General features: G+C 71.7%; 52 protein-coding genes and 1 pseudogene. 21 read left to right on the top strand and 32 right to left on the bottom strand.

All coding sequences use genetic code 11. From position 1 onward, the window contains the following. From ACFQ79_RS06780 to dusB, 3 genes are all read right to left on the bottom strand, one after another. On the bottom strand, positions 1-969 hold a 969-nt coding region (locus tag ACFQ79_RS06780), incomplete at its 3' end, for a helix-turn-helix domain-containing protein (protein WP_383579848.1). Positions 970-1547: 578 nt separating this feature from the next. Beyond that, positions 1548-4259 (bottom strand): pyruvate, phosphate dikinase, encoded by a 2712-nt coding sequence (gene ppdK, locus ACFQ79_RS06785; RefSeq protein ID WP_383579849.1) that lies wholly within the window; start codon positions 4257-4259, stop codon positions 1548-1550. Between the two features lie 366 nt (positions 4260-4625). Further along, entirely contained in the window at positions 4626-5762 is a 1137-nt protein-coding gene (gene dusB, locus ACFQ79_RS06790; RefSeq protein ID WP_383579850.1) for a tRNA dihydrouridine synthase DusB, read from the bottom strand. Positions 5763-5814: 52 nt separating this feature from the next. On the opposite strand from dusB, the gene ACFQ79_RS06795 reads away from it, so the two are divergent. Further along, positions 5815-7269: an MFS transporter gene (locus ACFQ79_RS06795; protein ID WP_383579852.1), complete on the top strand. Its 1455-nt coding sequence runs from the start codon at positions 5815-5817 to the stop codon at positions 7267-7269. Between the two features lie 190 nt (positions 7270-7459). On the opposite strand, the pseudogene ACFQ79_RS06800 reads toward ACFQ79_RS06795, so the two are convergent. Continuing rightward, positions 7460-8296: pseudogene (locus tag ACFQ79_RS06800) on the bottom strand (helix-turn-helix domain-containing protein); the annotation flags it as partial. Positions 8297-8406: 110 nt separating this feature from the next. Between ACFQ79_RS06800 and ACFQ79_RS06805 the strand changes: the two are divergent. After that, positions 8407-9876 (top strand): MFS transporter, encoded by a 1470-nt coding sequence (locus ACFQ79_RS06805; protein ID WP_383579854.1) that lies wholly within the window; start codon positions 8407-8409, stop codon positions 9874-9876. 62 nt (positions 9877-9938) lie between these two features. Here ACFQ79_RS06805 and ACFQ79_RS06810 read toward each other — a convergent pair whose 3' ends face one another. After that, the gene (locus ACFQ79_RS06810; protein WP_383579856.1) at positions 9939-10193 is read right to left on the bottom strand and encodes a DUF6243 family protein; all 255 of its coding nucleotides are present in this window, start codon (positions 10191-10193) and stop codon (positions 9939-9941) included. A gap of 239 nt (positions 10194-10432) precedes the next feature. Here ACFQ79_RS06810 and ACFQ79_RS06815 point away from each other — a divergent pair, with 239 nt between their 5' ends. From ACFQ79_RS06815 to ACFQ79_RS06825, 3 genes are all read left to right on the top strand, one after another. Further along, positions 10433-11470 carry an aldo/keto reductase gene (locus ACFQ79_RS06815; RefSeq protein WP_383579858.1) on the top strand — a complete coding sequence of 346 codons (1038 nt, stop codon included), beginning with the start codon at positions 10433-10435 and terminating at the stop codon, positions 11468-11470. Between the two features lie 44 nt (positions 11471-11514). Continuing rightward, on the top strand, positions 11515-12102 hold the full coding sequence (locus tag ACFQ79_RS06820) for a TetR family transcriptional regulator (protein ID WP_383579860.1): 588 nt from the start codon (positions 11515-11517) through the stop codon (positions 12100-12102). 183 nt (positions 12103-12285) lie between these two features. Next, positions 12286-12981, top strand: a complete 696-nt coding sequence (locus ACFQ79_RS06825) for a VC0807 family protein (protein WP_383579862.1) — start codon at positions 12286-12288, stop codon at positions 12979-12981. Between the two features lie 67 nt (positions 12982-13048). On the opposite strand, the gene ACFQ79_RS06830 is transcribed toward ACFQ79_RS06825, so the two are convergent. Further along, a complete protein-coding gene (locus ACFQ79_RS06830; RefSeq protein WP_266965785.1) occupies positions 13049-14431 on the bottom strand; it encodes a glycine--tRNA ligase in 1383 nt (460 codons plus the stop codon). 166 nt (positions 14432-14597) lie between these two features. Here ACFQ79_RS06830 and ACFQ79_RS06835 point away from each other — a divergent pair, with 166 nt between their 5' ends. From ACFQ79_RS06835 to ACFQ79_RS06850, 4 genes are all read left to right on the top strand, one after another. Further along, positions 14598-15605 (top strand): metal ABC transporter solute-binding protein, Zn/Mn family, encoded by a 1008-nt coding sequence (locus ACFQ79_RS06835; RefSeq protein ID WP_383579863.1) that lies wholly within the window; start codon positions 14598-14600, stop codon positions 15603-15605. 26 nt (positions 15606-15631) lie between these two features. Beyond that, positions 15632-16411: a metal ABC transporter ATP-binding protein gene (locus tag ACFQ79_RS06840; RefSeq protein ID WP_319309258.1), complete on the top strand. Its 780-nt coding sequence runs from the start codon at positions 15632-15634 to the stop codon at positions 16409-16411. Between the two features lie 16 nt (positions 16412-16427). Beyond that, complete coding sequence (locus ACFQ79_RS06845; protein ID WP_383579864.1) at positions 16428-17321, top strand: metal ABC transporter permease; 894 nt, start codon at positions 16428-16430, stop codon at positions 17319-17321. A 71-nt stretch (positions 17322-17392) separates the two neighbouring features. Further along, positions 17393-17803: a Fur family transcriptional regulator gene (locus ACFQ79_RS06850; protein ID WP_055603560.1), complete on the top strand. Its 411-nt coding sequence runs from the start codon at positions 17393-17395 to the stop codon at positions 17801-17803. A gap of 85 nt (positions 17804-17888) precedes the next feature. On the opposite strand, the gene ACFQ79_RS06855 is transcribed toward ACFQ79_RS06850, so the two are convergent. The 3 genes from ACFQ79_RS06855 to recO are packed head-to-tail and all read right to left on the bottom strand — an operon-like array spanning position 17889 to position 20034. Then, complete coding sequence (locus ACFQ79_RS06855) at positions 17889-18434, bottom strand: YcxB family protein (protein ID WP_383579865.1); 546 nt, start codon at positions 18432-18434, stop codon at positions 17889-17891. Positions 18435-18442: 8 nt separating this feature from the next. Further along, a complete protein-coding gene (locus ACFQ79_RS06860; RefSeq protein ID WP_383579867.1) occupies positions 18443-19267 on the bottom strand; it encodes an isoprenyl transferase in 825 nt (274 codons plus the stop codon). Positions 19268-19284: 17 nt separating this feature from the next. After that, the gene (gene recO / locus ACFQ79_RS06865) at positions 19285-20034 is read right to left on the bottom strand and encodes a DNA repair protein RecO (protein WP_355960716.1); all 750 of its coding nucleotides are present in this window, start codon (positions 20032-20034) and stop codon (positions 19285-19287) included. Positions 20035-20225: 191 nt separating this feature from the next. Between recO and ACFQ79_RS06870 the strand changes: the two genes are divergently transcribed. After that, entirely contained in the window at positions 20226-21923 is a 1698-nt protein-coding gene (locus ACFQ79_RS06870; RefSeq protein WP_383579869.1) for an alpha/beta fold hydrolase, read from the top strand. 72 nt (positions 21924-21995) lie between these two features. Here ACFQ79_RS06870 and ACFQ79_RS06875 read toward each other — a convergent pair whose 3' ends face one another. Beyond that, positions 21996-22211: a hypothetical protein gene (locus ACFQ79_RS06875; RefSeq protein WP_015033506.1), complete on the bottom strand. Its 216-nt coding sequence runs from the start codon at positions 22209-22211 to the stop codon at positions 21996-21998. Beyond that, positions 22208-22429 (bottom strand): hypothetical protein, encoded by a 222-nt coding sequence (locus ACFQ79_RS06880; protein WP_383579870.1) that lies wholly within the window; start codon positions 22427-22429, stop codon positions 22208-22210. Before ACFQ79_RS06880 ends, ACFQ79_RS06875 begins: the two co-directional genes overlap by 4 nt. A gap of 132 nt (positions 22430-22561) precedes the next feature. Here ACFQ79_RS06880 and ACFQ79_RS06885 point away from each other — a divergent pair, with 132 nt between their 5' ends. The 6 genes from ACFQ79_RS06885 to ACFQ79_RS06910 all read left to right on the top strand — a co-directional run bounded on the left by ACFQ79_RS06885 (position 22562) and on the right by ACFQ79_RS06910 (position 29240). Next, complete coding sequence (locus tag ACFQ79_RS06885) at positions 22562-23395, top strand: Scr1 family TA system antitoxin-like transcriptional regulator (protein WP_383579871.1); 834 nt, start codon at positions 22562-22564, stop codon at positions 23393-23395. After that, entirely contained in the window at positions 23377-23571 is a 195-nt protein-coding gene (locus ACFQ79_RS06890) for a DUF397 domain-containing protein (protein WP_383579872.1), read from the top strand. The genes ACFQ79_RS06885 and ACFQ79_RS06890 overlap by 19 nt, the downstream gene beginning before the upstream one ends. Before the next feature lie 41 nt (positions 23572-23612). Then, on the top strand, positions 23613-24446 hold the full coding sequence (locus tag ACFQ79_RS06895) for a hypothetical protein (protein WP_383579873.1): 834 nt from the start codon (positions 23613-23615) through the stop codon (positions 24444-24446). A 137-nt stretch (positions 24447-24583) separates the two neighbouring features. Further along, positions 24584-25954 (top strand): FAD-dependent oxidoreductase, encoded by a 1371-nt coding sequence (locus ACFQ79_RS06900; RefSeq protein WP_383579874.1) that lies wholly within the window; start codon positions 24584-24586, stop codon positions 25952-25954. Positions 25955-26017: 63 nt separating this feature from the next. Further along, positions 26018-27781, top strand: coding sequence for a LuxR C-terminal-related transcriptional regulator (locus ACFQ79_RS06905; protein WP_383579875.1), 1764 nt, complete (start codon positions 26018-26020; stop codon positions 27779-27781). Positions 27782-27860: 79 nt separating this feature from the next. Then, on the top strand, positions 27861-29240 hold the full coding sequence (locus tag ACFQ79_RS06910) for an FAD-binding oxidoreductase (RefSeq protein ID WP_383579876.1): 1380 nt from the start codon (positions 27861-27863) through the stop codon (positions 29238-29240). A gap of 7 nt (positions 29241-29247) precedes the next feature. Here ACFQ79_RS06910 and ACFQ79_RS06915 read toward each other — a convergent pair whose 3' ends face one another. Both ACFQ79_RS06915 and leuA read right to left on the bottom strand, forming a co-directional pair. Beyond that, positions 29248-29940, bottom strand: coding sequence for a TerB family tellurite resistance protein (locus ACFQ79_RS06915; RefSeq protein WP_383579877.1), 693 nt, complete (start codon positions 29938-29940; stop codon positions 29248-29250). 340 nt (positions 29941-30280) lie between these two features. Next, entirely contained in the window at positions 30281-32044 is a 1764-nt protein-coding gene (gene leuA / locus ACFQ79_RS06920; protein ID WP_383579879.1) for a 2-isopropylmalate synthase, read from the bottom strand. A gap of 294 nt (positions 32045-32338) precedes the next feature. Between leuA and ACFQ79_RS06925 the strand changes: the two genes are divergently transcribed. Together ACFQ79_RS06925 and ACFQ79_RS06930 are read left to right on the top strand one after the other, a co-directional pair. Next, the gene (locus tag ACFQ79_RS06925; RefSeq protein ID WP_383579880.1) at positions 32339-33391 is read left to right on the top strand and encodes a M4 family metallopeptidase; all 1053 of its coding nucleotides are present in this window, start codon (positions 32339-32341) and stop codon (positions 33389-33391) included. Positions 33392-33412: 21 nt separating this feature from the next. Beyond that, the gene (locus ACFQ79_RS06930; protein ID WP_383579881.1) at positions 33413-33676 is read left to right on the top strand and encodes a protealysin inhibitor emfourin; all 264 of its coding nucleotides are present in this window, start codon (positions 33413-33415) and stop codon (positions 33674-33676) included. 98 nt (positions 33677-33774) lie between these two features. Here the strand turns inward: ACFQ79_RS06930 and ACFQ79_RS06935 are convergent, their stop codons facing one another. From ACFQ79_RS06935 to ACFQ79_RS06965, 7 genes are all read right to left on the bottom strand, one after another. Further along, positions 33775-35169: a TerD family protein gene (locus ACFQ79_RS06935; RefSeq protein WP_383579882.1), complete on the bottom strand. Its 1395-nt coding sequence runs from the start codon at positions 35167-35169 to the stop codon at positions 33775-33777. Positions 35170-35208: 39 nt separating this feature from the next. Further along, positions 35209-36159, bottom strand: a complete 951-nt coding sequence (gene era, locus ACFQ79_RS06940) for a GTPase Era (RefSeq protein ID WP_374115426.1) — start codon at positions 36157-36159, stop codon at positions 35209-35211. Between the two features lie 21 nt (positions 36160-36180). After that, positions 36181-37149 carry a WxL protein peptidoglycan domain-containing protein gene (locus ACFQ79_RS06945; protein WP_383579883.1) on the bottom strand — a complete coding sequence of 323 codons (969 nt, stop codon included), beginning with the start codon at positions 37147-37149 and terminating at the stop codon, positions 36181-36183. 62 nt (positions 37150-37211) lie between these two features. Beyond that, on the bottom strand, positions 37212-38543 hold the full coding sequence (locus tag ACFQ79_RS06950; RefSeq protein ID WP_383579884.1) for a beta-xylosidase: 1332 nt from the start codon (positions 38541-38543) through the stop codon (positions 37212-37214). A 216-nt stretch (positions 38544-38759) separates the two neighbouring features. Continuing rightward, positions 38760-39236: a hypothetical protein gene (locus tag ACFQ79_RS06955; protein ID WP_030317461.1), complete on the bottom strand. Its 477-nt coding sequence runs from the start codon at positions 39234-39236 to the stop codon at positions 38760-38762. A 258-nt stretch (positions 39237-39494) separates the two neighbouring features. Then, complete coding sequence (locus ACFQ79_RS06960; protein WP_383579886.1) at positions 39495-39857, bottom strand: cytidine deaminase; 363 nt, start codon at positions 39855-39857, stop codon at positions 39495-39497. Between the two features lie 114 nt (positions 39858-39971). Then, positions 39972-40793: a helix-turn-helix transcriptional regulator gene (locus ACFQ79_RS06965; RefSeq protein WP_383579979.1), complete on the bottom strand. Its 822-nt coding sequence runs from the start codon at positions 40791-40793 to the stop codon at positions 39972-39974. A 157-nt stretch (positions 40794-40950) separates the two neighbouring features. Here ACFQ79_RS06965 and ACFQ79_RS06970 point away from each other — a divergent pair, with 157 nt between their 5' ends. Then, a complete protein-coding gene (locus ACFQ79_RS06970) occupies positions 40951-42366 on the top strand; it encodes an MFS transporter (RefSeq protein ID WP_383579888.1) in 1416 nt (471 codons plus the stop codon). A gap of 18 nt (positions 42367-42384) precedes the next feature. Here the strand turns inward: ACFQ79_RS06970 and ACFQ79_RS06975 are convergent, their stop codons facing one another. The 5 genes from ACFQ79_RS06975 to ACFQ79_RS06995 all read right to left on the bottom strand — a co-directional run bounded on the left by ACFQ79_RS06975 (position 42385) and on the right by ACFQ79_RS06995 (position 46863). Continuing rightward, on the bottom strand, positions 42385-42738 hold the full coding sequence (locus ACFQ79_RS06975) for an MmcQ/YjbR family DNA-binding protein (RefSeq protein ID WP_383579890.1): 354 nt from the start codon (positions 42736-42738) through the stop codon (positions 42385-42387). Beyond that, entirely contained in the window at positions 42735-44030 is a 1296-nt protein-coding gene (locus ACFQ79_RS06980; protein ID WP_383579892.1) for a hemolysin family protein, read from the bottom strand. Before ACFQ79_RS06980 ends, ACFQ79_RS06975 begins: the two co-directional genes overlap by 4 nt. A gap of 5 nt (positions 44031-44035) precedes the next feature. Continuing rightward, positions 44036-44533, bottom strand: a complete 498-nt coding sequence (gene ybeY, locus ACFQ79_RS06985) for an rRNA maturation RNase YbeY (protein WP_030317475.1) — start codon at positions 44531-44533, stop codon at positions 44036-44038. A gap of 29 nt (positions 44534-44562) precedes the next feature. Next, complete coding sequence (locus tag ACFQ79_RS06990; protein ID WP_376314148.1) at positions 44563-45606, bottom strand: PhoH family protein; 1044 nt, start codon at positions 45604-45606, stop codon at positions 44563-44565. A gap of 138 nt (positions 45607-45744) precedes the next feature. Next, entirely contained in the window at positions 45745-46863 is a 1119-nt protein-coding gene (locus tag ACFQ79_RS06995; protein ID WP_383579894.1) for a carbohydrate kinase family protein, read from the bottom strand. Positions 46864-47131: 268 nt separating this feature from the next. Between ACFQ79_RS06995 and ACFQ79_RS07000 the strand changes: the two genes are divergently transcribed. After that, positions 47132-48460, top strand: a complete 1329-nt coding sequence (locus ACFQ79_RS07000) for an MFS transporter (protein ID WP_383579895.1) — start codon at positions 47132-47134, stop codon at positions 48458-48460. A 228-nt stretch (positions 48461-48688) separates the two neighbouring features. On the opposite strand, the gene ACFQ79_RS07005 is transcribed toward ACFQ79_RS07000, so the two are convergent. From ACFQ79_RS07005 to ACFQ79_RS07025, 5 genes are all read right to left on the bottom strand, one after another. Then, complete coding sequence (locus ACFQ79_RS07005; protein ID WP_383579897.1) at positions 48689-49699, bottom strand: adenosine deaminase; 1011 nt, start codon at positions 49697-49699, stop codon at positions 48689-48691. A 10-nt stretch (positions 49700-49709) separates the two neighbouring features. Next, entirely contained in the window at positions 49710-50612 is a 903-nt protein-coding gene (locus ACFQ79_RS07010) for a ribonuclease Z (protein WP_383579898.1), read from the bottom strand. Between the two features lie 13 nt (positions 50613-50625). After that, complete coding sequence (locus ACFQ79_RS07015; protein WP_266965814.1) at positions 50626-50985, bottom strand: histidine triad nucleotide-binding protein; 360 nt, start codon at positions 50983-50985, stop codon at positions 50626-50628. A 75-nt stretch (positions 50986-51060) separates the two neighbouring features. Then, the gene (locus tag ACFQ79_RS07020; RefSeq protein WP_383579900.1) at positions 51061-52155 is read right to left on the bottom strand and encodes a tetratricopeptide repeat protein; all 1095 of its coding nucleotides are present in this window, start codon (positions 52153-52155) and stop codon (positions 51061-51063) included. Continuing rightward, on the bottom strand, positions 52152-53534 hold the full coding sequence (locus tag ACFQ79_RS07025) for an ATP-binding protein (protein WP_383579901.1): 1383 nt from the start codon (positions 53532-53534) through the stop codon (positions 52152-52154). Before ACFQ79_RS07025 ends, ACFQ79_RS07020 begins: the two co-directional genes overlap by 4 nt. A 132-nt stretch (positions 53535-53666) precedes the next feature. On the opposite strand from ACFQ79_RS07025, the gene ACFQ79_RS07030 reads away from it, so the two are divergent. Next, complete coding sequence (locus tag ACFQ79_RS07030; RefSeq protein ID WP_383579903.1) at positions 53667-54026, top strand: hypothetical protein; 360 nt, start codon at positions 53667-53669, stop codon at positions 54024-54026. Here ACFQ79_RS07030 and ACFQ79_RS07035 read toward each other — a convergent pair. Both ACFQ79_RS07035 and ACFQ79_RS07040 read right to left on the bottom strand, forming a co-directional pair. Beyond that, positions 54023-54766, bottom strand: coding sequence for a 16S rRNA (uracil(1498)-N(3))-methyltransferase (locus ACFQ79_RS07035; RefSeq protein WP_383579905.1), 744 nt, complete (start codon positions 54764-54766; stop codon positions 54023-54025). The two genes, ACFQ79_RS07030 and ACFQ79_RS07035, sit on opposite strands and share 4 nt — an antisense overlap. Next, positions 54763-55842 (bottom strand): nitronate monooxygenase, encoded by a 1080-nt coding sequence (locus ACFQ79_RS07040; protein WP_383579907.1) that lies wholly within the window; start codon positions 55840-55842, stop codon positions 54763-54765. Before ACFQ79_RS07040 ends, ACFQ79_RS07035 begins: the two co-directional genes overlap by 4 nt. Positions 55843-56001 lie beyond the last annotated feature (159 nt).

Here is a 56001-nt window from a genome sequence, read left to right on the forward strand (position 1 = left end):
CCCCCCCCCCCGGGGGGCGCCCCCCAACGGCGTCAGGGTGTGCAGGACCGCGTTCCCGTGCCGCAGGGTCGCGATGAGCCCCGCCTCGCGCAGCACGCCCGCGTGCTGGCTCGCCGAGGCCAGCGACACCCCGGCCCGGCGGGCGAGTTCGCTCGTCGTACCGCCGTCGCCTATGGCGTGCAGGACCGCCGAGCGGGTCTGGCCGACCAGCTTGGCGAGCGAGGAGCCGCCCGGCGCGCGCACGGTCGGCGCCTCGCCGTGGGTGACGGGGTAGACGAGGACCGGCGGCAGCGCGGGGTCGCGCAGCACCACGGGGGTCCCGCGGCAGAAGTACGAGGGCTGGAGCAGCAGCCCCCGCCCGTCGAGGTGGACGTCCCGGTCGACCGGGTAGTCGGCCTCCAGGACGGGCGCGCGCCAGCGCAGCATCGGCGGCAGCGAGGCGAGGAGCTCGTCGGCCCCGCCGTCCAGGAGCGCGCGGCCGCGCCGGGCCCGGTCGGCCTCGACGCGGGCCCTGATGTGCGGCCAGTACGGCTCCACGGCGGCCCGGTGGTAGCTCCTCAGCGCCCCCAGGAGCCGGTCGAAGGGCTCCGGGCCGCCGTCGGCGAGGGCACGCAGCGAATGGGGCACGGTCCGCCCGCCGGAGCGGTGCGCGGCGAGCAGCGAGAGTTCGCCGCGCAGCCGCCCGGAGTCGGTCGCGCGGACCGCCTCGAGGCCCTCGTCGAGCCCGTGGACGCCCTCGGCGGGCGTCAGGAAGTCGGGAAAATAGCCGCGGCTGGGAACGAGCGCGGCGAGGAGCCGGGTCTCACCACCGAGCCGCATCCGGGTTTCGGAGCGCCATTCTCCGAAGACGACGGGGCCGCGCCGGTCCCTTAAACGGTGAAAACTGAGAATCGTTTCCCACAGAACATCGGGCCGGGCGGCGGTCCGCACCCCCGCCAGGTCGTTTCCGGTGAAATGAATCCGCAGCATGACGTCCCCACCTGTGCACTCGCAACCACCCCCGACGACGAGTATGCACAGCATCACTGCACGTTACCAGGGTGTTTCAGCCACAGTTGAAAAGCATCGCGGCAATGGGGGCGGAACCGAAAAGCTGTACGGGTCGGGCAGGAAACCTTCAGGACCGAGGTGACGTGGTGAAGACCGTGGGGGGCTTTGCCCGTCCGGCGGCGGTCGGCGAGGTTGCGGCTCACCTGCCCGGCATCGGTAAAGGGCGCGGCCTCCGGGTGGGGATCCGGGGGTCGCGCCCGCCCCATTCTTTGCGGTGGATCCTTTGCGGAGGAACGAGGAAGTTCAATGGCCAATAATTCAATCAGGCGCAATTGAACAACTACTCACATCCGCTCAACAAACAAACGACGGGACGGACACCTCCGCACAAAGGTGTCCGTCCCGTCGCCGTGATTCCGGGGCCGCCGCCCGCCGGTGAGGGTGGTGAGCTGACCGGCGGCGCCCCCGGTCGTACCGGAGTGGTTCGGTGATTTCCGCTGCTGAACGGGGGTTCAGGAGGGCCCGACCGCCGCTCCTGACCCCCCGTTCAGCAGGACTCAGCGGCTGTCGCTGCCCTTCGACTCGGCCGCCGCGCGGCCGGCCTCCAGACGCGCCACCGGGATCCGGAAGGGCGAGCAGGAGACGTAGTCCAGACCGACCTCGTGGAAGAAGTGGACCGACTCCGGGTCGCCGCCGTGCTCGCCGCAGACACCGAGCTTGATGTCGGGGCGGGTGGCGCGGCCTGCCTGGACGGCGCTGCGCACGAGCGCGCCGACACCGTCCTTGTCGATGGTCTCGAAGGGGCTGACGCCGAAGATGCCCTTCTCCAGGTACGCGGTGAAGAACGAGGCCTCCACGTCGTCGCGGGAGAAGCCCCAGACCGTCTGCGTCAGGTCGTTCGTGCCGAAGGAGAAGAACTCCGCGGCCTCGGCGATCTGACCGGCGGTCACGGCGGCGCGCGGCAGCTCGATCATGGTGCCGAGCGCGAGCTTGAGCTCGACGCCGGTGCGGGCCTGGACCTCGGCGATGACCTGCTCGGCCTCCTCGCGGACGATCTCCAGCTCCTGGACGGTGCCGACGAGCGGGATCATGATCTCGACGCGCGGGTCGCCCTTGGCGTCGATGCGCTGGGCCGCGGCCTCGGCGATCGCGCGGACCTGCATGGTGAACAGGCCGGGGATGACCAGGCCGAGACGGACACCGCGCAGACCCAGCATCGGGTTCTGCTCGTGCAGCCGGTGCACGGCCTGGAGCAGGCGCAGGTCGTTCTCGTGCGGCTCCTTGCGGGACTCGGCGAGGGCGACGCGCACCGACAGCTCGGTGATGTCGGGCAGGAACTCGTGCAGCGGCGGGTCGAGCAGCCGGACCGTGACGGGCAGCCCGTCCATGGCCTCGAAGAGCTCGACGAAGTCGGTCTTCTGCAGCGGCAGGAGGGCTTCCAGGGCGTCGTCGCGCTCGGTGTCGGTGTCGGCCAGGATCAGCCGCTCGACGAACTGGCGGCGCTCGCCGAGGAACATGTGCTCGGTGCGGCAGAGGCCGATGCCCTGGGCGCCGAAGCGGCGGGCGCGGTTGGCGTCCTCGGCGTTGTCGGCGTTGGCGCGGACGCGCAGCCGGCGGACGCGGTCGGCGTAGGCCATGATCCGGTGCACGGCGGCGACGAGCTCGTCGGCGTCGTCGGCGCCGGCGTGCATGCGGCCCTCGAAGTACTCGACGACCGGGGACGGTACGACGGGTACCTCACCGAGGTAGACCTTGCCGGTGGAGCCGTCGATGGAGACGACGTCGCCCTCCTCGACGACCTGGCCGTCGGCCGTGGTCATCCGGCGGCGCTTGGTGTCGACCTCGAGCTCCTCGGCGCCGCAGACACAGGTCTTGCCCATGCCGCGGGCGACGACGGCGGCGTGCGAGGTCTTGCCGCCGCGGGAGGTGAGGATGCCCTCGGCGGCGATCATGCCGTCCAGGTCGTCCGGGTTGGTCTCGCGGCGGATCAGGATGACCTTCTCGCCCGAGCGGGACCACTTGACGGCGGTGTACGAGTCGAAGACGGCCTTGCCGACGGCCGCGCCCGGGGAGGCGGCGATGCCGCGCCCGATCTGGTCGACCTTCGCGTCCTCGTCGAACTTGGGGAACATCAGCTGGGCGAGCTGCGCGCCGGTGACGCGCTGGAGCGCCTCGGCCTCGTCGATCAGGCCCTGGTCCACGAGCTGCGTGGCGATGCGGAAGGCGGCACCGGCGGTGCGCTTGCCGACGCGGGTCTGGAGCATCCAGAGCTGGCCGCGCTCGATGGTGAACTCGATGTCGCAGAGATCCTTGTAGTGGGTCTCCAGCGTGTTCATGATGTGCATGAGCTGGTCGTACGACGTCTTGTCGATGGACTCGAGGTCGGCCAGCGGCACGGTGTTGCGGATACCGGCGACGACGTCCTCGCCCTGCGCGTTCTGCAGGTAGTCGCCGTAGACGCCGGCGTGGCCGGAGGCGGGGTCGCGGGTGAAGGCGACACCGGTGCCGGAGTCGGGGCCGAGGTTGCCGAAGACCATCGAGCAGACGTTGACGGCGGTGCCGAGGTCGCCCGGGATGCGCTCCTGGCGGCGGTACAGCTTCGCGCGGTCGGTGTTCCAGGAGTTGAAGACGGCCTCGATGGCGAGGTCCATCTGCTCACGCGGGTCCTGGGGGAAGTCGCGGCCCGTCTCGGTCTTCACGATCTTCTTGAAGTGCTCGACGACCTTCTTCAGGTCGGCGGCGTCGAGGTCGGTGTCGCTGGCGACCTTCTTCGCGGTCTTCGCCTCGTCCAGCGCGTCCTCGAAGAGCTCGCCCTCGACGCCGAGGACGGTCTTGCCGAACATCTGGATGAGCCGGCGGTACGAGTCCCACGCGAAGCGCTCGTTGTCCGCCTGGTCGGCGAGACCGACGACGGACGCGTCGGAGAGGCCGATGTTGAGGACGGTGTCCATCATGCCCGGCATGGAGAACTTCGCCCCGGAGCGCACGGAGACGAGCAGCGGGTCGTCGGCCTGGCCGAGCTTCTTGCCCATCTGCTGCTCGAGGGCGTCGAGGTGGGCGCTCACCTCGTCGCGGAGCTCGACCGGCTCCGAGCCACTCTCGAGGTAGACCTTGCACGCCTCGGTGGTGATCGTGAACCCGGGAGGGACCGGCAGACCGAGGTTGGTCATCTCGGCCAGGTTCGCGCCCTTGCCACCGAGCAGGTCCTTCAGGTCCCTGTTGCCCTCGGTGAAGTCGTACACGAACTTCTGATCATTGTTTTCCGACACGGGTCCCGACTCCTCGATGACTCGGTTGGCTGCCCTGACGGCGAGGAACATACCCAGATCGAAGGCTTCTGGGGAGGTACGCCTAGCGGTCACGTGGCCTTAACCACCCGTCCGCCAGCACTTCGAAAGTAACCGAGAAGTAGCTTCCGCTTTCAGGCCCCGAAGGCGTCATGACCCAAACCAGAGAGAAGCCGCTCAGATGAGCGCCCATCCGAGCACTTGCGTTCAAGTCTTGAACGCAAAAAGGGTGGCACCCCGTGCCACCCTTCAGGCGGTGCAGCCGTTTGTAACCTGCTCATCTGAGCACCACCCCCCTCAAGGGTGGCGAGGATCACTCCCCCGGAAAGGCCGAATCGAGGCCGAATCTCAGCCGCCGGACGTGTCCAGCTCGGCGTCCTCACTCACGCCGGAGCAGTCGTACGGGTCCTTCAACCAGCCGTCCGGCAGGACAACTCGGTTGTTTCCGGACGTACGACCCCGAGGACCGTCGGCACCCACCGGCCACGGCTGATCAAGGTCCAGCTCGCTCAACTGAGCGCTCAGTTCGTCGAGGGACGAGGTGATCGCCAGCTTCTTGCGCATCTCGGAGCCCACCGAGAAGCCCTTCAGGTACCAGGCCACGTGCTTGCGGAAGTCGATGACACCGCGTGCCTCGTCGCCGATCCACTCCCCGAGCAGCCGCGCGTGCCGCACCATCGCGTCCGCGACCACCCGCAGCCCCGGCGCCGCGTAGGCCCCCGTGCCCTCGAAACCCGCCACCAGGTCCGCGAAGAGCCACGGCCGCCCCAGGCAGCCGCGGCCGACGACCACGCCGTCGCAGCCCGTCTCCCGCATCATCCGCAGGGCGTCGTCGGCGGACCAGATGTCGCCGTTGCCGAGGACCGGGATCTCCGGCACGTGCTCCTTGAGGCGCGCGATCGCGTCCCAGTCCGCCGTGCCGCCGTAGTGCTGCGCCGCCGTCCGCCCGTGCAGGGCGATCGCCGTGACGCCCTCCTCCACCGCGATCCGGCCCGCGTCCAGATACGTGATGTGGTCGTCGTCGATGCCCTTGCGCATCTTCATCGTGACCGGCAGGTCGCCCGCGCCGGTCACGGCCTCGTTGAGGATCGCGCGGAGCAGCGGCCGCTTGTAGGGCAGGGCCGAGCCGCCGCCCTTCCGGGTCACCTTGGGGACCGGGCAGCCGAAGTTCAGGTCGATGTGGTCGGCGAGGTCCTCGTCGACGATCATCCGGACGGCCTTTCCGACCGTCACCGGATCCACCCCGTACAGCTGGATCGAGCGCGGCTGCTCGGTCGCGTCGAAGCGGATGAGCTGCATCGTCTTCTCGTTGCGCTCGACCAGGGCGCGTGTCGTGATCATCTCGCTCACGAACAGCCCCTTGCCGCCGCTGAACTCACGGCAGAGGGTGCGGAAGGGGGCGTTGGTGATGCCGGCCATCGGGGCGAGCACCACCGGCGGCTGCACGATGTGCGGCCCGATGGCAAGGGGGGAGAACGCGGTCATTGGCCCATTGTCGCGCACTGCGCCGGTCATTAGTTAGCCGTACTATCCGAACATGCCAGAGCTCACACGCGCGCTCCCCCGGCGCCGACAGCTCGTCGTCCTGGCGATCTGCTGCATGAGCCTGCTGATCGTCAGCCTGGACAACACCGCGCTCAACGTCGCCCTGCCCTCCCTGCGGCACGACCTCGACGCCTCCGTCTCCGGCCTGCAGTGGGTCATCGACGCGTACACCCTGGTCCTGGCCTCGCTGCTGATGCTGGCCGGCTCCACCGCCGACCGGATCGGCCGCCGCAAGGTCTTCGTGACCGGCCTCGTCGTCTTCGCGCTCGGCTCGCTGCTCTGCTCCCTCGCCCCGAACCTGGAGGCGCTGATCGCCTTCCGGGCGGTGCAGGCGGTGGGCGGCTCGATGCTCAACCCGGTCGCCATGTCGATCATCACCAACACGTTCACGGAACCCGCCGCACGCGCGCGTGCCATCGGCGTCTGGGGCGCCGTCGTCGGCATCTCCCTGGCCCTGGGGCCGCTGGTGGGCGGTGTGCTCGTCGAGTCGGTCGGCTGGCGGGCGATCTTCTGGGTCAACCTGCCGGTCGCCCTCGTCGCCCTGCTCCTCACCCTGCGGTACGTCCCCGAGTCCCGCGCGCCCCGGCCCCGGCGCCCGGACCCGGTCGGGCAGCTCCTGGTGGCGACGCTCCTGGGCTCCCTCACGTACGCGATCATCGAGACCGACCCGCTCTTCGCCGGCATCGCGGCCGTGGCGCTCGGCGGGGTCCTCGTCTACGAGCCGAGGCGCCGCGAACCCCTGATCGACCTGCGCTTCTTCCGCAGCGCGCCGTTCAGCGGTGCCACCGTCGTCGCGATCTGCGCCTTCTCGGGCTTCTCCGGCTTCCTGTTCCTCAACACCCTGTACCTCCAGGAGGTGCGCGGACTCTCCCCGCTGGACGCCGGCCTGTACGTACTGCCGATGGCGGGCATGACCTTCGTCTTCGCCCCGCTGTCGGGCCGGCTCACGGGCGCGCGTGGACCCCGTCTCCCGCTGCTGCTCGCGGGCACCGCGATGGCGGCGGGGGCGCTCCTCTTCGCGGCCTTCGAGGCGGAGACCCGTGATCCGCTGCTCTTCACCGGGTACGTGGCCTTCGGCATCGGCTTCGGCCTGGTGAACGCGCCGATCACCAACACGGCCGTCTCGGGGATGCCCCGGGCGCAGGCCGGGGTGGCGGCGGCGGTGGCCTCGACGAGCCGCCAGGTGGGGCAGACGCTCGGGGTGGCGGTCGTCGGGACGGTGCTCGCGACGGGGGTGGGTGCGGGCACGTCCCCGGAGGACTTCGTATCGGCGGCGCGGCCGGGCTACTGGGTGGTGACGGCCTGCGGCCTCGCCGTCCTCGCGGTCGGCGCGCTGACCAGCGGGAGGTGGGCCCGCCGCACGGCGGAGCGGACGGCCGGGTGCCTGGAGACCGACGAAGGGGCGCAGCCGGCGGACGGGACGGACCTGCCGCTCAGACGACGGTGAGGGCCCGGGCCTTCCGGGCGGGCTGTCCTTCACCGGCGGCCTGGGGCTCCCGGGCCTTCCCGGCCGGCTGTCCTTCACCGGCGGCCTGGGCCGCCTGGGCCTTCCCGGCCGGCTGTCCTTCACCGGCGGCCTCGGCCGCCTGGGCCTTCCGGGCCGGCTGAGCCTGCTCGGCCGCCTGCGCCTCCTCGCGTACGACCAGCTCGAGGAGCCGTTCGAGCCGCGCCCGGGACTCCTCGTCGAGGGGTACGTACGTGCCGAGGCGCGGTCCTGCGGCCGGCCCGAGCCAGAGGTTGGTGTGCTCCAGGTGGAGGACGCCGACCTGGGCGTTCCGGATGACCTTGGCGCGGCCGGCGAGGTCGGCGACGTCGCGCCGTTCCCAGAGCTCGCGGAACTCCGGGGAGGCGTCCTGGAGCCGCTGGACCAGCGCCTTCCAGGCGGGTTCGGCCAGGTGCTCGGCCATCGAGGCACGGAGCTTGCCGACCATCGCGCGCAGCACCTCGGGGAGGTCGCCGAAGGCGGCGCGGAAGTCCTCGTCGGTGAAGGCGAGCCAGAGGGTGTTGCGGTCCTCGCGGGGCAGCGCGTCCAGGTCGCGGTAGAGCCGCCCGAAGGTGCGGTTGTAGGCGAGGAAGTCGTACCGGCTGTTCTGCACGCAGGCGGGCACGGGCTCCAGCTGCCGGAGCAGTTCGCGCAGCGCGGGGGTGACGGCCGGGCAGGCCGTCTCGGGGTGCGGGTCGCTCTGGGCGGCGAGGGCGAAGAGGTGGCTGCGCTCGGTCGGGTCGAGCAGCAGGGCCCCGGCGAGGGCGTCCAGGACCTGCGGCGAGACCTGGATGTCGCGGGCCTGCTCCAGCCAGGTGTACCAGGTGACGCCGACGGCGGAGAGGTGGGCGACCTCCTCGCGGCGCAGGCCGGGGGTGCGGCGGCGGCGCCCCCGGGGCAGGCCGACCTGCTCGGGGGTGATGCGCTCCCGCCGGCTGCGCAGGAAGGCGGCGAGCTCGTGTCGCCGCGTACCGGGTTCGGCCGTCGTCATGGTCGTCACGCTCCCAGGGTGCCGGGCCCGTGAGACCCGTGCCAGGTACTCCTTCTACCAGGATAAAGACACTCTGGTACCAGGCTGAGGAGCGGCGGATCGTCGATGCCGTGACTACGACCTCCGCTTCTCCCCGCTCTGCGGCCTCTCCCCCGGACGGCACCCCGCCCGGGGCCGCTCCCGTCGTCCACGGCCGGCCGGCGCTCGGTTCGCTCGGCCTGTTCACCGTCCTGCTCGGCGCCGCCCTGCCGCTGATCGACTTCTTCATCGTCAATGTCGCCCTGCCGTCGATCGACCACGACCTGGCGGCGGGCCCGGCGCTCCTGGAACTGGTCGTCGCCGGGTACGGCCTCTCGTACGCCGTCCTGCTCGTCCTCGGCGGCCGGCTCGGCGACCTCTTCGGGCGCCGCCGGCTCTTCCTGGCGGGCATGGCGGCCTTCGGGGTGACCTCCCTGGCCTGCGGTCTCGCCCCGGACGCCTGGACGCTGGTCGGTGCGCGGGTGACGCAGGGCGCGGCGGCCGCGCTGATGCTGCCGCAGGTCCTCGCGACCATCCACTCCTCGACGGAGGGCGCGCGGCGCGCCAAGGCGCTGAGCCTCTACGGGGCGACCGCGGGGCTCTCCATGGTGGCCGGGCAGATCCTGGGCGGGGTCCTGGTGGCCGCCGACCTCGCGGGCTCGGGCTGGCGTGCGGTGTTCCTGGTGAACGTGCCGGTGGCGGTGGTCGGCCTGGCCCTCGCCTTCCGTACGGTCCCGGAGACCCGCTCGGACCGCCCCGCGCCGGTGGACGTGCCGGGCACGCTGCTGCTCGCCCTCGCGCTGACCACCCTGCTCGCGCCGCTGACGGAGGGCCGGGCGGCGGGCTGGCCGGTGTGGACGTGGGTGTCGCTGGCCGTCTTCCCGTTCGCCGCGGTGGCGTTCTGGCGGGTGGAGCGGCGGATGGACCGCCGGGGCGGCACGCCGCTGGTCCCGCCGAGCCTGCTCGGCCTGGTGTCGCTGCGGCGCGGGCTCGTGCTGCTGCTGCCGCTCTGCATGGGCTTCGGCGGCTTCATGTTCGTGATCGCGGTCGCCCTCCAGCAGGGGCTGGGCCTGGGAGCGATCGCCTCGGGCCTGGCCCTGGTCCCGATGGCGGTGGCCTTCTTCGGGGCCTCGCTCGCGGGGCCCCGGCTGGTACGGCGCTGGGGCACGCGCGTGGTGACGGCCGGCGGCCTGATCCAGGGGCTCGGCATCGGACTGCTCGCGGTGACGGTCTGGCGCGCCTGGCCGGACCTGTCGGTGGGGATCCTGCTCCCGGGCATGGCGATCGCGGGCCTGGGCCAGGGCCTTCAGCTGCCGGTGCTCTTCCGGGTGATCCTCTCGGAGGTTCCCGGGGAACGCGCGGGCGTGGGCAGCGGCGTGATGGTGACGACCCAGCAGTCGGCGCTCGCCCTGGGCGTCGCGACCCTGGGCTCCCTCTACCTGGGCCTCGCGACCTCGGCCCCGGACGCGGGTACGGCCCTGACGACGACGCTGCTGGTCCAACTGGCCATGGTGGCCGTGACGGTGGCGCTGTCCGCGCGTCTGCCGAGGAAGGTGGGCTAGCCGGGACGGCGAAAGGGCCCGGGACGTGGAGACGCCCGGGCCCTTTCGTCATGCGGTGGTGACTACTCCTGGCCGGTGCCGGTGCCGGTGGCGGCCGTCGTGTCGGCCGTGCCGGTGGCGTCCGTCGCGGTCTCGGCGGCGTCGGCGGCGTCGGCTCCCCGGGCGCGCTCGCGCATCTTCTTCAGGAGGTCCTGCTTGCGGTCGTCGGCGGAGCGCTGGGCCGCCGTGCGGCTCTGGCCGTTGCCGTGCTGGTCGGCGCGGGACAGCTTCTTGCGCTGCCCTCCGACGCCGAGGAGGTTGTTGCGGCTCTTCGCCACGGTGTTCTCCCGTCAGTGAGGTGGTCGGTGGTCTGACTCGGGCTGCCGGAGACGGCGCTCACTCGTAGATCTGGAAGAACGAAGACATGCCGGTGACGCTACCCCGGCCCCTGGGCGAGGGCACCCGGTTTTCCCCGCACCACTCGAAGGAATGACAGATATTGAAATCTGTCATCGGTCATGTCATGGTTGTCGTGTCAGACCGATCCCACCGCTCTTCCGAATCCGAGGAGACAGCCATGACCACCACCAGGCGTCCCGTCCCCACCCGTCGGCTCGGCACCACCGGGCCCGAGGTCTCCGCGCTCGGCCTCGGCTGCATGGGCATGTCCGCGCTGTACGGCGAGAGTGACCGCACCGAGTCGATCGCGACGATCCACGCCGCCCTGGACGCGGGGGTGACCCTGCTCGACACGGGCGACTTCTACGGGATGGGGCACAACGAGCTGTTGATCGAAGAGGCGCTGCGCACGGCCCCCGCGGCCGCCCGCGAGCAGGCGCTGACCAGCGTGAAGTTCGGCGCCCTGCGCACGGTCGAGGGCGGCTTCACCGGGTACGACGGGCGGCCGGCCGCCGTGAAGAACTTCGCGGCCTACTCGCTCCAGCGCCTCGGCACCGGCCACATCGACATCTACCGGATCGCCCGCGTCGACCCCGACGTGCCGATCGAGGAGACCGTCGGCGCCATCGCCGAGCTGGTCGAGGCGGGGCACGTCCGCCACATCGGACTCTCCGAGGTCGGCGCGGACACCCTGCGCCGGGCGGCGGCCGTGGCTCCGATCGCGGACCTCCAGATCGAGTACTCGCTGATCTCCCGGTCGATCGAGGAGAAGATCCTGCCGACCGCCCGTGAGCTCGGCATAGGCGTCACGGCGTACGGGGTGCTGTCGCGCGGACTGATCAGCGGCCACTTCACCCGGGACCGGGAGCTCGCGGCGAACGACTTCCGGGGCATGAGCCCCCGCTTCCAGGGCGACAACCTCCGGCGGAACCTCGACCTCGTGGAGCGGCTGCGGGCGCTCGCCGAGGCCAAGGGCGTGACCGTCACGCAGACCGCGATCGCCTGGGTCCTCGCACAGGCCGAGCGGCAGGGCGCGGACATCGTCCCGCTGGTCGGCGCCCGACGCCGGGACCGGCTCACGGAGGCGCTCGGCGCCCTGGACGTCAGCCTGGACGCCGACGACCTGGCGGCGATCGAGGAGGCCGTCCCGGCGGGCGCGGCGGCCGGCGACCGCTACCCGGCGGCACAGATGGCGCACCTGGACAGCGAGCACTGACCGGTGCCCCCGGAGCCCCGACGACTGACGGGTACTGTCATTCCATGGCCGCGACCGAGACCCTGACCGCCGAGCGCATCCTCGAAGCCACCGAGGAGGTGCTGCGCCGCTACGGACCGGCGAAGGCGACCGTCGTGGACGTGGCCCGGGTCCTCGGCGTCAGCCACGGCAGCGTCTACCGCCACTTCCGCACCAAGGCGGCCCTGCGCGAGGCGGTGACCCAGCGGTGGCTCTCGCGCACCGAGACCGCCCTCGCCGAGCTGACGGCGACGCCGGACCTGGCGGCGCCGGCCAAGCTCCACGAGTGGTTCGCCCGGCTCTTCGAGGCCAAGCGGCACAAGGCGGGCGACGACCCCGAGCTGTTCGCCACGTACAGCGTGCTGATCGACGAGAACAGCGGAGTGGTCGACCAGCACATCGACGTCCTGATCGACCAGGTCCGGTCGATCGTCGAAGAGGGGACCCGGGAGGCGGAGTTCACCGCCCCCGACCCCGACTCGACGGCCCGTGCCCTGTTCTACGCCACCGCCCGCTTCCACGACCCGGGCTACGCCCCGGAGTGGCAGCGCCCCACGATCGAGACCGAGTTCGAGTCCGTGGTGGGCCTGCTGCTGCGCGGCCTCCGCACCTGAGCCCTCGCACGGCCGCGACCCGCCCCCGCACGACCCCGACCCGCACCGCCGCCCCGACCCACCACGCGCTGCGCCGCGCCGCCCAGATCATGAAGATCATTTGGCCTGGACTTTCCCGTTCCCTGTCCGGAACGTGGCTAGCGTTCCCCCGCACCACGAACTCGAACGCTTCCAGGGGGAACCATGTCCGCACCAGCTGGGCCGCCGGCCCGTTCCGGGGCCGCTTCGGCGATCGGCTGGGTCCTGACCATCGGGCTCAACGTCGTCGCGCCGATCCTCACGTACAACATCCTGACCGAGGACCACGGTTGGTCGGAGTTCGCCGCCCTGCTGGCCGGCAGCGCCTGGCCGGTCCTGGACAGCGCGATCATGGTCGCCTGGCGCCGCAAGATCGACGAGTTCGCCGTCGTCACCCTGGTGTTCCTGGTGATCACGGCCCTGGTCTCGCTGATCGGCGCGCACACCGCCCGCGCGCTGCTGGTCAAGGACTCAGGGGTGACGGGCCTGTTCGGGCTGCTCTGCCTGGCCACCCTGCTCGCGCCGCGACCGCTGATGTTCTACTTCGGGCGCAAGTTCGCCACCGACGGCACACCGGCGAGCACCGCCTGGTGGAACGGCATGTGGCAGTACGAGGGCTTCCGCTCCACCATGCGCACGATGACGCTGGTCTGGGGCGTGGCGTACGTCGCGGAGGCGCTGCTCCGCATCGCCCTCGCCTACGCCCTGCCGACGAAGACCATGGTCACCCTGAGCCCGATCATGATCTACGGGGTCCTCGGCGTCCTGGGCGTGTGGACGGCCTGGTTCGGCAGGCGCCGCGCCGCCGAGGGAGCGAGACGACAGGCGGAGGCCGGGGCGGCGGCCGCTCAGACGGCCTGACACCGACCAGAGGGAAAGCCCCCGGTTCCGTATCGGAACCGGGGGCTCTGCCGTGTGGAGCGTGAGATCAGCAGCCGAGCAGGCGGCTGCCCAGGTAGCCCTGGATCTGGTCGAGGGAGACGCGCTCCTGCTTCATGGTGTCGCGCTCGCGCACGGTCACCGCGTTGTCCTCGAGGGTGTCGAAGTCGACGGTCACGCAGAACGGGGTACCGATCTCGTCCTGGCGACGGTAGCGGCGGCCGATGGCGCCGGCGTCGTCGAACTCGATGTTCCAGTTCTGGCGCAGGTCCGCCGCCAGGCCCTTGGCCTTCGGGGAGAGCTGCGGGTTGCGGGACAGCGGCAGGACGGCGACCTTGACCGGCGCGAGGCGCGGGTCGAGGCGCATCACGACGCGCTTCTCCATGACGCCCTTGGCGTTGGGGGCCTCGTCCTCGTTGTACGCGTCGAGCAGGAAGGCCAGCATCGCGCGGCCGACACCGGCGGCGGGCTCGATGACGTACGGCGTGTAGCGCTCGCCGGACTCCTGGTCCAGGTACGTGAGGTTGGCACCGGAGGCCTTGGAGTGCGCGTTCAGGTCGTAGTCGGTGCGGTTGGCGACGCCCTCGAGCTCGCCCCACTCGCTGCCGCCGAACGAGAAGCGGTACTCGATGTCGGCGGTGCGCTTGGAGTAGTGGGAGAGCTTCTCCTTCGGGTGCTCGTACCAGCGCATGTTCTCCTCACGGAGACCCAGGCCCGTGTACCAGTTCCAGCGCTGCTCCATCCAGTATTCCTGCCACTGCTCGTCCTCGCCCGGCTTGACGAAGAACTCCATCTCCATCTGCTCGAACTCGCGGGTGCGGAAGATGAAGTTGCCCGGAGTGATCTCGTTCCGGAAGGACTTGCCCATCTGGCCGATGCCGAACGGCGGCTTCTTGCGCGAGGTCTGCAGCACCTGGCCGAAGTTGGTGAAGATGCCCTGCGCGGTCTCGGGACGCAGGTACGCGACGGAGCCGGTGTCCTGGGTCGGGCCGAGGTGCGTGGAGAGCAGGCCGGAGAACTGCTTGGGCTCGGTGAAGGTGCCCTTGTTGCCGCAGTTGGGGCAGTTGAGGTCGGCGAAGCCGTTCTCGGGGAGGCGGCCGTGCTTCTCCTCGTACGCCTCCTCCAGGTGGTCCGCGCGGAAGCGCTTGTGGCAGGAGGTGCACTCGGTCAGCGGGTCGGTGAAGGTGGCGACGTGACCGGAGGCCTCCCAGACCTCGGTGGCCAGGATGACCGACGAGTCGATACCGACGACGTCCTCGCGCGAGGTGACCATGTAACGCCACCACTGACGCTTCAGGTTCTCCTTGAGTTCGACGCCCAGCGGTCCGTAGTCCCAGGCGGCCTTCTGGCCGCCGTAGATCTCACTGCACGGGTAGACGAAGCCACGGCGCTTGCTCAGGCTGACGATGGTGTCGATCTTGTCGGCGGCCACGGTGCTCTCTTCATTACGACGACGAAGTGCGAATGCCTCAGGTTACCGGCGCGCACGCCCCCCGTATCAAATCGGTTCGGTGAGGGGACCGCGCGAGGGGCCGCGTGGGCGGGGCCACACGTACGACAATTGACAATCGTTTCCAGTTTTGTTGAAAATGAGTGTCATGAACGTACGTCGCCGCCTCATATCCAGCACCGCCGCCGCCGCAGCCGTCACGCTCGGCATCGTCACCCTCTCCGCCTGTGGCGGAGGCTCCGACGCGGCCGCCAAGGGCGGCGACGGCAAGCTCGACGTGGTGGCGTCGTTCTACCCGATGCAGTACCTCGCCGAGCAGATAGGCGGCGGCCACGTCGCCGTCAACACGCTCACCAAGCCCGGCGTCGAACCCCACGACCTGGAGCTCAAGCCGAAGCAGATCGGCGAGCTCGGCGAGGCCGACGTCGTCCTCTACCTCAAGGGCATCCAGCCCGCCGTCGACGACGCGATCGCCCAGGCCGGCGTCGAGAACACCGTCGACGCCGCCACCCTCACGAAGCTCGAGGCCCACGGCACCGGAGTCGGCCACGCAGGCCACGACCACGCCGAAGGGGAGCACGCCGAGGGCGAGCACGCGGAGGAGGAGGCCGGTCACGACCACGGCTCCGAGGCCGGCAACGACCCGCACATCTGGCTCGACCCCGTGAAGTACGCCGAGGTCGCCAAGGGTGTCGGCACCGCCCTGGAGAAGGCCGACCCGGCGAACGCCGCCGACTACCGGAAGAACACCGACGCCCTCGTCAAGAAGCTCGGCGACCTGAACACCGACTTCGCGAACGGCCTGAAGAACACCACGACGAAGACCTTCATCACCACCCACTCCGCCTTCGGCTACCTCGCCGAGCGCTACGGCCTGGACCAGGAGGGCATCTCCGGCATCGACCCCGAGTCCGAGCCGAGCCCCGCCCGGATCAAGGAACTCCAGGACGTCGCGAAGAAGGACAAGGTCACCACGGTCTTCTTCGAGACCCTCGCGAGCGACAAGACCGCCAAGACCCTCGCCGGCGACACCGGTCTGAAGACCGACGTGCTCGACCCGCTGGAGGGAATCACGGACACGTCCAAGGGCGATGACTACATCGAGGTCATGCGCTCCAACCTCGCCGCGCTGCAGAAGGCCCTCGGCGCGAAGTGATCACCGCACAGCAGGAGGTACGAGCCATGGCAGCCCCGACACCGGAACGGGAACCCGTCATCTCCGTCCGCGGAGCCACCGCGGCCCTCGGCGCCCGGCCCGTCCTCCGCGGTGTCGACCTCACCGTCCGCCGCGGTGAGGTCGTCGCGCTGCTCGGCGCCAACGGCTCCGGCAAGTCCACCGCGGTCCGCTCCGTCATCGGCCAGGTGCCGCTGACCGGCGGCACGATCGAGCTGTTCGGCACGGACCGGAAGCGGTTCCGCGACTGGGCGCGGGTCGGCTACGTACCGCAGCGGACCACCGCCGCGAGCGGCGTCCCCGCCACGATCCGCGAGGTCGTCGCCTCCGGCCGGCTCTCCCGCCGCAGGTTCGGCTGGCTGACCAAGGCCGACAAGGCCGCCGTCGAGCGGGCCATCGACCTCGTCGGGCTCGCCGACCGTGCCAAGGACTCCGTCTCCGCGCTCTCCGGCGGCCAGCACCAGCGGGTGCTGATCGCCCGCGCGCTCGCCTCCGAGCCCGAACTCCTGATCATGGACGAGCCGATGGCGGGCGTCGACCTCGCGAGCCAGGAGATCCTCGCCTCGACCCTGCGCGAGCAGGTCGCCGGCGGCACCTCCGTCCTCCTCGTCCTGCACGAGCTGGGCCCCCTGGAGCCGCTGATCGACCGCGCGGTCGTGCTCCGCGACGGCTGTGTCGTCCACGACGGCCCACCGCCGGAGGCCCTCGGACAGCACGCGCTGCCGGGCCACGACCACGTCCATCCGCACGCGGCCGGGGAGCCGCTCCGCACGGGTCTGCTGACCTGAGGAAGCTGACCTGATCATGGAAATGCTCGATCTCGCCTTCATGCAGCGCGCGCTCCTCGCGGCCGTGCTCGTCGGCATCACCGCGCCCGCCGTGGGCATCTACCTGGTCCAGCGCCGCCAGGCGCTGATGGGCGACGGCATCGGCCATGTCGCCATGACCGGCGTCGGCCTCGGCTTCCTGCTGAACTCCAGCCCGGTCTGGATGGCGACCCTGGTCGCCGTCGTCGGCTCGGTCGGCATGGAGCTGATCCGGGCGTACGGCAAGACCCGCGGCGACCTCGCCCTCGCGCTGCTCTTCTACGGCGGCATGGCCGGCGGTGTCCTGCTGATCAACCTCTCGCCGACCGGCTCCAACGCCAACCTCAGCTCCTACCTCTTCGGCTCGCTCTCCACGGTCTCCGAGGAGGACATCACCGCGATCGGCATCCTGGCCGCCTTCGTCGTCCTGGTCACGGTCGGTCTGCGCCGGCAGCTCTTCGCGGTCAGCCAGGACGAGGAGTTCGCCCGGGTCACCGGCCTCCCGGTGCGCGCCCTGAACCTGCTGATCGCGGTCACGGCCGCGGTGACCGTCACGGTCGCCATGCGGGTCGTCGGCCTGCTGCTGGTCAGCGCGCTCATGGTGGTGCCGGTCGCGGCGGCCCAGCAGCTGTCGAAGTCCTTCCGCGCGACCTTCGTCCTCGCGGTGGTGACGGGCATCACGGTCACCCTCGCGGGCACGGTCACCTCGTACTACCAGGACGTGCCGCCCGGCGCGACGATCGTCCTGTACGCGATCGGCGTCTTCGTCCTGCTCACCCTGCTCGCCACGCCGCTCGCCAAACGGCGGGCGCGGGCGGCCGAGGTGGGCGCGGAGAGCTGTGACGCGCCGGTTCCGGCGACCCGCCGTCCCTCGGACGACGTGAAGGTCTGATCCGGCCCGGACTCAGGGCCGTGGGGGGCTGGCAGAATGGCGGGGGCAGACAAGCATTCAAGGAGGCCCCCGTGGTGACGGCAGGACCCCCCGTACGAGGCCGCTCGACCAAGCAGCGTGCCGCCGTCTCCGCGGCGCTGAACGAGGTGGACGAGTTCCGCAGCGCCCAGGAGCTGCACGACATGCTCAAGCACCGCGGCGACTCGGTCGGCCTCACCACCGTCTACCGCACGCTCCAGTCCCTGGCGGACGCGGGCGAGGTCGACGCGCTGCGCACGAGCGAGGGCGAGACGGTGTACCGCCGCTGCTCGACCGGCGACCACCATCACCATCTGGTGTGCCGCCTCTGCGGCAAGGCCGTGGAGGTGGAGGGCCCGATGGTGGAGCAGTGGGCCGAGACGATCGCCTCGGAGCACGGCTTCGTGAACGTGGCGCACACCGTGGAGATCTTCGGAACCTGCGCGGACTGCGCCGGGAAGTGACGCACGAGCGGTGACCTGACATACGAGAAGGCCCGTACCTCCGAGGTACGGGCCTTCTCGCGTACGGATCACACCCCGGCGGGTGTCACGTCCGGGCGGAGTTCCGGTCCAGGACCGCCCGCAGCCGGTCGACGCCGGCCGGGTCGGCGAGTCCGCTCTTGGGCAGGTACGCGAAACCGGTGCCGGTCCGCCGGGCGGTGAGCAGCACGAAGAGGCGGGGCGTCTCGACGTACCGGGGCAGCATGGCCCACCGGATCACGACGTCGGTGTCCCGGGTGGTCCACCGCCCGCCGTCCTCGCCGACGACGGCCTTCGCCTCGCCCTGGGACCGGATCATCAGGAAGAGGCTGCGCGCGGTCCCCCAGGGCACCAGCTCCGCCGCGGCCACGGCCACGAGGCCGAGCAGGGTCATCTCGACCGCCGTCCCCGGTTCCGGCTCCCGAGGGACGAGCAGGGCGAGGGCCGCGACGCCGAAGGCGAGCGCGCCGGCGCCGCGGGCCGCCCATCGCAGCGCGGGCCACCAGCGGGTGGCCCGCAGCCGGACCCGTACGGCCTCGCTCACGTCCGCGAACACCGGCGGGTAGACGAGTTCGAGCCCGTCCCGGGTGGTCTGCTCCGTCGCTTCGTCCACCGGCCGGCTCAGCCCTTGTCGAGGACGGCCATGTCGGCCGGGTCGACGCCGCCGAAGCGGCGGTCGCGCTGGGCGTACTCGACGCAGGCCCGCCACAGGTCGCGGCGGTCGAAGTCGGGCCACAGCACGTCCTGGAAGACCATCTCGGCGTACGCGCTCTGCCAGATCAGGTAGTTGGAGGTGCGCTGCTCGCCGCTGGGCCGCAGGAACAGGTCCACGTCCGGCATGTCCGGGTAGTAGAGGTACTTCTGGATGGTCTTCTCGGTGATCTTCGCCGGGTCGAGCCGGCCTGCCTTCACGTCCTCGGCCAGCGCCTGCGCCGCGTCCGTGAGCTCCGCGCGACCGCCGTAGTTCATGCAGAAGTACAGCGTGAGCCTGGTGTTGTCCTTGGTCTGCTCCTGCGCGACCTGGAGCTCCTTGGCGACGGACTTCCACAGCCTGGGCATCCGGCCGACCCAGCGCACACGGACGCCGAGCGAGTCGAGCTGGTCGCGGGACTTGCGGATGAAGTCGCGGTTGAAGTTCATCAGGAAGCGCACCTCCTCGGGGGAGCGCTTCCAGTTCTCGGTGGAGAAGGCGTACAGCGAGATCGACCCCACACCCATCTCGATCGCGCCCTGGAGCACGTCGAGGACCTGCTCGGCACCGACCTTGTGGCCCTCGGTGCGGGGCAGGCCGCGCTCCTTGGCCCAGCGGCCGTTGCCGTCCATGACGATCGCGACGTGCTCCGGGATCAGCTCGGACTGGAGCTTCGGCGGGCGGGCGCCGGACGGATGCGGCTCGGGGGTGCTGTACTCCCGGCGCTGGCGACCGAGCAGTCGTGCGATGGCCATGACGTGGTCTCTCCTACCTAGCTTTTCTCTACGTACCGCAGGGAGCGCAGGCCGCGCTCCAGATGCCAGTGCAGATAGGCGGACACGAGTCCGCTGCCCTCCCTGACGTGACGCGCCTCGCACGCGTCCGCCGTCGCCCAGTCGCCGGTGAGCAGCGCGCTAAGCAGGCCGATGGCCTCCGGAGAGGGTACGACGCTTCCGGGCACCCGGCAGTCGCCGCATATGACACCGCCCGCCGCGACCGAAAAGAACCGGTTGGGCCCGTGAATGCCGCATTTGGCACAGTCCTCGAAGCTCGGCGCGTAGCCGTTCACGGCGAGCGAGCGGAGCAGGAAGGCGTCGAGGATGAGGTGGGGCGCGTGCTCGCCCCGGGAGAGGGTCCGCAGTCCGCCGACGAGCAGCAGGTACTGCTGCACGGCGGGCTCGCCCTCGTGGTCGGTGAACCGCTCCGCCGTCTCCAGCATGGCGGTGCCGGCGGTGTAGCGGGCGTAGTCGGTGACGATGCCGCTGCCGTACGCGGCGATGGTCTCGCTCTGCGTGCAGAGGGGCAGGCCGCGCCCGACCAACTCACTCCCCCGGGCGAAGAACTGCACGTCCACGTGCGAGAACGGTTCGAGCCGGGCGCCGAACTTCGACTTCGTCCGCCGCACCCCGCGCGCCACGGCGCGTACCCGCCCGTGGCCCCGGGTGAGGAGCGTGATGATGCGGTCCGCTTCACCCAGCTTCTGGGTGCGCAGCACGATGCCGTCGTCGCGGAACAGACTCATGGGCCCATTCTCGCGTACGGGCGAATCCCTCCGGACCGGTTAGTGGTAGGGGATGTTCCATAGGTTTGAAACGCCCCTTTCGCTCGAACGAGCGATCGGGAGCCGTTCCCTCCCTCACAACGATCACCGCGCGGAGATCATGGCGCTGTCACTTCGACACCACACCCCTGCCATGGAAGGCGGCGACAGCCATGTCCGTTGAGGACTACGCGGAGAACTCGGACAACCCGTTCGCGCTCAGCGCCGAGGACACAGCCAAGCTGGACGCGATCGAGCAGGCGTTACTCGACCCCTCGCCGCGCCGCATCGGCCGGCTCGACCAGTGGGGCCTGGCCGACACGTACGAGGTGTACGCGGAGATCGCCGCGTTCCGGAACCTCTCGATCGCCATGGCGGACGGGACGATGATCGACGCGTCGCTGAGCGTCCCGCGCAACCTCGCGCCCGGACAGACCTGTCCCGCGATCGTCATGCCCGCCCCGCTGAACGACTTCGGGCACCGCGGCTACCTCGGCATGATCCCGCACTGGGCCCTCGGCGGCTACGCCGTCCTGGCCTACAGCCAGCGGGGCCTGGCCAGGTCCGAGGGCGAGATCCACGTCGCCGGTCCGCAGGACGTGGCCGACGCCGCCGAGATCGTCGACGCCCTGGTCCAGATCGAGGGCGTCGACCCGGAGCGGATCGGGTTCTTCGGCGCCTCTTACGGCGCCGGGACGAGCCTGCTGGCCGCCGCGAACGACCCGCGGATCAAGGCCGTCGTCGGCACCAGCGCCTGGAGCGACCTCTTCGCCTCGCTGTACGAGAACGGCACCCGGCACCTGGCGGCCTTCGAGGCGCTGGTGAAGCTGTTCAAGGAGGACCGCTGCTCGGCGGAGTTCAAGGGAATCATCCAGAAGATCCGCGGCAACGTCATCGACGACGAGGTCAGGAGGTTCGCCGGGGACCGGTCGCCGAAGAACCGCCTCCAGGCCTACAACGACAGCCGGGTCCCGATCCTGATGACCACCGCCTGGCACGAGACGATCTTCTCGGTACCGGCCGTCGTCGACCTGTTCAACGGCCTCACCGGTCCCAAGTCGCTGCTCGTCCAGGTCGGCGACCACGGGAACGGCGAGCTGCCCGGCCTGCTCGGGCTCGTCTCCAAGCCCACCGCGATGGCCTACCGCTGGATGGACCACCACCTCGGCGGCACCGCCGGTGACGGAGCCGTGCCGCAGTTCGGCATCCGATCGGAGTACATGCACAACCTCCTCTCCGACCTCCGGCACCCGGACTGGGAGAGCCACACCCTGCCCAGGAAGCGGTTCCACCTCGCCGACGCGGCCGACGGCGCCGCCGACGGGCAGCTGACCGAGGACGAGCCGCAGTCCGGCTGGACCCGCTCGCTCAAGGCCACGGGCAGGGACACCGAGGCCGTCGTCGCCCCGAAGCTGATCCAGACCGGCCTGGCCGAGCGGGCGGGGCTCCCCCACATCTACAAGACCGCGGACATCGACCGCGGCCTCGCCGCGATCTGGACCACGGCGCCGCTGGAGCAGCCCATGCGCGTCCAGGGCGAGTTCGAGGTGCGGGTGACCGTGACCCCGCGGGCGATGGAGGGCACGATCGTGGCCTACCTGATGGACTGCGACCCGGCGACCGGCAAGGCGGCGATCATCACCCACGCCCCGTACACGGTCACCAACCCGCAGCCCGGCCAGGCCACCACCGTGGCCTTCCCCCTCCAGCCGGCCCACTACGTCCTGCGCAAGGGCCGTCGGCTCCAGCTGATCATCGACACCCACGACCAGTTCTTCGCCGACGCCAACCGGGCGCCGTCCACGGTCGACATCACCTCGCCGCAGGGCAGCGAGTCGTACATCGACCTCCCGCTCGGCACCCTGGAGTAGCCCCCCGCACGACGAACGCCCGGCCGGAGGTCCCCTCCCGGCCGGGCGTTCCGCGTTCCGTGTCGTGCGGAGTCAGGGCACCTCGCCACGGCTCCGCGCGTTCACGTGCGCCGTGGCCGCGCTCAGCCGCTCGGCCGAGGTGGCCTCCCGTACCCCGTCGGGCTCCACGTCCCATTCCCGTCCGCCACCGAGCGGCCGGATCTGGACATAGGGCCCCTCGTGCCCCATGACCCTCCCGACCCGCCCGGTGCGGATCTCGACGACGTACGACCCGATGGGCAGTGTCATGACCGGTTCTCCTCCCCCGGCAGGACGGCGGCGGCGAGGAGCCGTGCCGTTTCCACCGTGCAGCATCCCAATTCGACGAGCGGCCTCGGAGGATCGGCGGCGAGGGTGACGACGTCGAGCCCCAGCGAGGGAAGCCGGATTCCGGCCCTCGCGAGCGCCTCGCGCAATTCCGTCACTGCCTCTTGTGCGACTTCGATGGCCCCCGTGGTCGTCTTCATGATGTCTTCCTTCACCAACGTATGCCTTTCTGAATCCATTTCCTGCTTCGCCTCACCAGGGTGGGGCCGGATCCGTAGAATCGGCAGATGCGCAGGTCGTACAACTGCTGGGTAGGGTTGGGGAGTTAATCCATGGCCAGAGGCAAGCAGCAGGATGTATGGGAGTTCTTCGGCGAGCTGCTGAAGGAGCGCCGGGAGGCGGCGGGCCTTACTCAGGGTGAACTGGGCAGACGCGTGTTCGTATCCGGCGGATACATCGGCCTGTTCGAGCAGGGAATCCGAAAGCCGCAGCTCGATGTGGCGATGCGAATCGACGAGGTCCTACAAACCGGCGGTATTTTCGAACGAACGTGGCGCAAACTCATCAACAAGTCGCCGTACGCATCCTATTTCCAGGCCGCTGCCGACCTGGAGGACATCGCGACGAAGATCTGCGAGTTCGAGGCCGCCGCCGTCCCTGGACTCCTCCAGACACCGGCCTACGCGCGGGCGCTCGTCCGCGCCAGCAACCCGCTCGCCACGGACGAGTACGTGGAGGAGACGGTCAAGGGCCGCATGGACCGATCCGCGATCCTCGGCGGCCGCACAAGACCCGTGTACTGGGTGATCCTCCACGAATCGGCCTTGCGCATCCCGGTGGGAGGACCGGGGCCCATGGCCGCGCAGCTGGACCACCTCGTAACGTGCGCACGCGGGCGCGTGGCGCTCATCCAAGTGCTGCCCTACGCGGCGGGCGCCTACCCGCAGATGGGCAAGCCCCTCAAGCTGATGGAGTTCGAGGACGCGCCGCCAACGGCGTATACAGAGGCCGTGTATTCGGGCAACCTGCTCGACGATCCGGCAGTGGTGAAGCGGGCACAGCACACCTACGATCTGCTCAGGGCCGCCGCGCTGTCGCCGGAGGCGTCCCTGCCCCTGATCGAATCGGCGGCGGAGGATTTCAGACGATGCGCGAGTACGACCTGAGCAACACCCGTTGGCGCAAGAGCTCCTACAGCGACGGCGACGGCGGCAACTGCCTCGAAGTCCTCGACGGTGTCACCGGCGTCGTCCCCGTCCGGGACAGCAAGAACCCCACCGGCCCCGCCCTCCTCCTCCCCACCGCCGCCTGGACCGTGTTCGTCGCCGGCCTCAAGAGCTGAAGGGCTGGTAGGGGCGCCGCACCGCCCCTACGATCACGCCCATGTCGATCAATCCGTCCATACCCGTCGTCCAGGGCAGCCGGAAGACGTCCCTCGAGTTCGAGGGCGACGCGCTGTATCTCCGCCGCCCCCACGAGGACGTACGGATCCCGCTGGCCGCGATCGGGCGGGTGCGCGCCGAGGGGCGGGCCGTCGCCGTCGAGCTGACGGCTCCGGCCGGGGGCGTACCGGTGGTGCACCGGATCGACGGGGCGAGCGAGGCGGGGACGGCGATGTTCGCGGCGGCCGTGAACGCCGCCCTGGAGGGGACGCCCGGCCGGGACACGACGGCCGACGGTTCCGTGCTCGTCGAGGCGCGGACCCGGACCCTCGACCGGCGGGAGCGGAAGGCGCGGCTCGTCAAGTGGTGGTCGGCCGGAGCCACCGCCCTGGTCGTGCTCCTATGCGTGCTCATCGCCGTCGCCGGCGAGCCGGTCGGCATCGTGCTCTTCCTTCCCATGGGCTTCGCCGCGGCGGGTTCCGCCGTCATCGGTGTGGTCGCCCTGTCCAGCTGGTACCGCGAGTGGCGCCTGATGCGGCACGGCATCACGACCTTCGCCGCGGAGGTGCCGGACAGGCCGGGGATGTACCTGTACACGGACCCGGCGGGCCTGATCCGCCAGGTGTCCGCCTGGGCGGGGGGCATGGCCGTCAAGGTCTGCTACGACCCGCGCGACCCGGGGAACGTGGTCCTGCCCAGGGCGGCGCTGCTGCGGCGCGGGGAGCTCGCGCTCGGGCTGTTCTTCGCCGTCGCCGGGCTCGGGGTCTACGCCGGCATGATCGCGATGACGGTCTCGGCCTTCCAGGGCACGCTGGGGCTTTCCGAGCCCGCCTAGTCTTTCTTATGGAACTCATAAGTCCGGCTTATGAGCTCATAGACCGGGGGCGGGTACCACTTCGCTCCGGGGATTATTTAGGGTGACCTAAGTGTCGGCGGCTTCGTCGCCACGTCGCTTGCGAAGGGAACCCAGTCATGCCCCGCCCCCTCCGGGTCGCGATCGTCGGCGCCGGCCCCGCCGGAATCTACGCCGCCGATGCGCTGCTGAAGTCCGAGGCCGCCGCCGAGCCGGGTGTGTCCATCGACCTCTTCGAGCGGATGCCCGCCCCCTTCGGCCTCATCCGCTACGGCGTCGCCCCCGACCACCCGCGCATCAAGGGCATCGTCAACGCCCTCCACCAGGTCCTCGACAAGCCGCAGGTCCGCCTCTTCGGCAACATCGACTACGGCACCGACATCCACCTCGACGACCTGCGCGCCTTCTACGACGCCGTGATCTTCTCGACCGGCGCCATGGCCGACCGCCCGCTGAGCATCCCGGGCGTCGAGCTCGACGGCTCGTACGGCGCCGCCGACTTCGCCTCCTGGTACGACGGCCACCCGGACGTCCCGCGCACCTGGCCGCTCGAAGCGGAGAAGGTCGCCGTCCTCGGCGTCGGCAACGTGGCCCTCGACATCGCGCGCATCCTCGCCAAGACCGGCGACGAGCTGCTGCCGACCGAGATCCCGGCGAACGTCTACGACGGTCTCAAGGCCAACAAGGCCGTCGAGATCCACGTCTTCGGGCGCCGTGGCCCGGCCCAGGCCAAGTTCAGCCCCATGGAGCTGCGCGAGCTGGACCACTCCCCCACCATCGAGGTCATCGTCAACCCCGAGGACATCGACTACGACGACGGCTCGATCGCCGAGCGGCGCAAGAACAAGCAGACCGACATGGTCGCCAAGACCCTGGAGAACTGGGCGATCCGCGATGTCGGCGACCGCCCGCACAAGCTCTTCCTGCACTTCTTCGAGTCGCCCGTCGAGATCCTCGGCGAGGACGGCCAGGTCGTCGGCCTGCGCACCGAGCGCACCGAGCTGGACGGCACGGGCAACGTGAAGGGCACCGGCACGACCACGGACTGGGACGTCCAGGCCGTCTACCGCGCCGTCGGCTACCTCTCCGACGAGCTGCCCAAGCTCCCCTGGGACGCCGTCAGCGGCACCGTCCCGGACGAGGGCGGCCGGGTCATCGAGGAGACCGGCGAGCCCATGGCCTCCACGTACTGCACCGGCTGGATCCGCCGCGGCCCCGTCGGCCTCATCGGCCACACCAAGGGCGACGCCAACGAGACCGTGGCGAACCTCCTGGACGACTTCGCGAACGGCCGGCTGCTCACCCCCGACACCCCGGAGGTGGACGCCGTCGTCTCCTTCCTGGAGGGCAAGGGCCTCACGTACACCACGTGGGAGGGCTGGTACGCCCTGGACGCCGCCGAGAAGGCGCTCGGCGAGCCGCAGGGCCGCGAGCGCATCAAGATCGTCGAGCGCGAGGACATGCTGCGCGCGAGCGGCGCGATCGAGTAGGGCCTCCCAGGCTCTCGCCCCGTCCCCGGCCTACCCTGAAAGGACCGGGAAGGGGCGAGAGCCATGTCCGTACCCACCACGACCGACCCGGTCGGACGCGCCAGGGACGCCGCCGCCCGTGAGTCCTGGGCCGAGGCGTACCAGCTGCTCCACGCCCACGACCGGCACCCCTCGCGCGGTCTGACCGCCGACGACCTCTCCGTGCTCGCCGACGCCGCCTGGTGGTCGGGGCACGTCGACGAGTCCGTGACCGCCCGGCTCCGGGCCCACGCCGCCTATCTCGCGGCCGACGACCACCGGGGCGCCGGGCTCGCCTCCTGGTGGCTGTACTACGAGTACGCCGGTCTCGGGCGGCCCGCGGCGGCCGCGGGCTGGCTCCACCGGGCCCGGCACCACCTGGAGGACCTGCCGGACTGCCCGGAGCAGTGCTTCCTGGAGATGACGGCCGCCGAGGAGGCCTCGGCGCACGGCGACCACGAGACCGCCCTCGCCGCGACCCGCCGCATGACCGCCCTGGCGCTCGCCTGCGGCAGCCCCGACCTCCTCGCCCTCAGCCGCCAGGCCGAGTCCCGCGTGCTCCTCGCGGCCGGCCGCAGGACGGAGGGCCTCGCCCTCCTCGACGACGCGATGTGCGCGGTGTCGGCCGGCGAGCTGAGCGGCATGGTCACGGGCTGGCTGTACTGCCTCGCCCTGACCCAGTGCATGGAGGCCGCCGACTTCGCGCGGGCGGTGGAGTGGACGAACGCGGCGATGGAGTGGTGCGCCCCGCCGTGGACCGGCCGGCCGCCGGACCAGGACGCCTCCGCGGCCACGGACACGCCCCCGGAGGACTCCCCCGCGGGTGCGGGCCCGCTCCCCATGACCGTCCCCTCCGGCGAGAACCCCTTCCGGGGCGTCTGCCGCGCCCACCGGGTCGAGGTCCTCGACCTCCTCGGGGCCTGGGCGCTCGCCGAGGCCGAGGCCCGGCAGGCCTGCCGTGAGGTGCCGGTGGACTGTCTGGAATCGGCCGCCGCCGCGTACTACGCCGCCGGGGACGTCCAGCGGCGCCAGGGCCGCCTGGAAGCGGCCGCCGTCTCGTACGGGCACGCCCACGAGCTGGGCCGGATCCCGCAGCCGGGCCTCGCGCTGCTGCGCCTCGCGCAGGGCAGGGCCGACGCGGCCGTGGCGGGCGTCGACCTGGCCCTCGCCTGCCGGAGCGACCCCGACCACGACGTCCTGGGCCGGGCCCGGCTGCTCGCCGCCCGTACGGAGGTGGCGCTCGCCGTCCGTGACCTCCCCGGGGCGGCGCGGGCCGCGGCGGACCTCGACGGCCTCGCGGGCGCCGCCGACGGAGACGTACCCCTGCTGCGTGCCCTGGCCGACACGGCCCTCGGCTCGGTGGCCCTCGCCGAGAAGCGCCCCGGCGCGCTGCTCCCGCTGCGCCGGGCGCTCGCCGGCTGGCTGGAGCTGCGGGTGCCGTACGAGGCCGCGCAGGTGCGGATGCTGCTCGCGGCCGCCTGCCGGGCCGCGGGCGACGAGGAGGCGGCCCGGCTGGAGCTCGGCACCGCGCGGGCGGTCTTCGAGCGGCTCGGGGCCGTACCGGACGCCCGGCGCGCGGCCGCCCTGCTCAGCGGCGGATCGCGGCGGCGGCTCCCGGGCGGGCTCACCGCACGGGAGGCGGAGGTCCTGCGGCTGGTCGCGTCCGGCGGCACGAACAAGGACATCGCCCGCGCGCTGGTGATCAGCGAGCACACCGTGGCCCGGCACCTGAACAACATCTTCGCCAAGCTGGGCGTCGGCTCCCGCGCCTCCGCCACGGCCTACGCGTACGCGCACGACCTGGTCTGAACGGCCCATACGGACCGGTGGCCGCGCATGGGCGGTTCGGGCGATGCGCGCCGGGAGTCCGCCGGGCTACACCGGAGGCATGAACACCACGACCGACCTCCAGACCACTGCCGACACGCTCCGCGGTGCCGTACGCGGCACCGTCGTGACCCGCGGCGACCCGTCGTACGACGAGGCCCGCCGGGTCTACAACGCCCTGCACGACCGCCGCCCGGCCGTCGTCGTCCACGCCGTGGACGCCGGCGACGTGATCGCGGCGGTGCTCCACGCCCGGGAGCACGGGCTCCCGCTGGCCGTGCGCGGCGGCTCCCACTCGGTCGCCGGCTTCGGCACCGTGGACGACGGCCTCGTCGTCGACCTGTCCCGGATGCGGGGCGTCCGGGTCGACCCGCAGGCCCGTACGGCACGCGCCGAGGGCGGTGCCACCTGGGGCGACTTCAACCACGCCACCCACGCCTTCGGGCTCGCGACCACCGGCGGGGTGGTCTCCTCGACCGGCATCGGCGGTCTCACGCTCGGCGGCGGCATGGGCCACCTGGCCCGCCGCTACGGCCTGAGCTGCGACAACCTGATCGCCGCGGACGTGGTGACCGCCGAGGGCACCCTGGTGTCCTGCGACGCCGAGCGGAACCCGGACCTGTTCTGGGCGCTGCGGGGCGGCGGCGGCAACTTCGGCGTCGCCGTCTCCCTCGCGTACCGGCTGCACCCGGTCGCGGACGTCTTCGGCGGTCTGACCTGCTACCCCCTCGACGGGGACGTGGCACGCGCCTGGCGCGAGCTGATCGCGGACTCGCCGGAGGAGCTGAACTCGATCCTGGTCCTCGCGCTCGGCCCGGAGGAGCCGTTCCTCCCCGAGCGCTGGCACGGCCGCCCGATCTGCGCCGCGTTCACCTGCTTCAGCGGCCCGGAGGCGGAGGACGAGAAGGTCCTCGCCCGTCTGGACGGACTCGGCCCGGTGATCGGCCGGTTCATGGAGCGGATGCCGTACCCGGTGATCAACACCCTCTTCGACGAGCAGCTGCCGGCCGGGCTCCGCCACTACTGGAAGGGCAACTTCAGCCGTGAGCTGTCGGACGGGGCGATCGCGGTCCACACGGAGTACGGCGCGACGATGCCGTCCCTCGAATCGGACACGGCGATCTTCCCGATCGACGGCGCCTGTCACCGGGTGGGCCCGGAGGAGACCGCCTTCGCGTACCGGGACGCCGTCTTCTCGCACTCCTTCGGCGGCACCTGGACCGACCCGGCGGACTCGGACCGCAACATCGCCTGGACCCGCGCCTACGACACGGCCCTGCGCCCGCACACCCAGGAGGGCGGCTACGTCAACTTCATGGACACCGACGACCAGGACCGCGTACGGGTCAACTACCGCCAGAACTACGACCGGCTGAGGACGGTCAAGCGCCGCTACGACCCCGACAACGTGTTCCGGCTGAACCAGAACGTCACGCCCTGAGCGGGTCCTACGAGACCGTCCGGGCCGAGGCGAGGAGTCGTGCGACGTCGTCCGGGGCGAGGGCGAGCGCGTTGCCGACCGTTCCCAGGACCTCCCGCTCGGCCGGGCTGTAGACCCCGTCGGCGAGGGCGATCCCGGCGGCCTGGAGCAGGATGGACTCACGGCCGGAGGGCGCCAGGTGCGGGGTGAGGGGCTCCAGGGCCTCGTGCAGCTCGATCGCGAGGAGCGCGCCCTCGGGGTTCACCTCGGGCATGAAGCGCCCGGTGTCGGCCTCCAGGGCCTCGACGAGGTCGACGAGCTGGACGGCGGTGCACTCGGCGAAGCCGGCGGACCTGACGGCGCTCACGGCCCGGTCGAGGACGGCGCGCGAGTCGGTGCCGCCGGCCGCGAGCACGGCGAGGGCGACGGTGTGCACGGCGTCCCGCAGCATCGCGGAGAAACGGCTGGTCGTCGGGTGGTCGAGCACCTCCGTACCGAAGTGCGTGTGACAGGCCGCGCACTCGACGACGGGTCCCGTACAGCCCCGGGGCAGGACCGGGACCCCCAGGACGGCGAACCTGCGGCGGCCGGTGCGGCGCCGGTAGTTCCGGTCGCCGCCGCACTCCTCGCAGAAGAACTCGCCGTCTCCGACCGTGTTCCAGGAGGTGCGGATTCCGCAGACGCCCACTTTCCCACCACGTGAATTCCGGGCAGACCGCACACGCACCTCCTCAACGGCCCGGCTGCACTGCCGGCGTTGGCGTGATGTTAGCCACATCCTTGATGTGGCGTCAGCACCCCGTCAGGACTTCACCGCGGAGTTGGCCGAGACACGTCACCGCCCGCGGAGGGCGGCGACGGCGCTTTGCGAAGGCCAGAAAGCCTCCGCCGGCCCGGCCGGCCGCCTCCACCGGGCCGATCGCCCCGGATTCGATGGCCGAAGGGGTCGCCGGGAGATCACCCTCCGGGGTGGCACCGGGCCCGGGAAACATCACCCCGACCGGAAACGGGACGGCCCCCGCCCCTCGGAAGGGTGCGGGGGCCGTCTCCTGAGGACCGGGTCAGCGGGCGGAGCGGTTGACCGCCGAGATGACCGCCTTCAGGGAGGCGCGGGTCGTGTTGGCGTCGATGCCGATGCCCCACAGGACCTGACCGTCGATGGCGCACTCGATGTACGAGGCGGCCTGCGCGGAGGCGCCCTCGCTCATGGTGTGCTCCTGGTAGTCCAGCAGGCGGGCGTCCACGCCGATCGCCTGCAGGGCGGCGAAGAAGGCGGAGATCGGGCCGTTGCCGGAGCCGGACAGGACGGTCTCGGCGCCGTCGACGACCGCCTCGACGGTCAGCGTGTCCGTGCCGTCCGTGTCGGAGGTGGTCTGGCCGGAGCGCAGCTGGATGCGCCCCCAGGCGTTGTCCGGGTTGGGCAGGTACTCGTCCTGGAAGACGGACCAGATCGCGGCCGGGGTGACCTCGCCGCCCTCGGTGTCGGTCTTCTGCTGGATGATCTTCGAGAACTCGATCTGCATCCGGCGGGGCAGGTCCAGCTTGTGGTCGTTCTTCAGGACGTACGCGATGCCGCCCTTGCCGGACTGCGAGTTGACCCGGATGACGGCCTCGTAGGAGCGACCGACGTCCTTCGGGTCGATCGGCAGGTACGGCACCGCCCATTCCAGGTCGTCGACGGTCTTGCCCTGGGCGGCCGCGTCGGCCTCCATGGCGTCGAAGCCCTTCTTGATGGCGTCCTGGTGGGAGCCGGAGAAGGCGGTGTAGACCAGGTCGCCCGCGTAGGGGTGGCGCGGGTGGACCTCCATCTGGTTGCAGTACTCGGAGGTGCGGCGGATCTCGTCGATCTGCGAGAAGTCGATCTGCGGGTCGACGCCCTGGCTGAACAGGTTCATGCCCAGGGTCACCAGGTCGACGTTGCCGGTGCGCTCGCCCTGCCCGAACAGGCAGCCCTCGATGCGGTCGGCGCCGGCCATGATCGCCAGCTCGGCGGCCGCCACGGCCGTACCGCGGTCGTTGTGCGGGTGGACCGAGACGCAGATGTGCTCGCGGCGGGTCAGGTTCCGGGACATCCACTCGAAGCGGTCCGCGTGCGTGGACGGCGTCGAACGCTCCACGGTGGCGGGCAGGTTCAGGATGATCTCGCGGCCCGGGCCCGGCTGCCAGACGTCACAGACCGCCTCGCAGACCTCCAGGGCGAAGTCCAGCTCGGTGTCGGTGAAGATCTCGGGGCTGTACTGGTAGCCGAAGACCGTGCGCTCGTCGAGCAGCTTCTCCGCGTACTCCATGACCAGGCGGGTGCCGTCCACGGCGATCTGCTTGATCTGCTCCTTCGAGCCGCGGAAGACGACCCGGCGGAAGGTGGGCGCGGTGGCGTTGTACAGGTGGACGGTGGCGCGCTTCGCGCCGACCAGGGACTCCACCGTCCGCTCGATCAGGTCCTCGCGGGCCTGGGTCAGTACGGAGATGGTGACGTCGTCCGGGATCGCGCCCTCTTCGATGATGGAGCGCACGAACGCGAAGTCGGTCTCGCCTGAGGACGGGAAGCCGACCTCGATCTCCTTGTAGCCCATGCGTACGAGCAGGTCGAACATCTCGCGCTTGCGGGCCGGGGACATCGGGTCGATCAGGGCCTGGTTGCCGTCGCGCAGGTCGGTGGACAGCCAGCGCGGGGCCTTGGTGATCCGCTGCTCGGGCCAGGTGCGGTCGGGGATCCGAACCTGCTCGTACTGGCCGTACTTGTGGATCGGCATCCCGGACGGCTTCTGCAGCTGCGTCGCGTTGGTGATCGGCGTGGGGCGGCTGACGAACGGGGACTGGGTCATGTGCGTTGGGCTCCTCGGGTCCAGCAAGAAGGACGGCCGACTGTCGAACGCAACACCAGGTCCCGCGGGGAGGGGGTCGGCCTACGACTACAGGCCCTCGCCGCGGCAGCTAAGGAGAAGCAGCCCGAAACGCATGATGTGCCGCAGCCTAGCCCAGGGACGTCGGAGACGGACGTCCTGTATCAGTATGCGGGACGGCGCTCGCGTCAAGGCCGAACAGTGACGCATCACTCCATTTCGCCAATCCTGGTCTCAGCCCGTGACAGTGGGCTCACGCAGTGCCACATTGCGAGCATGACTCCCCAGACGCCCGTCTTCTGCTCGATCGTCCCCCCGCACCTCCTGGAGCACCTGGCGCACTCCTCGAACCCCGCCGTCGCCGCGGCCGCGCGCCGCACGCTCATCGCGGACGCCTCGGCCCGTACGTTCCGGATCCTGCCGCTGCCCGGCACCGCGCCCACCCTCGCGCCCGCCGAGGCCGGCAAGCCGCACCGCACGATCTACGACTGCGGGCGCGGCACCGACCTGCCCGGGGCGAAGGTCCGGGGCGAGGGCGACGCGGCGACCGGGGACGCCACCGTCAACCGGGCGTACGCCGGCCTGGGCGCCACCTTCGACCTCTTCCTCAACGCCTTCGGGCACAACTCCATCGACGGCGCCGGGCTGCCGCTGCTCGCCTCCGTCCACTACGACGAGAAGTACGGCAACGCCTTCTGGAACGGCGAGCAGATGGTGTTCGGCGACGGCGACGACGAGATCTTCCTCGACTTCACCCTCCCCGTGGACGTCATCGGCCACGAGCTCGCCCACGGCTTCACCCAGTACTCGGCGAACCTGGAGTACTTCAGCCAGTCCGGCGCCCTCAACGAGTCCGTCTCCGACGTCTTCGGCTCCCTCGTGAAGCAGTACGCGCTCGGCCAGTCCGCCGACACCGCCGACTGGCTCATCGGGGAGGGCCTCTTCCACGCGAACGTGCAGGGGACGGCGCTGCGCTCCATGAAGGCCCCGGGCACCGCGTACGACGACGACGTCCTCGGCAAGGACCCGCAGCCCGGCCACATGGACGACTACGTCCGCACCGGCCGCGACAACGGCGGCGTCCACATCAACTCCGGCATCCCCAACCACGCCTTCTACCTGGCGGCGACCGAGCTGGGCGGCAACTCCTGGGAGCGGGCCGGGCAGATCTGGTACGACGTGATGACCGGCGGGACGCTCACCCCCGAGGCCCGGTTCTCCGAGTTCGCGGCGGCCACGGTGGCGGCGGCGCGGGCGCGGTACGGCGACGGGGAGGAGATCCAGGCCGTCCTGAAGGCCTGGTCCGCGGTGGGCGTACCGACCGACTGATCCGGCTGGTACACAGGTCCCATGCGGATTCGAGTGCGGCGCACGGGCGGTTTCGCGGGCATCGAGCGGTCGGCGGAGGTGGACACCTCCGGCCGGCCGGACGCCGCCGAGTGGCACACCCTGGCGATCACGGTCCTCGCCGACGGCGATGACGAGGGCCAGGGGGTGCCGGACGGGTTCCGGTACGAGATCACCGTCGACGCGCGCACGGTCCGCTGCCGTGACCCGCGCCTGACGGAGGCACAGAGGACCCTCGTGACGAGGGTCCTCAAGGAGGGCGCGTAGCGGGCCCCGGCGGGTGCGGTGCCAGAAGCGCCGGGCCTAGCGGGTGCCGCGCCGCAAGCGCCGGGCCTCAGCGGGTGCCGCGTCGGAAGCACCGGGCCTCAGCGGGTGCGGCGCCAGAAGCGACCGGACCGGTGCCCGTCGTCCCGGGCGGGCCCGACGTCGAGGGTCCAGTCGCCCTCGGCGCTCCGGACCGCCACGAGCAGCGGTCCCTCGGGCAGCGGCCGCGAGGACTTCGGGCGCCTGGCCGCCTCGTTCACCAGCAGGTGATCGCTTCCGTCCGGCTCGTAGCCGCGCGCGTAGAAGTACGCGTGGTTGTCGTGCGGGCGCAGCCGGGCGGCGAGCTCGCCGGCGGACCCCGTGTGGAGCAGGACGTCGGCGCCCCGTCCCGTGGCGCCTTCGCCGAGTGCCCGCACGGCGCTGATGGGCCGGATCACGATCGTCCAGTCGCCGTGGGCGCCGACGCGGAGGCGCAGCGGATTGCGGCCCTCGTGACGCAGCAGCATCCGGCCCTCGTAGTCCTTCAGGGTGGTGTTCGCGAGAAGCTTCTCGCCCTTGCCGGTCTTGCCGAGCGCTTCGACCACGAAGTAGCCCTCGCCCCTCCGGTAGGAGTCGACCAGCAGGAACCCGGCCGGCAGGGGCACGTCGACGGTGATGTCGGTCCTGCCGGTGCCGCTGTGGACGAACTCGGGAAAGTCCTCGCCGAAGAGACCGGCGGGCGACGCCGCCGGGGAGACCGGCGACCACGACGACGGGGGTACGGCCTGGGGCGGGATCGCGGCCGGGGAAGCGGTCTGAGGCGGGATCGCGGCCGGGGAAGCGGTCTGAGGCGGGATCGCGGCCGGGGAAGCCGCCTGGGGCAGGGTCGCGGCCGGGGAAGCCGCCTGGGCCGGGGGACGGACCGGGTCCGTCGTCTTCGTGACGGCGAGCGACTGCGGCTCCACGGGGGCGGGCTCGACCGGGTCCCTGCCCTCGATGCCGAAGTCCTCGGCCAGTCCGACGAGCCCGGAGTCGTACCCCTGGCCCACGGCGCGGAACTTCCACGCGCCGTCGCGCCGGTAGAACTCCCCCAGGACGAACGCCGTCTCGGTGGTCGCGTCGTCGACCTCGTACAGCGCCAGCTGCTCGCCGCTTCCGGCGCTCACCGTCCGCACGTACAGCCCCGGCACCTGCCCGAACATCCCGCCCTCGCTGGAAGCGGTGATCACGACCCGCTGGACGGCCGGCTCGACACGGGCGGTGTCGATCTCCAGCCAGTCGGCGACCTGGTCGTCCTCCAGGCCCACCCGGCCGAGCAGGCGGACCGCCCCGGACGGGTGGGTGAGCTGGTTGTAGAAGACCAGGTCTCCGTCGCCCCTGACCCGGCCGGCGGCGTCGAGCAGCAGCGCCGAGGTGTCGACCTCCGGCACCTCGCCACCGGCCGCCCGCCGGACGACCGCGATCCGCCACACCTGCCCGGGAACCGGCAGGTTTCCCCCCTTGACGATCTTTGTCATCGCGCCATGCTGGCACGCGGCCCGGGGGATGTCGACGGGCTAGAAACCCAGCTTCCGCAGCTGCTTCGGGTCGCGCTGCCAGTCCTTCGCGACCTTGACGTGGAGGTCCAGGAAGACCGGGGTGCCGAGGAGGGCCTCGATGTGCTTCCGGGACTTCATGCCGACCTCCTTGAGGCGGCTGCCCTTCGGGCCGATGATGATGCCCTTCTGGCTGGGGCGCTCGATGTACACGTTGGCGTGGATGTCGAGCAGCGGCCGGTCCGCCGGACGGTTCTCGCGGGGGATCATCTCCTCGACGACGACCGCGATCGAGTGCGGCAGCTCGTCCCGTACGCCTTCGAGCGCGGCCTCGCGGATCAGCTCCGCGACCATGACCTGCTCCGGCTCGTCCGTGAGGTCGCCCTCCGGGTAGAGCGGCGGGGACTCCGGGAGCAGCGGGATCAGCAGGTCGGCGACGAGCTGGACCTGCTTGTTGCCGACGGCCGAGACCGGCACGATCTGCGCCCACTCGAAGCCCAGCTCCTTGCCGAGCTGGTCGACGGCGATCAGCTGCTCGGCGAGGGTCTTGGAGTCGACCAGGTCGGTCTTGGTGATGATCGCGACCTTGGGGGTCTTCTTGATCCCGGCGAGTTCCTTGGCGATGAACTTGTCGCCGGGGCCGAGCTTCTGGTCGGCGGGCAGGCAGAAGCCGATCACGTCGACCTCGGCCCAGGTGGTGCGCACGACGTCGTTGAGCCGCTCGCCGAGGAGGGTGCGCGGCTTGTGGAGGCCGGGGGTGTCCACCAGGATCAGCTGCGCCTCGGGGCGGTGCACGATGCCGCGGACGGTGTGCCGGGTGGTCTGCGGCCGGTTCGAGGTGATGGCCACCTTCTGGCCGACCAGAGCGTTCGTAAGGGTGGACTTGCCCGCGTTGGGGCGGCCGACGAAGCAGGCGAAGCCGGCCCGGTGGACGGCTTCGGTTTCTTGGTTGCGAGCGCTCATGGGGGCCATTGTCCCCGATGAGCGCCCGCCTCACGTACTCACGTGCGCGCTCGGCTCCGCGCGGGCCGCCCTGTGCCGCCGGATCCGCAGGCCGAAGAGGCCCGCGGCGCCCCCGACGAGCAGGGTCGCGGCGGCGAGCCAGGGCAGGGCGAGGAAGGAGACCGTGCCCGTCTCCCTGACGTCCTTCGCGGTGGCGGTGAGGGTGATGTCACCCCAGTCGAGCTGCGGGGAGCCGGTCCACCGCTCGGTGAGCCGGATCTTCTGCCGGGGCAGCAGCTCGGCCGGCACCCTGGCGAGGTCGCGGTCGAGGAGGGTGCGTCCGAAGAGCCCCTCCGCCTTGAGGGCGACCTTGGGGTTGAGGGTGACGTTGCCCCGGTTGTGCAGCGTGTACGAGACGACCGCGCTGCTCGTGCCGGCGCCGGGGACCAGCGGCCGGTCCTGGTCGACGGTGACGTCCTCGACGCCGAGGGCGGGCACGGTCGGCCCGTTGACCCGCAGGTAGAGGCGGGCGGCGACGGCCCGCTGGACGCCGACGGCGACGGCGCCCTTTCCGCCGGGACTGATCCGCTCGTCGAGGGCGACGAGCGCCCCGGGGTGGTCGCCCGGGTCGGCGTCGGCGGGGACGGTCAGCGTGTACCGGACGGTGACGGCGGAGCCCGGCGGGACGGTGATCCGGGTCCGCTCGGGCTTGATCCAGGCACCGGCGCCGGTCTGCCTCTCCCGCTGGGTGCGGACGGCGAAGCCGCCGTCCCGGTCGGTGTTGTAGGCGTCGGCGCCGTAGAGCCGGAAGGTCAGCGGGGCGGTCGTCTTGTTGGCGACGGTGACCCGGTCGGTGAGCGTGGAGCCGGGGTCGGCGCTGAGGAAGAAGTAGGGGCGGCTGCCCAGCTGGGCGGCGGCCGGATAGACGGCCCACTCGCCGTTCTCGGCGGCCCGCGCGTGCGGGGCGGGGCCCAGCAGGAGGAGCAGGACGCTCAGGAGGAGTACGTACAGCGTGCGCACGAGTCGGAAACCCCCGGGGTGCGGAGCGGGCCGGCCGGGTGCGCGCCCGGCCCGCACGGTGGTCAGGACAGGGTGAGCGTCAGCACGCCCGCGTACGAGCCCGGCGCCGTGAAGGCCGGGACGTCGAGGGAGAGCCCCGCGTCGATCGTGAACTCGCCGCCCGTGAGGGCGCCGTTCGGGGTGGAGGCGAGGGTCGCGCCGCCACTGCCGACCGGACCGGACGAGCCGGCCGCGCAGGCGCTGGGGCTGCCGGCCTTGGCGGTGCAGGCCGGGGTCCAGCTGAGGTTGCCGGCGCCGATGGAGCCGCCGGTGCCGGTGAAGTCGGTGACCTTGCCGGTGAGGGACCAGCCGGCGGGGCCGCCGCGGAAGTCCTTCACCGTCACCGTCTTGAGGTCGCCGGTCGCCGCGCCGCCCTGACCGAAGTCGACGGACGACAGCTCGACGGCGTCCCCGGCCTGGGTCATGGACAGCTCACCGGCGGTGACGGCCGCGGTGATGGTCTGGCTGTTCGGCGGCGCCGGTACGACGACCTTGTACGCGGCGGGTCCGGCGCCCTTCTCGGGGTCCCAGGCCGCGCCCTCGTAGGCCACGATCCCGGTGGTCGCCACGTCGTTGACCTTCAGGCGGGCGGCGAAGGAGCCCTCGCTGTCGGTCGTGACGGTCATCTTGTCGGCGGTCTCCGCCGCCCCGGCCCGGCCGACGACGGTGACCTCGGTGAGCGGGGTGAACTTGGAGCCGTTGACGGTCACCCGGACGCCCGGGTCGCCGGACGCGGTGTCGAGGGCCAGCGCGCGGGTGTTGGGGCTGGTCACGGGGCTCGCGACGACCGTCTCGGAGACCGGGGCGGGCGGGGTGAGCACCGTACAGGGGGTGTCCAGCTCCATGAGGTAGCTGGTGTGGATGTTGTAGTCGCCGGGCGAGAGGGTGATCGACCCGGCCTGGGTGACGGTGAAGGTGCCGGTCATCGAGAAGGCCGGGAAGGAGCCCTTGCCCGGGACCGGCGGGTTCTTCTTGGGGCCGTTGACGGTGACCGCACCGCTCTGGGCGCCGCCGAGGACGACCTTGCCGCTGGGCGTCATGATGTCGGCCGGCAGCGCGAGGTCGACCGGGTTGGACGCGGCGGGCTTGGTGATCGTGTACGTCACCGTGACCGTCTCGCCGACCTTGGGGCTGGCCTTGTCGACGGTGATCTCGGCGGTGGTGTTGCCCGTGATGGGCGGGATGCCGGCGATCGGCGGCGGGACGCAGCGGGTCTGGAATTCCACCGGCTGGGAGGTGGTCGTCGCGCCGGCCGGGGCCGCGAGCGCGCCTCCTGCGACCGCGAGGGCGGTGGCGCCGAGAACGGCGGTCCAGCGCCGTCTTCGGGCCGCCGCCCGGGATCGGGTGAGTGCCATGTGTGTGCCCCCTCCTGAGGGATGAGTGGGCGCCATTGACGGCTGCGGGCGGAGAGAAGTCAATGCAAGCGAAAGACATCGACTGATGACCCATCAGATAATGGCAAGATCCTCGAACCGGAGACGTTTCCCCTGGTCAGCCACCCTCTCCGGGATGCCGGAACACGACGGAGACCGGTGCCGCCCAGGGCGACACCGGTCCGGTCGACACGGGGCTCAGCTGAAGACGAACGGGCCCGGCGACTGCGAGGTCAGCGCGTCACAGTTCACCGTGACCCCGAAGATCACCATCTTGAGGGCGACACCCGCGAAGTACGAGTTGAGGCTGTCGCCCGAGGCCACGGTCCCGCTGAGGGGTCCGATGGTCACGGGCCCCACGGGGAGCGCCGGGTTCTTCTTGCCGCTGAAGACCCGCGTACCGCCACCGGCCTTGGCCAGCGTCAGCGTGGCGTTGATCTGGTCGGCACCGACCGGGATCGGGGTCGTCACGGACGAGGTGAGGGTGATGGTGGCGGCGGTGCCGCTCTGCGTCGCGACGAGGGTGGCACTGCCACCGCCCCACGAACCGCAGTCGTACGTCGCCGTGGCCGAGCCCGGCGAGACGGCGGCGGCCGTCGGCGCGAAGGCGAGCGAGGCGGCGGCGAGTCCTCCGGCGACGACCGCGAAGGTCCCTAAGGTGCTTCTGCTTCTCATGGCGAGTTCGAACCCCTTCCGATGGCGAACGCAGGGGTGCGGACACTGCGTGAATGGTGGAGATCTGACGGTCCGTCGGGCGGACCGGTGTTCATTGAGACGCAGACCGCATGGGAAGGCAAGAGAAGATGCGGTGATCCTTCACAAACACACAAACGCGCCGACGCGCAAGGGCCCGGCACGTGTACGCCGGGCCCTCGATGTCCAGTTCTCGCCGCTCGCCCGATCGGCGAGCCCCCCTCAGGGGCGGCCGGCGCTTCAGCCCGCCGTGACCGCCACGCGCAGCCGTCCGTCCGGACCGGCCAGCAGGACCGGGGTGTCCGGGCCGCCGAGGTCCCGTACCGCCGCGCGGTCCTCGTCCGACGCGGACTCGGCGCTCGACACGACGGCCGCCGCCTCCAGGGACTCGGCGCCGCTCGCCACCGCCATCGCGACCGCGGTCCGCAGGGCGCTCAGCTTGAGCGACTCCAGCTCCACGGTCCCCGCCACGTACGTACGGCCGGTCTCGTCCCGCACGGCGGCCCCCTCGGGCACACCGTTGCGGGCGCGGGCGCTGCGCGCCAGCGTGATGATCTTGAGGTCCTCGGCGCCGAGGTCGCCGTGCTCGCTGCTGAGTGTCATGCCCTGAGCATAGGTCCGCTCCGGAACGCGGCCCGCGACGACCCCGCGGCTCCGGGCCGACGACCGAGACTCGCCCGGCGACGCCCCAGGGCTCGGCCCGCGACGACCCGGGATTCAGCCCGCGACCGGGTACATCGCCCCGCGGCGCCCCTCGGGCGACACCAGCCACTCCAGCTTCTCCGCCGTACCGGCCTCCGGCAGCGGCGTGTGGAGCACGATCACCAGGTCCGGGCGGGCCGGGACCCTGAGCTGGGTCGCCTCGACGTACAGCGTGCCGACCAGCGGGTGCTCCAGCTCCTTGCGGTTCTGACCGCCGGGCAGGACGTCCCGCCGCTCCCACAGCTCCGCGAACTCCGGGCTCAGCTCCCTGACCTCCTCGACGACCTGCCGGAACCCCTCGTCCTCGGGGCTCTCCGAGCACGCCGAACGGAACTGGGCGACGACCCGGGGGGCGATCTCCTCCCAGTGGCCCATGCGGGTGCGGTACAGCGGGTCGGTGAAGAAGGTGACCAGGCAGTTCTGGGCGGACTCGGGACCCATCCCGAGCACGATCGCCGCCGCGTCGTTGTAGAGGACGGTGTTCCAGTAGGCGTCCATGATGTGCGCGGGGAACGGCATCCACGCGTCGATGAGCCGCCGCAGCCCGTCGCACATGTCCCGGTCCTCCGGGGCCGTCTCCGGCGCCGGCGGGTTCAGCGCCGCCAGGACGTACAGATGGCGCCGCTCGGCCGGGCTCAGCCGCAGCACCCGCGCCACCGAGTCGAGCACCTGCGGCGAGACCGTGATGTCCCGTCCCTGCTCGAGCCACTGGTACCAGGAGACGCCGACGCCCGCGAGGACCGCGACCTCCTCCCGGCGCAGCCCCGGCGTCCGGCGGCGCGCGCCACCGTCCGGAAGGCCCGCCTCCGCGGGGCTCACCCGGGCCCGACGGCTCATCAGGAACTCGCGCAGCTCGCCGAGTCGGTGCTGCTTCGCGGTGGTGCTCTCGAGAGCGGTGGCCACGTGTGCTTCCTCCCCCTGGATGCCTGGTGGTACGACCAACAGGATAAGTTCCCGCTCCCCAGCGTTGTTCCCGGACGCCGAAGGTGGGGTCATGGCAACCCTGACCTCTCCCCCCGCGGACACCGGCACCGAGGCCGCCCCTCCGGCCGCTCCCCCGGTCCTCACCGGCCGCACCCGGCTCATCCTCTTCGTGCTGTGCGCCGCCCAGTTCATGGTCGCGCTCGACTTCTCCGTGCTCAACGTGGCACTGCCCGTCCTCGGCGCCGACCTCGGCCTCGGCCAGTCCGCCCTCCAGTGGGCGGTCACCGCCTTCGCGCTGCCCTCCGGCGGCTTCCTGCTCCTCTTCGGCCGCGTCGGCGACCTCTACGGACGCAAGAAGCTGTTCCTCGCCGGACTCGCCGTCTTCGGCCTCGCCTCGCTGCTCGCCACCTTCGCCTGGAACCCGGCCGCCTTCCTCACCGCACGCGCCCTCCAGGGCATCGGCGCCGCCGCGATCGTGCCCACCGGCATGTCCCTGCTGACCACGACCTTCCCCGAGGGGCCGCTGCGCGACAAGGCGCTCGGCATCTCCGGCACCCTGCTCTCGCTCGGCTTCACCGTCGGCATGGTCCTCGGCGGCGTCATGACGGACACCCTCGGCTGGCGCTCCACCATGGGCCTGCTCGCCCTCTTCGCCGTGATCGTGCTTCCGCTGGCCCCCGGCCTGCTCCCCGAGTCCCGCACCCCCGAGCGGCCCCGCCTGGACGTGCCCGGCGCGGTGACCGTCACCGGTGGTCTGCTCGCCCTGATCTACGCCCTGTCGACGGCGGCCGAGCGCGGCTTCGGCGGCACGGACGTGCTGGTCGGCCTGGTGGCGGGAGTCGTACTGCTCGCGGTGTTCGTGCGGGTCGAGTCCCGGCACGCGGCCCCGCTGGTGTCGCTGCCGATGCTGCGGCGCCGCACGGTCGCCTTCGGCAACCTGGGCGGTCTGATCACCTTCTCGATGATGTCGACCGTCGTCTTCGTCCTCACCCTGTACCTGCAGGAGACCCTGGACCTGTCGGCCTTCGCGACCGGCCTCGTCTTCGGGGTGCAGGGCGTGATGTCGGTCGTGGCCGGCATGCTCGCGCCGAAGGTGATCGGGCGGATCGGCGCCCGCGCCACCCTGGTCGGCTCGCTGGCCGGCCAGGGCGTGCTGACGGCCGCGCTGCTCGGTCTCGGCGAGGAGTCGGGCGTGGTCCTGGCGACCGTCGCCGTCTCGCTGGCCTCGATGTGCCACCTCGGCGCGATCATCTCGTACGGACTGACCGTCACCTCCGGTGTCCCGGACGGGGAGCAGGGCCTGGCGACCGGTCTGGTGACGACCACCCAGCAGGTGGGCCTCACGATCGGCATCCCGCTGCTCGGCGTGCTCGCCACCACGGGCGGTGACCTGTTCGGGGGCGTCCGCACGGTCCTCGTCCTGGACGCGGCGATCGTCCTCGGCACGGCGGTCCTGGTCGGCCTCGGTCTGCGGCGCCGGTCCTGAACCACACCGGCGGGAGAGCTACGGCCTGTCGAGACGGAGCCGTACGGCCTTCGGCAGACCCGCCACCACCAGGTCGTACGAGTCCTCGACGAGCTCCCGGACCATGCGGTCCGGGAGCTCTCCGACGGTCACCGTGTTCCAGTGCCGCTTGTTCATGTGATAGCCCGGGGCGATCGCCGGATGCTCCTCGCGGAGCCGTACGGCGTCGTCCGGATCGCACTTGAGGTTGACCCGCAGCGGCTCGGCCTCGAGCGACGAGAGCGCGAACAGCTTCCCGGCGACCTTGAAGACGGAGACGTCGGGCCCGAACGGGAACTCCTCCGTCGCGTCGTTGAAGTCCAGGCAGAACGCGCGCAGCTCGTCGGGGGTCATGCCGGCTTCTCCTCCGGTTCCAGGGGTTCCACGAGAACGGTGACGATCTTGTTCCGGCGGCCGGCCGGGGACTCGGCCGTCAGCCGCAGCGAGCGCCCGTCCGGCAGCTCCACGACCGCCTTGGCGCCCGCGATCGGGACCCGGCCGAGTGCCTTCGCGAGCAGTCCGCCGACGGTCTCCACGTCCTCGTCGTCGTACTCGTCGGGCCCCAGCCCGTACAGCTCGCCGAGGTCGCCGATGTCGAGGCGGGCGGTGACCCGGTGGCTGCCCTCGCCGAGGTCCTGGACCGGCGGCAGCTCCCGGTCGTACTCGTCGGTGATCTCGCCGACGATCTCCTCCAGGATGTCCTCGATGGTGACGATCCCGGCCGTGCCGCCGTACTCGTCGATGACGACGGCGACGTGATTGCGCTCCTGCTGCATCTCGCGCAGCAGGTCACCGGCGTTCTTGGTGTCGGGCACGAAGGCGGCGGGCCGCATCGCCGTCGACACCACGTCCGCCTCGGAGTCCCGGTTGATGTGCGTCTTGCGGACCAGGTCCTTCAGGTACACGATGCCGACGATGTCGTCCTCGTTCTCCCCGGTGACGGGGATGCGGGAGAAGCCGGAGCGCAGGGCGAGGGTGAGGGCCTGACGGATCGTCTTGTACCGCTCGATGCAGATGAGATCGGTACGGGGCACCATCACCTCCCGTACGAGCGTGTCGCCCAGCTCGAAGACGGAGTGCACCATGCGGCGCTCCTCGTCCTCGATCAGCGACTCCTGCTCGGCGAGGTCCACCATGGCCCGCAGCTCGGCCTCGGAGGCGAAGGGGCCCTTGCGGAAGCCCTTGCCCGGGGTCAGCGCGTTGCCGATGAGGATCAGCAGCTGCGGGATCGGCCCCATGATCCGGGCCAGCGGCAGCAGGACGTACGCGGCGGCCGTCGCCGTGTTCAGCGGGTGCTGGCGGCCGATGGTGCGCGGTGAGACGCCCACGGCCACGTACGACACGAGGACCATCACGGCGATCGCGACGAGCAGCGCCTCCCAGGTCTCCGGGAAGGCTTCGAGGCAGGCGTACGTGACGAGGACGCCGGCCGCCATCTCACAGGCGACGCGCACCAGCAGCGCCACGTTGAGATAGCGGGTGGGGTCGGAGGCGACCTGGGCGAGCTTCTCGGCTCCGCGCCGGCCGGACCGTACGGCCTCGGCGGCGCGGAAGCTGGAGACGCGTGCGAGTCCGGCCTCGGCGCAGGCGGCGAGCCAGGCCACGACGACCAGGGCCACGGCGCCGAGGATCAGGGACACGTCCATCGGGGTCAGGAGACGGTCGGCGCGGGGGACGGGCCGGTGAGGCCCTTCTCCTCGCGCCAGCCGTCGACGATCGCCGCCTGGAGGCCGAACATCTCGGCCTTCTCGTCGGGCTCCTCGTGGTCGTACCCGAGGAGGTGGAGCACGCCGTGGACGGTGAGCAGCTGGAGCTCCTCGTCCATGGAGTGCTCCGTCGGCGCGTCCTTGCCCTGCTGGGTGGCCACCTCGGGGCAGAGCACGATGTCGCCCAGGAGCCCCTGCGGGGGCTCCTGGTCGTCCTTCGCCGGCGGACGGAGCTCGTCCATCGGGAAGGACATGACGTCCGTCGGACCCGGCAGGTCCATCCACTGGATGTGGAGCTGCTCCATCGCCTCCGCGTCCACGACGATCACCGAGAGCTCGGAGAGCGGGTGGATGCGCATGCGCGCGAGCGCGTAGCGGGCGATGTCGAGGATCGCCTGCTCGTCGACCTCGGTACCGGACTCGTTGTTGACGTCGATCGACATGGTGCTTGTGTGCTTCTCTCGTTAAGTCGTCACAGCCCGTTGCGGCCGTTGCGGCTGTCGTACTGCTCGTACGCGTCGACGATACGGCCGACGAGCTTGTGCCGGACGACATCCTGCGACGTGAGCGTCGAGAAGTGGACGTCCTGGACGCCTTCCAGGATGTCGCGGACCTGTCGCAGACCGCTCTTCGTCCCGTTCGGCAGGTCGACCTGGGTGATGTCGCCGGTGATGACGATCTTCGAGTCGAAGCCGAGGCGGGTGAGGAACATCTTCATCTGCTCGGGGTTCGTGTTCTGCGCCTCGTCCAGGATGATGAACGCGTCGTTCAGCGTCCGGCCGCGCATGTACGCCAGGGGCGCGACCTCGATCGTCCCGCTCGCCATGAGCTTGGGGATGGAGTCGGGGTCGAGCATGTCGTGCAGCGCGTCGTAGAGCGGGCGCAGGTAGGGGTCGATCTTCTCGTAGAGCGTGCCGGGCAGGAAGCCGAGGCGCTCGCCGGCCTCGACGGCCGGCCGGGTCAGGATGATCCGGGTGACCTGCTTGGACTGCAGGGCCTGGACCGCCTTGGCCATGGCCAGATAGGTCTTTCCCGTACCGGCGGGACCGATGCCGAAGACGATCGTGTGCTTGTCGATCGCGTCGACGTACCGCTTCTGGTTGAGGGTCTTGGGACGGATCGTGCGACCGCGGTTGGAGAGGATGTTCTGCGTGAGCACCTCGGCGGGGGTCTCCTCGCCGCCCTCCGAACCGTTCTCGCTCGCCCTGAGCATGGCGATCGAGCGTTCCACTGCGTCCTCCGTCATCGGCTGACCGGTGCGGAGCACCAGCATCATCTCGTCGAACAGGCGCTGGATCAGCGCGACTTCCGCCGCGTCGCCGACCGCGCTGACCTGGTTGCCCCGGACATGGATGTCGGCCTGCGGGAACGACCGCTCGATCACACGGAGCAGCGCGTCACCGGAGCCGAGCAGGCTGACCATCGGATGCTTGGCGGGGACGGTGAAGTGGGCGCGGGCCTGTCCGGGCGCCCCGTCCTGGGGCGATCCGTTGTGGGCTGTGGGTGTCTGAGTCATGGGCCGGCACTGGGGCCTGCGCATACCTCCCGTTGCAGGGTTCTCGCTGCTCGACAACCTCTGGGCTACCAAGCCTACGACTTGGCACGGACAAGCCCGTAGCGGTTTACCAAGGGGCCCGCGGCGGCGGTCGGCGGCTCAGGTGTGGGCCGCGCGGAAACCGATCGTCGGCACCGCCCGGCGCAGCGGCCAGGGGCGGGCGGGGGCGGGGAGGAGCCGCTCCAGGAAGGCGTAGCGGTCGCGCAGGGCCTCGGGGTCCTGGCTCTCGTGGCCCTGGACGTGCTGCCACCAGGCGGCGATCTCGCCCCAGGTGGGGGCGGACAGGGAGCCGCCGAACTCCTGGACGGAGAGGGCGGCGGTGAGCCCGGCGAAGGCGAGGCGGTCGGCGAGCGGCCAGTCGGCGAGGGTGCCGGTGACGAACCCGGCGACGAAGACGTCCCCTGCGCCGGTCGGGTCGAGGGCGGAGACCTGGATGGCGGGGACCTCGGCGGTCTCGCCGGTGCCGCCGTCGACGGCGTAGGCGCCTTCGGAACCGAGGGTGACCACGGCGTAGCGGACCTTGTCCGCGAGGGCGCGGGCGGCGGCCCGGGGGCAGTCGGTCCGGGTGTAGCGCATCGCCTCGGCGGCGTTCGGCAGGAAGGCCTCGCAGTGCGCGAGGTCGGTGAGGCCGGCCAGGTCCCAGCGGCCGGTGTCGTCCCAGCCGACGTCGGCGAAGACCTTGGCGCCGCCGCGGGCGGCCTGGGCGACCCACTCCTCGTCCCGGCCGGGGACGAGGGAGGCGACGGCCGCGCGCGCGTGCGGCGGGTAGGCGGGCAGGGCGCCGTCGAGCGGCGGGGCCTCGTGGCCGTGGGAGACCATCGTGCGCTCGCCCTCGTAGGCCATGGAGACCGTGACCGGGGAGTGCCAGCCGGGGACGGTGCGGGAGAGCGAGAGGTCGATGCCCTCGCCCTGTTCGAGCGCGTCCCAGCAGTACTCGCCGTAGTGGTCGTCTCCGAAGGCGGCGGCGAGGGAGGTGCGGAGCCCCAGCCGGGCGAGGGCGGTGGCCATGTTGGCGACTCCGCCGGGGCTCGATCCCATGCCGCGGGCCCAGGACTCGGTGCCGCGGACGGGGGCGGAGTCGAGGCCGGTGAAGATGATGTCCAGGAAGACCGTGCCGGTCAGGAAGACGTCGCAGGCGGGGTCGGTGGGCTCGCGCAGGCACACCAACGGGTCGACCCCGGCGTCCTGTTGCGGCTGGTCTCCCCTTGCTGTGGTCACGGCGGACTCCCCGGTCGTGGTGCGTGGACCGGCACCGTGGTGCCGATCTGGACAGTGTGCCCGATGGGGCTGCAGAGACGGGGGGACACCACACGGTGCTCGCGCGATGCCCATCCCACTCGACCCCAAACCAATTGTGACCCGTATCACGGACCGAATCGGGGGAATCCACCTTCTCCGCCCACTCGGATGCTTGATACACATGGTGCCGCGACCCCGTGGCTCACCGGGCGCCGTCTCACTTCCCCGTTCAGTTCCTGGAACGCCCATGTCGTCGCGCCCGCGCGTCCCGGGGGCCCTCGTCGCCCTCGTCTCCCTCTTCACCGCCGGCTACCTGGCCCCGTACCTGCTGCCGACCGTCGTCGGCCGGCTCTCCGCCGGGCTCGGCCTCACACCTGCACAGGCGGGCCTCGTCGGGTCCGTCCTGCTCCTCGGCTCCTCCACCGCGGGCTTCACGCTCGCCGCGCGCGGGGACCGGATCGGCCCCCGCAGGGCCGCCCGCGCGGGCCTGCTCGCGATGGCGGTGGGCTACGGCTCCGCCGCCGCGACCGGCATCGTGCCCCTGGTGGTCGCGGGCGCGGTCCTCGGCGGCCTCGGCTCCGGTACGGCGACGGCGGTGGCCGCGGCCGGCATCGCCGGACAGCGGGACCCCCACCGGGCCTCGACGCTCGGACTGCTCTCGGTCTCGGCCACGGCGGGCGCGCTCTACCTCACCCTCCCGCACCTGTCCGGCGGCCACGCCCCGCCACTGCTCGCCATCGCCTGCGCGGCGGCCCTGGTGTGGCCGCTCACGCGCCGGCTGCCGGGCGCGGTCCGGGAGCCCCGCGAGACCGCCCCGACCGGCCCCCTCCCCCACCGCACGGCGGGCGCGGTCCTGGCGGGCGGCATCCTCCTCTGGTCGCTCTCCCAGAACGCCCTGTGGGGCGTGAGCGGCCGCATCGGCCTCACCCAGGCCGGCCTCTCCGAGGTCACGGTCGGCGCGGTCTTCGCGGCGGCGCTCGGCGCGGGGCTCCTGGGAGTCACGGCGGCCGGCGCACTCGGCTCCCGCCTGGGCCGGGCGGTACCGATCGGCGTGGGAACGGTCGCCATCGCGGCCTGCGTCCTGCTCAGCTCGGCCGCGGAGGACCTCGCCTCCTTCGCGACGGGCGAGATCCTGTGGAACGCCTGCTACCCGGTGGTCCTCTCCTACCTCCTGGGCCTGGCCGCCTCCCTCGACCCACGGGGCCGCTGGGCGGTCCTGGTCGGCGCGGCGTCCTCCCTGGGCGTGGCCTGCGGCCCCCTGGCGGGAAGCCTCCTGTCGGAGGGCGCGGGGTACCCGGGCATGGGCACGGTCCTGTGCGCCCTGCTCGTCCTGGTCGCGATCCCGATGACCGCGGTGGCCCGTCACGTCTCGGGCCGCCCCCTGGTCCCGGGCTCGGTGCGACGGCGGGGCGGCGCGGCGGGCGCGGTCCTGGCGGGCACGGCGTCGGCGACCCCGCCGACGGTCCCGCAGATGGGCGCACCGGAACAGGAGATCGCCCCGATCCGTGTCCCGGCGGGCCGCCGCCGCCTCGTGAAGTCGACCTTCCGCCTGGCGAGACCGAGCGACCGGGGGTGAGGGGGGCGCCTGCGGCGGGCTTCTTCCCCACCCCGCCCCTTCCCGAAACTGGGGGCAAGCCCCCAGACCCCCGTACGGCCTGCGGCCGTGCCCTCAATCGCCGGGCGGGCTTGATTTCCGCCCAGGCGGAAATCTCAGCCCCGCCGGCGTTTGAGGCGCGGGGTCTGGGGCGGAGCCCCAGTTCGGGAAGGGGCGGGGTGGGGTGAAGCCCGCCGCAGGCGCCCCCGCCTACTCCCCGCCGAACTCGTACGCCTCGACCTCGGCCAGGTACCGCGCCCGCCGACCCTCGTCGTCCTCCAGGAAAGACGCCTCGAACGAGTTCCGCGCCAACTCCCGCAGCTGCTCCGACGACAGCCCCAAGGCCTCCCGCACCCCGTCGAAGTTGTCGCCCACGTACCCGCCGAAGTACGCCGGGTCGTCGGAGTTCACGGTGACGAGCAGCCCCGCCGCCATCATCGCGGGCAGCGGGTGATCACCGAGCACGTCGATGGCCCGCAGCCGCACGTTCGACAGCGGGCAGAGCGTCAGCGGCACCCGCTCCCGCACGAGCCGTTCGACGAGTTCCGGGTCCTCCATGCACCGCAGCCCGTGGTCGATCCGCTCCACGCCGAGGACGTCGAGCGCCTCGCGGACGTACTCCGCCGGACCCTCCTCGCCCGCGTGGGCCACGCGGCGCAGCCCGAGCGCCGCGGCGGCCTCGTACACCTCGCGGAACTTGGCAGGCGGGTGGCCGACCTCCGCCGAGTCCAGGCCGACGCCGGTGATCCGGTCCAGCCAGGGCTTCGCGGCGTCGAGGGTCGCGAGCGCCGACTCCGCCGACTCGTCGCGCAGGAAGCACATGATGAGCCGGGTGGAGATCCCGTACCGCTCCTCGGAGCGTTCCAGGGAGGCGCTCAGGCCCTCGATCACCGTGCCGACGGGGACGCCGCGGGCGGTGTGCGCCTGCGGGTCGAAGAAGATCTCGGCGTGCCGGACGCCCTGGGCGGCGGCCCGCTCCAGATAGGCGTCGGTGAGCTCGGTGAAGTCCTCGACGGTGCGCAGGACCGCCATCAGGCCGTAGTACAGGTCCAGGAAGGACTGGAGGTCGCTGAAGCGGTACGCCTCGCGCAGGGCCGCGGTGTCCGCGTACGGCAGGGTGACGCCGTTGCGCGCGGCGAGCGCGAAGGCCAGCTCGGGTTCGAGGGTGCCTTCGATGTGGAGGTGCAGTTCGGCCTTGGGGAGAGCCGCGGGGAGGGGCATGGGTGGTGCTCTATCTCTTCGGTACGGGGACCCTCATGAGGTCCTGGGCAATGCTCAGTTCGCCGTCGAACCCGGCCGCCCGCGCCTGCCGCTCGAACTCGGCCGGGTCGGAGTAGCGCTGCGAGAAGTGGGTCAGGACGAGATGCCGTACGCCCGCGTCCCGGGCGACCGCCGCGGCCTGTCCGGCCGTCAGATGGCCGTGGTCGGTGGCGAGGCGGACGTCCTCGTCGAGGAACGTCGACTCGATGACGAGCATGTCGGCGCCCTCGGCGAGCGCGTGGACACCGTCGCAGAGCCGGGTGTCCATGACGAAGGCGAACCGCTGCCCGCGCCTGACCTCGCTGACGTCGTCGAGGGTCACGCCGTCGAGGACGCCCTCGCGCTGGATGCGGCCGACGTCGGGGCCCTTGATGCCGTGCGCGGCGAGCCGTTCGGGCAGGATGCGGCGCCCGTCGGGCTCGGTGAGCCGGTAGCCGTACGACTCGACCGGGTGCGAGAGCAGGCAGGCGTCCAGGGTGTACGCGTCGGTGACGGCGAGCGGCCCGTCGGCGGTCACCGGCTCCTCGGCCAGCCGCACGGTCTCGCGGTAGGCCGTGGCGTACCGCAACCGCTCGAAGAAGTGCCGCCCGCTCGCCGGGTAGTGCGCGGTGACGGGGTGCGGGACCTGGTCGAGGTTGATCCGCTGGATCACCCCGGCGAGGCCGAGCGAGTGGTCGCCGTGGAAGTGCGTCACGCAGATCCGGTCGATGTCGTGCGCGGCGACCCCGGCCCGCAGCATCTGGCGCTGGGTGCCCTCACCGGGGTCGAAGAGGATGCCCTGGCCGTCCCAGCGCAGCAGGTAGCCGTTGTGGTTGCGGTGCCGGGTCGGGACCTGGCTCGCGGTCCCGAGCACGACGAGTTCTCGTACGGACATGGCTGCCGCCGGTCTAGCCGGGGGGCCAGTTGAGGCCACGGCCGCCGAGGACGTGCGCGTGGGCGTGGAAGACGGTCTGGCCCGCCCCGGCACCCGTGTTGAAGACGATCCTGAAACCGCTGCCGTCGACCTTCTCCTGGGCGGCGACCTCTCCGGCCTCGCGCAGTATGTCGGCGGCGACGGTCGGGGCGGCGGTGGCCAGGGACGCGGCGTCCGGGTAGTGGAGGCGCGGGATCACCAGGACGTGGCTGGGCGCCTGCGGGTTGATGTCGCGGAACGCGAGCGTGGTCTCCGTCTCGCGCACGATCGTCGCGGGCACTTCCCCCGCCACGATCTTGCAGAACAGGCAGTCGCTCTGCGGCTCTCCGGCCATGGCCCGGGCCTCCTCGCCTCGTCGGTCGCTACACGCGCATGCTATCCGCCGCCGCGGCCGCCGCCGTGTCCCAGGTCAGTCCTTGGGCGCGCGCCGGTTGAGGGCCGAGCGGCTCACCCAGTACGTGATGATCACGGCCCAGAACAGCGGCGTGCCGAGCCCGCCGACCACCCCGGCGTCGAAGGACCAGAGGGCCATCGACACGACCGAGTAGAGCCCGAGCAGCCCCACGGCGGTGGCCATCGCGATCACCGGCCGGCAGGAGCGGGCCACCAGGAACATCGGGCGGCGCAGCCGGGGCGGCACCCGGCGGCTCATCCACAGCACCCAGCCGCCCCAGGCGCCGACGATCACGGCCGCTCCGATCGCGAACGGCACGATCGCGTCCGCGCCGGTGTCACCGCTCCGGGCCGGAGCGGCACCGAACGTCGAGGCGATGAAGCCGAGCAGCGCCACCCAGCGCGCCCCTGCGACGGTGTTCCAGGCCATGGCCTCCAGGTTGTAGCGGGCCTTGCGGTCCTGGAGGTCGAGCGCGGCGGAGGCGACGAAGCCCTCGGCGGCCTGGGTCCAGGCCCCGCGCCGGAACCAGCGGCGCCGCAGCCGGAGCAGCGACAGGTTGTTGTGGGCCTCGCTGCTCTGCGGGTTGAGCCGGAGGGCGGCCTCGTACGCCCGCTGCGCGGTGGCGTGGTCGCCCCGGCGCTGGGCGGTCAGCCCCACCAGGAAGTGGGCCGCGTCCTCCTCGGGCGCGAGGCTGACGGCGGCCCGCGCCGCCTCGTACGCCTCGACGGTACGCGCGGGCGTCCGCGCGTGCTCCGCGAACTGCGCGAGGGCGGTGCCGAGGGCGTAGTGGGTGCCCCAGTACTGCGGGGCGAGCCGGACGGAGTACCGGGCGGCGGTCTCCGCCTCCTGGAACCGCCGCAGTTCGAGCAGGATCTGGACGCGCATCAGCCAGGCCATGAGCAGCTCGGGTTCGGCGCGCAGCGCGCCGTCCACGGCCTCCAGGGCGGCCTGGTGCTTCTCGGCGCGGTGGTGGCAGCGGGCGAGCAGGACGAGCGCCTCGGCGTCCTCCGGTTCGCTCGCCAGGTGCTGGGCGACCAGTTCCCCGGCCTGCGCGAACCGCCCGGTGTCGTACAGGGCCTCGGCGCGCAGGAGCGTGGTCGGCGTGGTCACAGCTTGCGCTTCCGCTTGAGGTGGGCGAGGAGGTCGTCGTACAGGCCGCCCTCGTTGGCGAACATGGCGACGTTCCGGGCGGCCGCGAACCACGGCTCGGTGGACGGCTTGATCTGCTTGGCCGCGCCCAGCAGGTCCTTGGTGGTGATCAGCCGCACGGAGCCGCTGCGGGCGGAGTCGAGCAGCGCGGCCTCGGCGGCCGACTCGCACACATGGGCGAGGTCGGCGCCGGAGAAGTCCTCGGTGGCCTTGACGAGCTTGCCGAGGTCGACGGCCTCGATGGGCCGCTCGCGCAGGTGGTAGCGGAGGATCGACTCGCGCGCGGTGGCGTCCGGCGGCAGCACGAGGAGCGTGCGGTCCAGGCGGCCGGGGCGGCGCAGCGCGATGTCCACGTCCCAGGGCACGTTGGTGGCGGCGAGCACGAACACGCCCTCGTTGCCCGCGCCGCTGGCGATGCCGTCGAGCTCGGTGAGGAGCTGGTTGACGACATTGCGCAGTCCGCTGTGGTGGGTGCGGGAACGCTTGGCGCCGAGGGCGTCCAGCTCGTCGAGGAAGACGACGCAGGGGGCCTGGCGGCGGGCGGTCTCGAAGATGTCGTGGATGTTCTTCTCGGAGGCCCCGATCCACATGTCGAGGACGTCGGAGAGCGAGACGGTGAGGAAGTTCGCGCCCAGCTCGCCGGCGACGGCCCGCGCGATGAAGGTCTTGCCGCAGCCGGGAGGCCCGTAGAGGAGCAGCCCGCCGCGCAGCGACTTGCCGTACAGCCTGCGCAGTTCGGGGTTGCGCATGGGGGCGAGGAAGGCGGCCTCCAGCCGCTCCTTGACCTCGTCCATGCCGCCGACGTCCGCGAGGCGTACGGCACCGGGCGCGTCGACGTCCCAGGCGTCGGCGTCCCCGGCGGCTCCGTCGCCTCCGGCGGCCTGCGGGTCCTCCAGGAAGCGGGGCCCGACGACGTCCTGCACCTGCTGCTCGGCGGCGTCCCAGTCGAAGGCGGGGGCCTTGCCCACGGTCGGCTCGGGCCGCTCGGGCCGCTCGGGCCGCTCGGTCGGCCCTGTCGGCCCGGTCAGCCCGGTCGGCTCGGTCGGCCCCGTCTGCTCGGGGGTGCTCTCCGGGGGAGCCGAGGTCGCGGCCGGCCCGGTCGCACGTTCCGTGGGAGCGGTGGCCTGAGCCGGCGGCAGCCCCATGGCCCGCACCATCAGCGCACGCGCGTCCGTGTCCCCCGGCGCGTGCTGGAGCGCGACGGCCGCCTCCGCGACGGCCTCGTCGTTCCGTCCCTCGGAGAGGAGGAGTTCGGCGAAGTGAAGACGCAGGGGTACGTCACCGGGGGCGGCGGCCACGGCGGCGCGCAGACTGCGGATCAGGGGGGACTCGTCGGCCATGCGGCCAGCCTAAGGAGCGCGCGGGGGCGGTTGTCCACCGGGTTCGGTCCGCCGCGTTCGGTCCGTCGGGTTCGGTCCGTCGGGTTCGGTCCACCGGGTTCGGTCCGTCGCCGGCTCCGTAGACTTCGCCGGATGAGACGGGACCGCGTACCGCGCAGGCTGACGGTGGAGTCCACGGTGTGGCTGTGGACGGTCGGGCACCACCACACCCCGGACTGCCTGACGTTCCTCACCCTGCGCCGCGCCGAGGACCGTCACACCCAGCTCCGTCTGGTCTTCCGGAAGGGTCCGGGCCGCATCGTGTCCGGCTACCCCTTCGGCGCCGGTGACATCGCCTCGACCGCCGGCGCCATCCTCAACCTGAACGAACCGGGCGTCGCACGCCGCTTCCTCGACGAGGCCGAGGCCCGCGGCCTGCTCCCGACCGCCCACGGCATCCACGACCAGGACGGCTGGCCCCTCTACGACACCCTGACGAGCACGACGAACTAGCTCCAGCGGCCCGTGCGCCCCAGGACGAGCGCCGTCGCCGCCGTGCCCGCCGTCGACGTCCGCAGCACGCTCCGGCCGAGCCGGTACGGCTTCGCACCGGCCGCCTCGAATGCCGCGAGCTCCTCCGGGGAGACCCCGCCCTCGGGGCCGACGACCAGCACGATCGAGCCCTTCTCGGGGAGTTCGGCGGTGGCGAGCGCGCCGCTCGGGTGGTCGCGGTCCTCGTGCAGCACGGCCGCGAAATCGGCGCCGGCGAGCAGCGCGGCTACCTGCTTGGTCGTCATCAGGTCCGCGACCTCGGGGAACCGGGAGCGGCGCGACTGCTTCCCGGCCTCGCGCGCGGTGGACCGCCACTTGGCGAGCGCCTTGAGGCCCCGGTCGCCCTTCCACTGGGTGATGCAGCGGGAGGCGGCCCACGGCACGATCGCGTCCACCCCGGTCTCCGTCATGGTCTCGACGGCGAGTTCGCCCCGGTCGCCCTTGGGCAGCGCCTGGACGACGGTGACGCGGGGCTCCTCCTCGGGGTCCTCGTGGACCTCGTCGACCCGCACGGTGAGCTGGTCCTTGCCCTCGGCGGCCAGCACCACGCACGCGGCCCAGCGGCCCAGGCCGTCGGCGAGGACGAGCTCCTCGCCCTCCCGCAGCCGCTTCACGGAGACGGCGTGGCGGCCCTCCGGGCCGTCCAGGAGAAAGCTCCCGGGGCCGGGAACGGCGTCGACGACGAAGACGGGTGCGGTCATGAGGCGCTCCTGTGGGGCAGCTCGGAGAGAGCGGTGTCGAGTTCGGCGGCCAGCACCTCGACCAGCTGCCCGGCGGGGAGTTCGCGGGCGAGCCGGTGGCCCTGACCGGCCCACAGGGCCATGCCCTGGGCGTCGCCCGCGGTGGCGGCGGCCTTCCGGATCGGGGCGGTGAGGTGGTGGATCTCGGGGTAGGCGGCGGGGGCGTACGGCCCGTGCTCGCGCATGAAGCGGTTGACGAGGCCGCGTGCCGGTCGCCCGGTGAAGGCCCGGGTGAGGGCGGTCCGGGTGTACAGCGGGTCGGTCAGGGCCCGCTTGTGCAGCGGGTGGGCGCCCGACTCGGGGCAGCAGAGGAAGGCCGTGCCGAGCTGGGCGGCGTCCGCCCCGGCGGCCAGGGCGGCGGCGATCTGCGCGCCGCGCATGATGCCGCCGGCGGCGACGATCGGCAGGGCGACGCTCTCGCGGACCAGGCTGAGCAGGGCGAGCAGTCCGGTGCCCGGGGCGTCGTCGGCGGGGTCGTCGCGGAACGTGCCCTGGTGTCCACCCGCCTCGGCGCCCTGCACGCAGACGGCGTTCGCCCCGGCCTGCTGGGCGGCGAGGGCCTCCTCCGCGGAGGTGACGGTCACGATCGTGAACGTTCCCACACGCGCGAAGGAGGCGAGGGCCTCGGGCGCGGGACAGCCGAAGGTGAAGGAGACCACGCGGACCGGGTCCTCCAGGAGGATCGCCAGCTTGGCGTCGTACGCGTCGTCACGGCAGTCGTCGGTCTCGCCCAGCGGGGTCTCGTACCAGGTGGCCTCGCCCGCGAGCTGATGCCGGTAGACCTCGACGGAGGCGGGGTCGGCCGGCCTGCCGGACTCCGGCAGGAAGAGGTTGACGCCGAAGGGGCGTGCGGTGAGCCCACGCACCTGCTTGATCTCCTGGTAGAGACCTCCGGCCGTCTTGTACCCGCCGGCCAGGAAGCCGAGCGCCCCGGCCGCGCACACGGCTCCGACCAGCTCGGGAGAGGAGGCGCCACCCGCCATGGGGGCCTGCACGATCGGAAACCGAGAGAGATCGTTCAGTGCGGTCGTGGACATATGGGCATCGTGCCATGCCCCTGCTTCCGGGCCGAATCCGTACGTCAGGTACGGAGCGGGGCGCGTTCTGGGTACCCGCGGTACGCGAAGGGCGGCACACGCACCCAAGCGTGTGGCGCCCAACCCGTAAAACGACAAACGCCCGGGATAACCCCCCGT

This window comes from Streptomyces sp. NPDC056480 (genome assembly GCF_042795405.1).
Taxonomy (GTDB): Bacteria; Actinomycetota; Actinomycetes; order Streptomycetales; family Streptomycetaceae; genus Streptomyces.

Excerpts from the sequence above, each read along its gene's own strand:
- dusB (WP_383579850.1), bottom strand. The coding sequence starts at position 5,762 with ATGACCGCGTTCTCCCCCCTTGCCATCGGGCCGCACATCGTGCAGCCG.
- ACFQ79_RS06795 (WP_383579852.1), top strand. The coding sequence starts at position 5,815 with ATGCCAGAGCTCACACGCGCGCTCCCCCGGCGCCGACAGCTCGTCGTC.
- ACFQ79_RS06815 (WP_383579858.1), top strand. The coding sequence starts at position 10,433 with ATGACCACCACCAGGCGTCCCGTCCCCACCCGTCGGCTCGGCACCACC.
- ACFQ79_RS06820 (WP_383579860.1), top strand. The coding sequence starts at position 11,515 with ATGGCCGCGACCGAGACCCTGACCGCCGAGCGCATCCTCGAAGCCACC.
- ACFQ79_RS06825 (WP_383579862.1), top strand. The coding sequence starts at position 12,286 with ATGTCCGCACCAGCTGGGCCGCCGGCCCGTTCCGGGGCCGCTTCGGCG.
- ACFQ79_RS06835 (WP_383579863.1), top strand. The coding sequence starts at position 14,598 with ATGAACGTACGTCGCCGCCTCATATCCAGCACCGCCGCCGCCGCAGCC.
- ACFQ79_RS06840 (WP_319309258.1), top strand. The coding sequence starts at position 15,632 with ATGGCAGCCCCGACACCGGAACGGGAACCCGTCATCTCCGTCCGCGGA.
- ACFQ79_RS06845 (WP_383579864.1), top strand. The coding sequence starts at position 16,428 with ATGGAAATGCTCGATCTCGCCTTCATGCAGCGCGCGCTCCTCGCGGCC.
- ACFQ79_RS06860 (WP_383579867.1), bottom strand. The coding sequence starts at position 19,267 with ATGGCCATCGCACGACTGCTCGGTCGCCAGCGCCGGGAGTACAGCACC.
- recO (WP_355960716.1), bottom strand. The coding sequence starts at position 20,034 with ATGAGTCTGTTCCGCGACGACGGCATCGTGCTGCGCACCCAGAAGCTG.
- ACFQ79_RS06870 (WP_383579869.1), top strand. The coding sequence starts at position 20,226 with ATGTCCGTTGAGGACTACGCGGAGAACTCGGACAACCCGTTCGCGCTC.
- ACFQ79_RS06875 (WP_015033506.1), bottom strand. The coding sequence starts at position 22,211 with ATGACACTGCCCATCGGGTCGTACGTCGTCGAGATCCGCACCGGGCGG.
- ACFQ79_RS06880 (WP_383579870.1), bottom strand. The coding sequence starts at position 22,429 with ATGAAGACGACCACGGGGGCCATCGAAGTCGCACAAGAGGCAGTGACG.
- ACFQ79_RS06885 (WP_383579871.1), top strand. The coding sequence starts at position 22,562 with ATGGCCAGAGGCAAGCAGCAGGATGTATGGGAGTTCTTCGGCGAGCTG.
- ACFQ79_RS06890 (WP_383579872.1), top strand. The coding sequence starts at position 23,377 with ATGCGCGAGTACGACCTGAGCAACACCCGTTGGCGCAAGAGCTCCTAC.
- ACFQ79_RS06895 (WP_383579873.1), top strand. The coding sequence starts at position 23,613 with ATGTCGATCAATCCGTCCATACCCGTCGTCCAGGGCAGCCGGAAGACG.
- ACFQ79_RS06900 (WP_383579874.1), top strand. The coding sequence starts at position 24,584 with ATGCCCCGCCCCCTCCGGGTCGCGATCGTCGGCGCCGGCCCCGCCGGA.
- ACFQ79_RS06905 (WP_383579875.1), top strand. The coding sequence starts at position 26,018 with ATGTCCGTACCCACCACGACCGACCCGGTCGGACGCGCCAGGGACGCC.
- ACFQ79_RS06910 (WP_383579876.1), top strand. The coding sequence starts at position 27,861 with ATGAACACCACGACCGACCTCCAGACCACTGCCGACACGCTCCGCGGT.
- leuA (WP_383579879.1), bottom strand. The coding sequence starts at position 32,044 with ATGACCCAGTCCCCGTTCGTCAGCCGCCCCACGCCGATCACCAACGCG.
- ACFQ79_RS06925 (WP_383579880.1), top strand. The coding sequence starts at position 32,339 with ATGACTCCCCAGACGCCCGTCTTCTGCTCGATCGTCCCCCCGCACCTC.
- ACFQ79_RS06930 (WP_383579881.1), top strand. The coding sequence starts at position 33,413 with ATGCGGATTCGAGTGCGGCGCACGGGCGGTTTCGCGGGCATCGAGCGG.
- ACFQ79_RS06935 (WP_383579882.1), bottom strand. The coding sequence starts at position 35,169 with ATGACAAAGATCGTCAAGGGGGGAAACCTGCCGGTTCCCGGGCAGGTG.
- era (WP_374115426.1), bottom strand. The coding sequence starts at position 36,159 with ATGGCCCCCATGAGCGCTCGCAACCAAGAAACCGAAGCCGTCCACCGG.
- ACFQ79_RS06950 (WP_383579884.1), bottom strand. The coding sequence starts at position 38,543 with ATGGCACTCACCCGATCCCGGGCGGCGGCCCGAAGACGGCGCTGGACC.
- ACFQ79_RS06955 (WP_030317461.1), bottom strand. The coding sequence starts at position 39,236 with ATGAGAAGCAGAAGCACCTTAGGGACCTTCGCGGTCGTCGCCGGAGGA.
- ACFQ79_RS06960 (WP_383579886.1), bottom strand. The coding sequence starts at position 39,857 with ATGACACTCAGCAGCGAGCACGGCGACCTCGGCGCCGAGGACCTCAAG.
- ACFQ79_RS06965 (WP_383579979.1), bottom strand. The coding sequence starts at position 40,793 with ATGAGCCGTCGGGCCCGGGTGAGCCCCGCGGAGGCGGGCCTTCCGGAC.
- ACFQ79_RS06970 (WP_383579888.1), top strand. The coding sequence starts at position 40,951 with ATGGCAACCCTGACCTCTCCCCCCGCGGACACCGGCACCGAGGCCGCC.
- ACFQ79_RS06975 (WP_383579890.1), bottom strand. The coding sequence starts at position 42,738 with ATGACCCCCGACGAGCTGCGCGCGTTCTGCCTGGACTTCAACGACGCG.
- ACFQ79_RS06980 (WP_383579892.1), bottom strand. The coding sequence starts at position 44,030 with ATGGACGTGTCCCTGATCCTCGGCGCCGTGGCCCTGGTCGTCGTGGCC.
- ybeY (WP_030317475.1), bottom strand. The coding sequence starts at position 44,533 with ATGTCGATCGACGTCAACAACGAGTCCGGTACCGAGGTCGACGAGCAG.
- ACFQ79_RS06990 (WP_376314148.1), bottom strand. The coding sequence starts at position 45,606 with ATGACTCAGACACCCACAGCCCACAACGGATCGCCCCAGGACGGGGCG.
- ACFQ79_RS07000 (WP_383579895.1), top strand. The coding sequence starts at position 47,132 with ATGTCGTCGCGCCCGCGCGTCCCGGGGGCCCTCGTCGCCCTCGTCTCC.
- ACFQ79_RS07005 (WP_383579897.1), bottom strand. The coding sequence starts at position 49,699 with ATGCCCCTCCCCGCGGCTCTCCCCAAGGCCGAACTGCACCTCCACATC.
- ACFQ79_RS07010 (WP_383579898.1), bottom strand. The coding sequence starts at position 50,612 with ATGTCCGTACGAGAACTCGTCGTGCTCGGGACCGCGAGCCAGGTCCCG.
- ACFQ79_RS07015 (WP_266965814.1), bottom strand. The coding sequence starts at position 50,985 with ATGGCCGGAGAGCCGCAGAGCGACTGCCTGTTCTGCAAGATCGTGGCG.
- ACFQ79_RS07025 (WP_383579901.1), bottom strand. The coding sequence starts at position 53,534 with ATGGCCGACGAGTCCCCCCTGATCCGCAGTCTGCGCGCCGCCGTGGCC.
- ACFQ79_RS07030 (WP_383579903.1), top strand. The coding sequence starts at position 53,667 with ATGAGACGGGACCGCGTACCGCGCAGGCTGACGGTGGAGTCCACGGTG.
- ACFQ79_RS07035 (WP_383579905.1), bottom strand. The coding sequence starts at position 54,766 with ATGACCGCACCCGTCTTCGTCGTCGACGCCGTTCCCGGCCCCGGGAGC.
- ACFQ79_RS07040 (WP_383579907.1), bottom strand. The coding sequence starts at position 55,842 with ATGTCCACGACCGCACTGAACGATCTCTCTCGGTTTCCGATCGTGCAG.